57 protein-coding genes, 1 tRNA gene, 1 other RNA gene and 1 pseudogene (1 of these 60 running past the window's edge) are annotated in these 57,671 nt (G+C 40.6%); 8 read left to right on the forward strand and 52 right to left on the reverse strand.

Going from position 1 to position 57,671, the window contains the following annotated elements; all coding sequences use genetic code 11:
- Window positions 1-270: 270 nt before the first annotated feature.
- Window positions 271-1,632 carry a HAMP domain-containing sensor histidine kinase gene (locus PH210_RS26435; RefSeq protein ID WP_289989332.1) on the forward strand — a complete coding sequence of 454 codons (1,362 nt, stop codon included), beginning with the start codon at window positions 271-273 and terminating at the stop codon, window positions 1,630-1,632.
- 38 nt (window positions 1,633-1,670) lie between these two features.
- Here the strand turns inward: PH210_RS26435 and floT are convergent, their stop codons facing one another.
- The 7 genes from floT to nadE form a co-directional block, all read right to left on the reverse strand.
- Window positions 1,671-3,191: a flotillin lipid rafts scaffold protein FloT gene (gene floT / locus PH210_RS26440; RefSeq protein ID WP_289989333.1), complete on the reverse strand. Its 1,521-nt coding sequence runs from the start codon at window positions 3,189-3,191 to the stop codon at window positions 1,671-1,673.
- 12 nt (window positions 3,192-3,203) lie between these two features.
- Entirely contained in the window at window positions 3,204-3,749 is a 546-nt protein-coding gene (locus PH210_RS26445) for an NfeD family protein (RefSeq protein WP_289989334.1), read from the reverse strand.
- A 450-nt stretch (window positions 3,750-4,199) separates the two neighbouring features.
- Complete coding sequence (locus PH210_RS26450; RefSeq protein WP_289989335.1) at window positions 4,200-4,934, reverse strand: amino acid ABC transporter ATP-binding protein; 735 nt, start codon at window positions 4,932-4,934, stop codon at window positions 4,200-4,202.
- Window positions 4,935-4,949: 15 nt separating this feature from the next.
- Entirely contained in the window at window positions 4,950-5,648 is a 699-nt protein-coding gene (locus PH210_RS26455; RefSeq protein ID WP_289989336.1) for an amino acid ABC transporter permease, read from the reverse strand.
- On the reverse strand, window positions 5,635-6,471 hold the full coding sequence (locus PH210_RS26460) for an amino acid ABC transporter substrate-binding protein (RefSeq protein WP_289989337.1): 837 nt from the start codon (window positions 6,469-6,471) through the stop codon (window positions 5,635-5,637). The genes PH210_RS26455 and PH210_RS26460 overlap by 14 nt, the downstream gene beginning before the upstream one ends.
- A gap of 167 nt (window positions 6,472-6,638) precedes the next feature.
- A complete protein-coding gene (locus PH210_RS26465) occupies window positions 6,639-8,063 on the reverse strand; it encodes an amino acid permease (RefSeq protein WP_289989338.1) in 1,425 nt (474 codons plus the stop codon).
- Between the two features lie 186 nt (window positions 8,064-8,249).
- Entirely contained in the window at window positions 8,250-9,071 is an 822-nt protein-coding gene (nadE, locus tag PH210_RS26470; RefSeq protein WP_289989339.1) for an NAD(+) synthase, read from the reverse strand.
- A gap of 141 nt (window positions 9,072-9,212) precedes the next feature.
- On the opposite strand from nadE, the gene PH210_RS26475 reads away from it, so the two are divergent.
- Window positions 9,213-9,725, forward strand: coding sequence for an acyl-CoA thioesterase (locus tag PH210_RS26475; RefSeq protein ID WP_289989340.1), 513 nt, complete (start codon window positions 9,213-9,215; stop codon window positions 9,723-9,725).
- A 29-nt stretch (window positions 9,726-9,754) separates the two neighbouring features.
- On the opposite strand, the gene PH210_RS26480 is transcribed toward PH210_RS26475, so the two are convergent.
- The 5 genes from PH210_RS26480 to PH210_RS26500 all read right to left on the reverse strand — a co-directional run bounded on the left by PH210_RS26480 (window position 9,755) and on the right by PH210_RS26500 (window position 14,360).
- The gene (locus tag PH210_RS26480) at window positions 9,755-10,753 is read right to left on the reverse strand and encodes a DUF3231 family protein (protein ID WP_289989341.1); all 999 of its coding nucleotides are present in this window, start codon (window positions 10,751-10,753) and stop codon (window positions 9,755-9,757) included.
- An 86-nt stretch (window positions 10,754-10,839) separates the two neighbouring features.
- On the reverse strand, window positions 10,840-11,814 hold the full coding sequence (locus tag PH210_RS26485) for a cation diffusion facilitator family transporter (RefSeq protein ID WP_289989342.1): 975 nt from the start codon (window positions 11,812-11,814) through the stop codon (window positions 10,840-10,842).
- Between the two features lie 140 nt (window positions 11,815-11,954).
- Entirely contained in the window at window positions 11,955-12,188 is a 234-nt protein-coding gene (locus PH210_RS26490) for a hypothetical protein (protein ID WP_289989343.1), read from the reverse strand.
- A 54-nt stretch (window positions 12,189-12,242) separates the two neighbouring features.
- Window positions 12,243-13,247 (reverse strand): AI-2E family transporter, encoded by a 1,005-nt coding sequence (locus PH210_RS26495; protein ID WP_289989344.1) that lies wholly within the window; start codon window positions 13,245-13,247, stop codon window positions 12,243-12,245.
- Window positions 13,248-13,352: 105 nt separating this feature from the next.
- Window positions 13,353-14,360, reverse strand: a complete 1,008-nt coding sequence (locus tag PH210_RS26500) for a polysaccharide deacetylase family protein (protein ID WP_289989345.1) — start codon at window positions 14,358-14,360, stop codon at window positions 13,353-13,355.
- Between the two features lie 281 nt (window positions 14,361-14,641).
- Between PH210_RS26500 and PH210_RS26505 the strand changes: the two genes are divergently transcribed.
- Window positions 14,642-14,863, forward strand: coding sequence for a hypothetical protein (locus PH210_RS26505; protein WP_289989346.1), 222 nt, complete (start codon window positions 14,642-14,644; stop codon window positions 14,861-14,863).
- A gap of 62 nt (window positions 14,864-14,925) precedes the next feature.
- On the opposite strand, the gene PH210_RS26510 is transcribed toward PH210_RS26505, so the two are convergent.
- From PH210_RS26510 to PH210_RS26550, 9 genes are all read right to left on the reverse strand, one after another.
- Window positions 14,926-15,858 (reverse strand): type II secretion system F family protein, encoded by a 933-nt coding sequence (locus PH210_RS26510; protein WP_289989347.1) that lies wholly within the window; start codon window positions 15,856-15,858, stop codon window positions 14,926-14,928.
- A gap of 3 nt (window positions 15,859-15,861) precedes the next feature.
- The gene (locus PH210_RS26515) at window positions 15,862-16,824 is read right to left on the reverse strand and encodes a type II secretion system F family protein (protein WP_289989348.1); all 963 of its coding nucleotides are present in this window, start codon (window positions 16,822-16,824) and stop codon (window positions 15,862-15,864) included.
- Between the two features lie 2 nt (window positions 16,825-16,826).
- On the reverse strand, window positions 16,827-18,188 hold the full coding sequence (locus tag PH210_RS26520; RefSeq protein ID WP_289989349.1) for a TadA family conjugal transfer-associated ATPase: 1,362 nt from the start codon (window positions 18,186-18,188) through the stop codon (window positions 16,827-16,829).
- A 12-nt stretch (window positions 18,189-18,200) separates the two neighbouring features.
- Window positions 18,201-19,379 (reverse strand): CpaE/TadZ family protein, encoded by a 1,179-nt coding sequence (locus tag PH210_RS26525; protein WP_289989350.1) that lies wholly within the window; start codon window positions 19,377-19,379, stop codon window positions 18,201-18,203.
- 5 nt (window positions 19,380-19,384) lie between these two features.
- Window positions 19,385-20,008, reverse strand: a complete 624-nt coding sequence (gene cpaB, locus PH210_RS26530) for a Flp pilus assembly protein CpaB (protein ID WP_289989351.1) — start codon at window positions 20,006-20,008, stop codon at window positions 19,385-19,387.
- A gap of 31 nt (window positions 20,009-20,039) precedes the next feature.
- Window positions 20,040-20,957: a TadE/TadG family type IV pilus assembly protein gene (locus tag PH210_RS26535; protein ID WP_289989353.1), complete on the reverse strand. Its 918-nt coding sequence runs from the start codon at window positions 20,955-20,957 to the stop codon at window positions 20,040-20,042.
- Window positions 20,958-21,329 carry a TadE/TadG family type IV pilus assembly protein gene (locus PH210_RS26540; protein ID WP_289989354.1) on the reverse strand — a complete coding sequence of 124 codons (372 nt, stop codon included), beginning with the start codon at window positions 21,327-21,329 and terminating at the stop codon, window positions 20,958-20,960.
- Complete coding sequence (locus PH210_RS26545; protein ID WP_289989355.1) at window positions 21,329-21,838, reverse strand: A24 family peptidase; 510 nt, start codon at window positions 21,836-21,838, stop codon at window positions 21,329-21,331. The genes PH210_RS26540 and PH210_RS26545 overlap by 1 nt, the downstream gene beginning before the upstream one ends.
- A gap of 83 nt (window positions 21,839-21,921) precedes the next feature.
- Complete coding sequence (locus tag PH210_RS26550) at window positions 21,922-22,086, reverse strand: Flp family type IVb pilin (RefSeq protein WP_289989356.1); 165 nt, start codon at window positions 22,084-22,086, stop codon at window positions 21,922-21,924.
- A gap of 288 nt (window positions 22,087-22,374) precedes the next feature.
- On the opposite strand from PH210_RS26550, the gene PH210_RS26555 reads away from it, so the two are divergent.
- On the forward strand, window positions 22,375-22,701 hold the full coding sequence (locus PH210_RS26555) for a DUF192 domain-containing protein (RefSeq protein ID WP_289989357.1): 327 nt from the start codon (window positions 22,375-22,377) through the stop codon (window positions 22,699-22,701).
- A 37-nt stretch (window positions 22,702-22,738) separates the two neighbouring features.
- On the opposite strand, the gene PH210_RS26560 is transcribed toward PH210_RS26555, so the two are convergent.
- On the reverse strand, window positions 22,739-24,004 hold the full coding sequence (locus PH210_RS26560) for a polysaccharide deacetylase family protein (RefSeq protein ID WP_289989358.1): 1,266 nt from the start codon (window positions 24,002-24,004) through the stop codon (window positions 22,739-22,741).
- A 173-nt stretch (window positions 24,005-24,177) separates the two neighbouring features.
- On the opposite strand from PH210_RS26560, the gene PH210_RS26565 reads away from it, so the two are divergent.
- On the forward strand, window positions 24,178-24,645 hold the full coding sequence (locus PH210_RS26565; RefSeq protein WP_289989359.1) for a hypothetical protein: 468 nt from the start codon (window positions 24,178-24,180) through the stop codon (window positions 24,643-24,645).
- A gap of 35 nt (window positions 24,646-24,680) precedes the next feature.
- Here the strand turns inward: PH210_RS26565 and PH210_RS26570 are convergent, their stop codons facing one another.
- The 3 genes from PH210_RS26570 to PH210_RS26580 all read right to left on the reverse strand — a co-directional run bounded on the left by PH210_RS26570 (window position 24,681) and on the right by PH210_RS26580 (window position 26,615).
- On the reverse strand, window positions 24,681-25,025 hold the full coding sequence (locus PH210_RS26570; protein ID WP_289989360.1) for a 2Fe-2S iron-sulfur cluster-binding protein: 345 nt from the start codon (window positions 25,023-25,025) through the stop codon (window positions 24,681-24,683).
- A gap of 3 nt (window positions 25,026-25,028) precedes the next feature.
- Window positions 25,029-25,877, reverse strand: a complete 849-nt coding sequence (locus PH210_RS26575) for a family 1 encapsulin nanocompartment shell protein (RefSeq protein WP_289989361.1) — start codon at window positions 25,875-25,877, stop codon at window positions 25,029-25,031.
- A gap of 162 nt (window positions 25,878-26,039) precedes the next feature.
- Complete coding sequence (locus PH210_RS26580; RefSeq protein ID WP_289989362.1) at window positions 26,040-26,615, reverse strand: IMEF encapsulin system ferritin-like cargo protein; 576 nt, start codon at window positions 26,613-26,615, stop codon at window positions 26,040-26,042.
- Window positions 26,616-26,767: 152 nt separating this feature from the next.
- Here PH210_RS26580 and PH210_RS26585 point away from each other — a divergent pair, with 152 nt between their 5' ends.
- Window positions 26,768-27,445: a spore coat protein gene (locus tag PH210_RS26585; RefSeq protein WP_289989397.1), complete on the forward strand. Its 678-nt coding sequence runs from the start codon at window positions 26,768-26,770 to the stop codon at window positions 27,443-27,445.
- Between the two features lie 66 nt (window positions 27,446-27,511).
- On the opposite strand, the gene PH210_RS26590 is transcribed toward PH210_RS26585, so the two are convergent.
- From PH210_RS26590 to larB, 8 genes and pseudogenes are all read right to left on the reverse strand, one after another.
- Complete coding sequence (locus PH210_RS26590) at window positions 27,512-28,762, reverse strand: nickel pincer cofactor-dependent isomerase, group 22 (protein ID WP_289989363.1); 1,251 nt, start codon at window positions 28,760-28,762, stop codon at window positions 27,512-27,514.
- Between the two features lie 78 nt (window positions 28,763-28,840).
- The gene (gene pdxA, locus PH210_RS26595; RefSeq protein WP_289989364.1) at window positions 28,841-29,842 is read right to left on the reverse strand and encodes a 4-hydroxythreonine-4-phosphate dehydrogenase PdxA; all 1,002 of its coding nucleotides are present in this window, start codon (window positions 29,840-29,842) and stop codon (window positions 28,841-28,843) included.
- 37 nt (window positions 29,843-29,879) lie between these two features.
- Entirely contained in the window at window positions 29,880-31,217 is a 1,338-nt protein-coding gene (locus tag PH210_RS26600) for a four-carbon acid sugar kinase family protein (protein WP_289989365.1), read from the reverse strand.
- A gap of 257 nt (window positions 31,218-31,474) precedes the next feature.
- Entirely contained in the window at window positions 31,475-33,244 is a 1,770-nt protein-coding gene (locus PH210_RS26605; RefSeq protein WP_289989366.1) for a sigma-54-dependent Fis family transcriptional regulator, read from the reverse strand.
- 43 nt (window positions 33,245-33,287) lie between these two features.
- Window positions 33,288-34,109: an ATP-dependent sacrificial sulfur transferase LarE gene (larE, locus tag PH210_RS26610; RefSeq protein ID WP_289989367.1), complete on the reverse strand. Its 822-nt coding sequence runs from the start codon at window positions 34,107-34,109 to the stop codon at window positions 33,288-33,290.
- 195 nt (window positions 34,110-34,304) lie between these two features.
- Window positions 34,305-35,651, reverse strand: coding sequence for a gluconate:H+ symporter (locus PH210_RS26615; protein ID WP_289989368.1), 1,347 nt, complete (start codon window positions 35,649-35,651; stop codon window positions 34,305-34,307).
- Between the two features lie 575 nt (window positions 35,652-36,226).
- A pseudogene (gene larC / locus PH210_RS26620) lies at window positions 36,227-37,708 on the reverse strand (nickel pincer cofactor biosynthesis protein LarC).
- Entirely contained in the window at window positions 37,705-38,463 is a 759-nt protein-coding gene (gene larB / locus PH210_RS26625) for a nickel pincer cofactor biosynthesis protein LarB (RefSeq protein WP_289989369.1), read from the reverse strand. The pseudogene larC and the gene larB overlap by 4 nt, the downstream one beginning before the upstream one ends.
- 324 nt (window positions 38,464-38,787) lie before the next feature.
- On the opposite strand from larB, the gene PH210_RS26630 reads away from it, so the two are divergent.
- Window positions 38,788-39,195 (forward strand): LAGLIDADG family homing endonuclease, encoded by a 408-nt coding sequence (locus tag PH210_RS26630; protein WP_289989370.1) that lies wholly within the window; start codon window positions 38,788-38,790, stop codon window positions 39,193-39,195.
- Between the two features lie 336 nt (window positions 39,196-39,531).
- On the opposite strand, the gene ssrA is transcribed toward PH210_RS26630, so the two are convergent.
- The 15 genes from ssrA to PH210_RS26705 form a co-directional block, all read right to left on the reverse strand.
- Window positions 39,532-39,867, reverse strand: a transfer-messenger RNA (tmRNA) gene (gene ssrA, locus PH210_RS26635).
- Between the two features lie 156 nt (window positions 39,868-40,023).
- Window positions 40,024-40,491, reverse strand: coding sequence for an SsrA-binding protein SmpB (gene smpB, locus PH210_RS26640; RefSeq protein ID WP_289989371.1), 468 nt, complete (start codon window positions 40,489-40,491; stop codon window positions 40,024-40,026).
- Between the two features lie 91 nt (window positions 40,492-40,582).
- Complete coding sequence (gene rnr, locus PH210_RS26645) at window positions 40,583-42,973, reverse strand: ribonuclease R (protein ID WP_289989372.1); 2,391 nt, start codon at window positions 42,971-42,973, stop codon at window positions 40,583-40,585.
- Between the two features lie 14 nt (window positions 42,974-42,987).
- Window positions 42,988-43,734, reverse strand: coding sequence for an alpha/beta hydrolase (locus tag PH210_RS26650; protein ID WP_289989373.1), 747 nt, complete (start codon window positions 43,732-43,734; stop codon window positions 42,988-42,990).
- Between the two features lie 259 nt (window positions 43,735-43,993).
- Window positions 43,994-44,227 carry a preprotein translocase subunit SecG gene (gene secG / locus PH210_RS26655; RefSeq protein WP_223592061.1) on the reverse strand — a complete coding sequence of 78 codons (234 nt, stop codon included), beginning with the start codon at window positions 44,225-44,227 and terminating at the stop codon, window positions 43,994-43,996.
- 105 nt (window positions 44,228-44,332) lie between these two features.
- Window positions 44,333-44,875 carry a DUF6241 domain-containing protein gene (locus tag PH210_RS26660; RefSeq protein WP_289989374.1) on the reverse strand — a complete coding sequence of 181 codons (543 nt, stop codon included), beginning with the start codon at window positions 44,873-44,875 and terminating at the stop codon, window positions 44,333-44,335.
- A gap of 124 nt (window positions 44,876-44,999) precedes the next feature.
- On the reverse strand, window positions 45,000-46,298 hold the full coding sequence (eno, locus tag PH210_RS26665; RefSeq protein WP_289989375.1) for a phosphopyruvate hydratase: 1,299 nt from the start codon (window positions 46,296-46,298) through the stop codon (window positions 45,000-45,002).
- A gap of 25 nt (window positions 46,299-46,323) precedes the next feature.
- Window positions 46,324-47,856 carry a 2,3-bisphosphoglycerate-independent phosphoglycerate mutase gene (gene gpmI, locus PH210_RS26670; RefSeq protein WP_289989376.1) on the reverse strand — a complete coding sequence of 511 codons (1,533 nt, stop codon included), beginning with the start codon at window positions 47,854-47,856 and terminating at the stop codon, window positions 46,324-46,326.
- On the reverse strand, window positions 47,849-48,610 hold the full coding sequence (gene tpiA, locus PH210_RS26675; protein WP_289989377.1) for a triose-phosphate isomerase: 762 nt from the start codon (window positions 48,608-48,610) through the stop codon (window positions 47,849-47,851). The genes gpmI and tpiA overlap by 8 nt, the downstream gene beginning before the upstream one ends.
- A gap of 28 nt (window positions 48,611-48,638) precedes the next feature.
- Window positions 48,639-49,823 (reverse strand): phosphoglycerate kinase, encoded by a 1,185-nt coding sequence (locus PH210_RS26680; protein WP_289989378.1) that lies wholly within the window; start codon window positions 49,821-49,823, stop codon window positions 48,639-48,641.
- Between the two features lie 119 nt (window positions 49,824-49,942).
- Window positions 49,943-50,950, reverse strand: a complete 1,008-nt coding sequence (gap, locus tag PH210_RS26685) for a type I glyceraldehyde-3-phosphate dehydrogenase (RefSeq protein WP_223592071.1) — start codon at window positions 50,948-50,950, stop codon at window positions 49,943-49,945.
- 50 nt (window positions 50,951-51,000) lie between these two features.
- Window positions 51,001-52,023 (reverse strand): sugar-binding transcriptional regulator, encoded by a 1,023-nt coding sequence (locus PH210_RS26690; protein WP_289989380.1) that lies wholly within the window; start codon window positions 52,021-52,023, stop codon window positions 51,001-51,003.
- 134 nt (window positions 52,024-52,157) lie between these two features.
- A complete protein-coding gene (locus PH210_RS26695) occupies window positions 52,158-52,409 on the reverse strand; it encodes a glutaredoxin family protein (protein ID WP_289989381.1) in 252 nt (83 codons plus the stop codon).
- A 15-nt stretch (window positions 52,410-52,424) separates the two neighbouring features.
- Window positions 52,425-53,753 (reverse strand): RNA polymerase factor sigma-54, encoded by a 1,329-nt coding sequence (gene rpoN / locus PH210_RS26700; protein ID WP_289989382.1) that lies wholly within the window; start codon window positions 53,751-53,753, stop codon window positions 52,425-52,427.
- Between the two features lie 315 nt (window positions 53,754-54,068).
- Window positions 54,069-54,140 (reverse strand) — tRNA-Arg (locus PH210_RS26705).
- A 207-nt stretch (window positions 54,141-54,347) separates the two neighbouring features.
- On the opposite strand from PH210_RS26705, the gene clpP reads away from it, so the two are divergent.
- Window positions 54,348-54,953 (forward strand): ATP-dependent Clp endopeptidase proteolytic subunit ClpP, encoded by a 606-nt coding sequence (clpP, locus tag PH210_RS26710; protein WP_223592078.1) that lies wholly within the window; start codon window positions 54,348-54,350, stop codon window positions 54,951-54,953.
- A gap of 392 nt (window positions 54,954-55,345) precedes the next feature.
- Here clpP and PH210_RS26715 read toward each other — a convergent pair whose 3' ends face one another.
- The 4 genes from PH210_RS26715 to rapZ form a co-directional block, all read right to left on the reverse strand.
- The gene (locus PH210_RS26715; protein WP_289989383.1) at window positions 55,346-55,603 is read right to left on the reverse strand and encodes an HPr family phosphocarrier protein; all 258 of its coding nucleotides are present in this window, start codon (window positions 55,601-55,603) and stop codon (window positions 55,346-55,348) included.
- 75 nt (window positions 55,604-55,678) lie between these two features.
- Window positions 55,679-56,623, reverse strand: coding sequence for a DNA-binding protein WhiA (whiA, locus tag PH210_RS26720; RefSeq protein ID WP_289989384.1), 945 nt, complete (start codon window positions 56,621-56,623; stop codon window positions 55,679-55,681).
- A gap of 57 nt (window positions 56,624-56,680) precedes the next feature.
- A complete protein-coding gene (gene mgfK / locus PH210_RS26725; protein ID WP_289989385.1) occupies window positions 56,681-57,664 on the reverse strand; it encodes a gluconeogenesis morphogenetic factor MgfK in 984 nt (327 codons plus the stop codon).
- Window positions 57,661-57,671: the 3' portion of an RNase adapter RapZ gene (rapZ, locus tag PH210_RS26730; RefSeq protein WP_289989386.1), read on the reverse strand. It continues 883 nt past the right edge of the window; 11 of the gene's 894 nt are visible here — the last part of the coding sequence; its start codon lies off the right edge, out of view; its stop codon occupies window positions 57,661-57,663. Before rapZ ends, mgfK begins: the two co-directional genes overlap by 4 nt.

The raw sequence follows: 57,671 nt of genomic DNA on the forward strand, positions 1-57,671 counted from the left end.
TTGTTTTTTCCAATAAACATTCTAACCAAATTAACCTACGTATTTACGAGTAGGAGCTAGTTTCGTTCATGATAACTCGGCGCTTTGGCGCCTGCGGGGTCTCCCCTGCCCCGTACTCCCGCAGGAGTCTTCGCGCCTTCCGCTCCAATCAACAGTGTTAAAGAATCAACAATGACCATTAACACAGCCTTGATTCAAAAAATGGTTACAAATTGAGGGCTCCTCATGGTCAAACATGTAGTATTCTTAGGGTATGAGGAGTTGTTTTCTATGAATAAAATTTCTTTTAAAATAGGATTGCTTTTCTTTGTCGCTATTTTTCTATTAGAAAGTATTTCTATGTTTTTTTTACACGATAATATCATTCATTCCCGGGTCCATGATGAGTTGTCGGCTCTTCAAACGCGGGGCAATAATCATCGCGAAATTCTTGAGGCTTCCTTCCACGAAGAAACGATCAGGCATATTGCAATGATGGAGGCACGGACTGATACCCAGGTCATCCTGACAACACCGGAGGATGGCATTTATATGTCGTCCAATAAAGTGACGGATGAAATGAAGAAAATCTTAAAGAGAACGCCAAAAAATGTGCCTCATAATGGTTTAATCTTAGAAGATGACTGGAAGCACGCAACCTATATTGCCTCTATTAGTCCAGTAATTATAGATAATAAGGTTAAAGGTTATGTCTATATGTTCCAAAATACGCAAAAAATTAAGGATTTAATTTCTGAGTTAAACAGGCACTTTTTGCTCGCAGGCTTGCTTTCCCTTCTTTTTATGATGATTATCATTGTCTTTTTGACAAGGGCTGTTACGCACCCACTTATTAAGATGAGTGATGCGACAAAGCGGATCAGTAAAGGGGATTTCTCAGTCTCTCTACCGAAGCTTGGGAAGGATGAAATGGGTGAGCTCGGTGAATCGATAAAGGTTCTGGCCAGTGATTTAGAAATATTGAAAAATGAACGAAATGAGTTTTTGGCGAGTATCTCGCATGAACTCAGGACACCATTGACGTATATTAAAGGATATGCAGAAATTGCCCGCCGCGGAGATACGACTGCTGCGGACCGGGACAATTATTTAGGGATTATACATGAAGAGGCTGTTAAACTTGCTAAGCTCGTGAAGGATTTATTTAATCTAGCGAAAATGGATGAAAATTCTTTTTCGATTGAAAAAGAAGAGGTACATTTACTTCCTTATTTTCAGGGTATCATTGAAAAGGTATCCCCAGCGTTAAAAGAAAACAATATGCAGCTTCTACTGTCATGCCCGTCTGAACTCTATAAAGAATTGGACCCAATCCGATTTGAACAGGTAATCGTTAATCTGTTGGACAATGCCCGAAAATATTCGGAACCACATACTAAAATTACTGTGACGGTTAATCAGGAGGATGACAAGCTTCACATTGCCGTGAGAGATGAAGGAAAAGGGATTCCCGAAAAGGATTTAGCTCGCATTTTTGAACGATTTTACCGGGTGGATAAATCACGTACCCGCGCACTAGGGGGATCTGGCCTGGGGCTTTCGATTGTGCAACAGCTGGTGGAGGCACATGGAGGGACGATTGAAGTTTTTAGCAATTTGAACGTGGGAACGACATTTAAAATTCTCTTTTAAAAAAATAATGCCCACGTGCTCACGTGGGCATTTCGTTTTTAAGCGTCTTTTTTCTTGATTTCATCGGTCAGTTCATCGATGCTTTTCCGAACATTCCCTTTACCAGAGTAGTTTTCAATCAGTTCTTTTACATCTATACCGCTTGATGCCTTTAATGACTCCTGCAGGCTTGCCATCAAGTTGGTCGCATAACTGGTGATTTTGCCCGCGCCGCCGTCCGTGCCGGAACCGCCGCCAGTGTCCACAACCGTAATTTTATCAATATTGGATAATGGGCTTGCCACTTGTTTCGCGTATTCAGGCAGCATTTTGATGACCATGTCGAGGATGGCCGCTTGACCAAATTGCTCGAAGGCTTCGGCGATTTTTTCCTTCGCTTCTGCTTCTGCCAAACCTTTTAAGCGGATAATCTCAGCTTCGGTTGAACCCTGTGCTTTTTGAGCTTCAGCTTTCGCCAAACCATCGAGTCGGATTCGCTCAGCTTCCGCCTTTGCCATCGCTTCAATGCGGTATTTATTTGCTTCTGCTTCTGCAATCTCCCTGGCTTTGTTTGCGGCCGCAGATTGCTCAACGGAATAGCGGTCAGCATCAGCCTTTTTCTTAACCTCGGAATCGTACTGGCGCTCGCGGCGCAGAATTTCCTTTTCTTCCAATTCAATTTGTTTTTGTCTCTCGATGATCTTGATTTGCATTTCCTGTTCGGTAACATCCTGCTTCGATCTTGCACTTTCAAGGTCATACGCCTGGTCTGCCCGCGCTTTAGCAATATCCTGTTCACGGCGGAATTCCGCAATTTTCAGCTGATTGATTTTTTCAGCTTCAGCAATTTCCGTTGCCCGTTCTAATTCACTGCGCTTCGCTTCCTTCGCTGCTTCCGCTTTTTTAATACGGGTTTCTTTTTCTGCTTCTGCGGTGGCGATATCGGCATCCCGCTTTACTTGAGCAATCCGTGGTTTACCAAGCGAGTCGAGGTAACCATTTTTGTCGCGGACGTCTTTTATGGTGAATGAGACAATCACTAGACCCATTTTTGCCAGGTCCTGCGAGGCAACACGTTGGACCTCTTGTGAAAATTTATCGCGATTTTTATAAATTTCCTCTACTGTCATGGAACCGAGAATCGAGCGAAGATGCCCTTCTAAAACTTCCCTTGCTTCGTTTTCACGGTCTTCCTTCGGTTTTCCGAGAAACTGCTCAGCCGCTGTGGCAATTTCACTGATCGAGCCGCCAATTTTTATAATGGCAACTCCGTCAGCCATGACGGGTACACCCTGCTCGGTATAAACCTCTGGAGTGGTAACTTCTAGTTTACTAGATAACAAACTTAGCGGCTTTGCCTGTTGGAAAACGGGTAAAATAAAGCTTCCTCCGCCTCGGATGATTTTTACTTTATTGCCCGATTCGTCCACGTGAACATTCCCGCTTCCAAGAAAGCTTCCTGTTACGATTAGTGCCTCATCCGGCCCCGCAGTTCGGTACTTTGTAATAAAGACACCGATTAACGCAATGAAAATAAGAATAACAATTCCGATAATAATCCATACAAATCCGAATTCCATATTGAATCCCCCCTAGATAAAGCTTTCTAATTGATGATGAACAGTTACTTCCAGTATGCCATTTTTGACTTGGACAACGAGCACCTGTGTACCATTTGGAATAGAGTCCCCATCAAAGCTTGATGCTGGTTTTGCAATTCTTCCGCTCGTACTGTCAATCATCACCTCTCCGAATCCATCTGAAGGAATCGAGGTGATTACTGTTCCAATTCTGCCGCGAAGATCTGATTCTTTGTACACTAATGACTCCTCCGCAGATGATAACGGAACAAGCACAAACACATTTAATAAAGTAACGGCAATAAAAGCGAAGACTGCAGAAATTCCTAGGATAAGAAGATAATGTAGTGAGGAAAGTCTTTCAAATAGGTAACCGCTTGCTGAAAGAATGGTTACGAAGGCAAAAATCAAGACTGGGTTGAGAAAATGCAGTCCCCCGTCGCCTGCTCCATGAAAATGAAATACATCGGCAAACAAAACATACAAAACCGTTAAGACACCAGAAATGATTAGTCCATATAAATAAATCATCTCTAATGGAATGCCAAAAGGTTCCATGCGCATCAATCCTTATCGTTCATTTTTTAAACATTCATCCCACTCATAAACCACTCCTCATCCATCAGCATCATTCCCTTCTTATGTATATACCTTTAATACGGTTAATTAATGGAAAAGTTTCACATTTCCAGAAATATTTCTCGTTTTTAATCAATTTCTATAGCAATTCATATTCTCCTGCACTAAAAATGAGGAATTTCTATGAACGAACTGCATATTCTTTGAACTTTGGACATTTTTTTATGTGGTTTGGACATTTTTCGAGGATTATTGGACAATTTTTTATGTGATTTGGACATTTTTCGAGGATTATTGGACAATTTTTTAACAGGAATGGACAATTTTATTGGGGCGTTGGACATTTTTCTATTCACTTTGGACATTTAGACACTTTTTGGAAAAATGACAGAAAATAAAAAAGTGCCATGGCACCCACGCCACAACACCTTATTGAATCATATTCAGGAACTTCCTTGTTCGTTCTTCTTTTGGATTTGTAAAGATTTCTTCTGGCTTGTTTCGTTCGACAATGACGCCACCGTCCATAAAAATAACCTCATCGGCTACATCACGGGCAAAGCGCATTTCATGTGTGACAACGATCATCGTCATGCCCTCACCAGCGAGATCCTTCATAACCTTCAAAACCTCACCAACCAGTTCAGGGTCTAAAGCAGATGTTGGCTCATCAAAAAGCATGACCTCTGGTTCCATTGCTAATGCCCGGGCAATGCCGACACGCTGCTGCTGACCGCCGGAAAGCTGCGCAGGGTAATAGTCAATTTTGTCACCAAGACCGACTTTTTCGAGCAGGGACTGTGCTTTTTTTCGAGCGGCCACTTTGCTCTCCCCTTTTACAATCACCGGCCCTTCCATTACATTCTCAAGAGCGGTTTTATGAGGAAACAGATTGTAATTTTGAAAAACCATTCCGGTTAAGCGGCGGAACGAGGCAATATTTTTTTTGGAAACGGCCTTTGAAAAGTCTAGCTGCTGGCTTTCAATTGAAATGACACCCTTTGTGGGTGTTTCCAACACATTGAGGCAGCGGAGCATGGTTGTTTTACCAGAGCCGGAAGGTCCAATGACAACGACTACTTTTCCTTTTTCAACATTGAGATCAATACCTTTTAAGACTTCCAATTGGCCGAATTGCTTGTATAAACCATTAATTGAAATCATGATAAAACTCCCTCATTAAGACACATATCGGTCCAGTCTTTTTTCCAAAAATCCTTGAATAATGGAAAGAAAAAAGCAAATGACCCAATAAATAAGTGCGGCTTCAGAATAGACCAATAGGAATTCATAGTTGGCCGCTGTAATTTCCTGGGCACGCCGAAACATCTCTGTTACAAGTACAACCGACGCGAGCGAGGTATCTTTGACAAGACTTATAAACGAATTTGATAATGGCGGAATAGATACCTTTGCCGCTTGCGGCAGGATGATTCTTTTTAATGCTTGTGAATAGGTCATCCCAATGGAGTAGCCTGCTTCCCATTGTCCCTTCGGAATGGAAAGAATCGCAGCACGGATAATTTCCGATGCATAGGCACCAACACTTAAGGAAAAACCAATCACGGCAGAAAGAAACGGATTAATAATAATCCCGATATTCGGCAGCCCATAAAAAATAATAAATAATTGGACCAATAAAGGCGTTCCGCGGATAGCAGAAACATACACTCTCGCAATGATTTGAAAAATTTTCACAGAAGATATTCGGGCCAATGCCGTTAAGACGGCTAAGATAATCCCGACGATAAACGAGATAATCGTTAAAGGAATGGTATTCATAATAGCACCCTCCAGCAGCGGCTGGAGGGAGTTTTTTGCAATCTCAATTAATTTAGCTGTTCTTTCAGGATCAGTAAAAATACTATTTAAGTACATCTTTACCAAACCATTTCTCAGAGATTTTTTTGTAGGTACCGTCATCAATCATGTCTTGTAACGCTTTGTTCACTGCATCCACTAGAGTTTTGCTATTTTTTCTAAACATAAAACCGCTTTGAGATGCGTCTTCTGCAGTTGCAACAACCTTTATTGGGGCATCCGGTTTATGCTTCATATAGTCTAAATAGGCAATATTATCATTGATCGTTACATCGACACGTTTTTGCCCTAAAAGCTCGACTGCCTGCTGGAAGCCCTCAACTCCGACAAGGGTCGCTCCATTCTTTTTCGCCATATCACCGTAATTGCTTGTTAGCGATTGAGCGGCTTTTAATCCTTTAATATCCTCAAATGCTTTTACTTTATCGTTATCCTTCGATGTAATTAAGACAGCTTTTGAAGTGATATACCCATTGGAGAAATCATACTTTTCCTGACGGTCAGGACGGATACCAACTTGATTGGCAATCATATCAAAACGCTTCGCATCAAGACCTGCAAACATGGCATCCCATTGTGTTTCCTTAAATTCAGCCTTTACGCCAAGTCGTTTAGCGACTTCTTCAGCAAGTTCAACATCAAAGCCTGTTAATTTACCATTTTCATCATGGTACGTGAATGGAGAATATGTACCTTCCGTACCGATTAAGATCTTGCCATCATCTTTTACCTTTTTTAATAAATCTTCGCCAGCAGTTGCTTTTGTTTCTGTTTTCTTATTCTCATCAGCAGCATTGTTTTTATCACTAGTGCCGCAAGCTGACAAAATAAACATGAAGCTTAGTAAGAGTGCAAAAAGAACCGATAATTTTTTCTTCATAAACTAAAACCCCCTAATTCTGATTGTTTTGCTTGGATTTATTAATCATATTACAACCCTAAATTTCTGTCAAAGAAAAAAATTTGAAATTTGTCGAATTTATTTTGCCCTGATGAAGAAAAAACATGTAAAAATGCCTGCCAGAGATTCTGACAGGCGATCATGTATTATGCCACTCTGGCTGCTGCCTTTTTAACAGCTTGTTTCTTACGCAAAAGTGGTCTGTAGAACAGGATTCCACTTACTAACAAGAGCATTCCAAACATAAAGGTTTTAAGGTCAGCAGTACCTGCGATAATGACCCAAATCGAGTAAACGGTTGACAGAAAGGCAATAATTCCATCGGTTATTCTCGCTCTGTTTCCTTCGTAGGTTTCGCCCGTAATAACTAGCTTCAGCTGGTAAACAGATGAGATGAAGTATGGCACTAAATAAGCTAACGTTGCAATAACAATGACAAAGTCAAAAGCACCAGAAATAGATTTAGAAATCGTTGAGAAAATAAATAACTGTCCTAACCCATTTGTAACTAGAAGAGAAAATAATGGCAAGCCCTTTTTATTTTCTTTTAAGAAAGAAGGCAGGAATACTCCTTGCTTTGCCGCCTGGTATGGCACTTCGGAACTTAACATTACCCAGCCGATGGTTGAGCCAAATAAACTAATTAAGCCAATGCCCGCTAACACTTTGCCGCCAATAGGTCCTAAGATTGTTTGAATCGCATCAATCAATGGTTTGTCAGAGTGGATTAGGGTGTTCTGATCTAACATTCCCATTACCAGTGTACTGATTCCCATATAAATGGCTAAGGCTATGAATAAGCCTAAGATTGTAGCACGCTTAACATCCGTTTGCTTTTTCGCACGTGAAGCAAAAACAACTGCCGATTCTACCCCGATGAATGCCCATAATGTGTTTACTGCCGCGTTGTTTACCTGCGATAGCAAGCCTAGGGCATGGCCGGCTTCATCCATTCTTGTTGCCATCATTGGAAGCATATTGCTTTTTTCGAAAGCAAAGAGTCCAACAATGATAAAGACGAAAAAGCCTGCGACTTTTGCAGCAGTTGCCGCGAAGTTTAATTTTCCTGCGCTTTCCATGCCGCGTAAAATAATAAAGTGTGTTCCCCATAATAGGATGGTACATACAATAAAGGTCAAACCATTACCAACTTTCAAGGTAAAACTGCCGATTGAAAACCATTTTGCACTGCTTGTTAGAATTGGGAAAAACGTTGATAAATAACCGGCAAACGTTGTGATGATGGCTACGTTTCCGGCAAGATTCCCGATCCAATAGCCCCAGGAAGACATAAAGCCGGAAAGGGTTGATGCATTAGAGCCTGGTTTAAAAAGCTCCTTCGCATAAATTTGTGGCCCACCGTTTAAGTTCGGCTTACGAATCGCCAGATTTCCAAAAACAAGAGCTGTCATTAGAACCCCAAAACCTGTTAATAACCATGCTGAAATAACTCCTGCAGGACTTGCTGCTTCTGATAACGATCTTGGCAGCATGAAAATTCCCGAACCAACCATATTTCCAACGACAAGCGCCGTCAATACCCAAAAACCAAGTTTATTTGATTTCCCCATGATGTAAACCCCTCTCGATGTTGACTGCTTTTATTTTAGTGAAATAATTTTTGATATTTATTATGTAACTAGAATAAGCCCGTCCACACCCTATGTCAATGGAAAATTTTATTGTGATAAAGCATTAGAGAACTAAAATAATTTTCCGAAAAAAGAGACTGCCTATTTGGCAATCTCTCGTGATGTTTATTTCCACCAATCGTCAAACATACTAACTGGCGGTCTCCGCTTATGTTCTGTCATAAGGTAACGCTTTTCAACTTTTTCTGCCACTTCTTTTGAAACCGGCATTCCTTCAAGGTAATCATCCAGCTCATCGTATGTAATACCAAGTTCTGTTTCATCGGCCTGTCCGGGCTTTTGGTCAAGCAGGTCTGCGGTTGGAACCTTTAAATACAAGCGTTCATCAGCCCCAAGCTCTTTAAGGAGCTCCTTACCCTGTCGTTTGGTTAAGCCTGTCAGCGGAAGAATATCTGTCCCGCCATCGCCATATTTTGTAAAGAATCCCGTAACGGCTTCTGCTGCATGGTCTGTCCCAATGACAAGAAGGCCTTCCATTCCGCCGATTGCGTATTGCGCAATCATTCTCACCCGAGCCTTAACATTGCCTTTTTGGTAATCGCTTAAGGCTGTCCCGTCATAATTGGAATTATATTCGTTTTGGACTTCATCTACAGGCGCTTTGATATTAAATACCGTCTCCCGATCCGCTTTAATAAAGGCTAATGAACGTCTCGCATCTTCTTCATCCTGCTGGACACCATATGGAAGGCGGACAGCAATAAATAAAGCTTCAGTTCCTTCATTCCGCAGTTCTTCCACTGCGAGCTGTGCCAGGCGTCCTGCTAGCGTGGAATCCTGGCCGCCGCTAATTCCCAGCACATATCCCTTCGCTTTTGTTTTTCGCAAATAGTTTTTTAAGAAATCAATTCTCTTTCGAATTTCTTCCTTTGGTTGGATGTTTGGAGTAACATTTAGTTCCTTCATGATTTGTGATTGCATATTCATCCTCGGGTCCCCCTAACTAACCTTTGATATAAGTAATGTACCACAATTGCTCCTATTTCACTAAAATCTGAAGCAACACAAGTAGAGAATTTTACCGGTTTATGGGTAAAGTAATTTTAGGAATGTATGGGAGGAATTTAGATGGAAGCAAAAACATGCAATGAATCGAGAGTGGTAAGAACGAGCAGGATATTCCCGAATGATGTTAATAATCATAATACTTTATTTGGCGGGAAGCTGATGAGTGATGTCGATATGCTCGCATCCATTACAGCTACCAGGCATTCACGAAAGGAATGTGTCACTGCTTCAACGGATTCCGTAGATTTTTTAAGCCCAATCACCCAGCAAGACTCCGTATGTTTTGAATCCTTTGTCACGTGGACCGGCACCTCATCAATGGAGGTTTTTGTAAAAATTATAGCCGAAAACTTATTAACTGGAGATAGAAAAATTGCTGCCACTGCCTTTTTAACATTTGTGGCTTTAGATGACAATGGAAAACCATCTGCGGTTCCAAGAATCATCCCTGAAACCGAAGAGGAAAAAAAGCTTTTTGAAACGGGAAAGCAACGAGCCGAAGAGCGGAAAAAGCATCGCAAAAACAGCAAGGAGCTCGCTAGTTATTTTACCACCAGTAAACCGTGGGAATAATAAAAGGTTCGCCGCTAAGGCGAACCTTTTTACAGTTTCTGCAAGCTTTTTCGATCTACAGCGTGGGGTACCTGCTGTGCCCATCCGCGTTCAATTAAGATATTAAACCCTTTTTCAGCATATAGCATAATCTCGATAATAAATTTTTGATAATGTAGAGCCAAATCTGTTCTCAATGATAAGGATAAGGCATGACCAAGAAGTGAGATATCAATGGCATTCAACGAATGAAACAGCATAACAACAAGCTTATCTGAAAAAGGAGAAACCGTTGCATCAGTTACCTCCATAGCCAAGGGAATATTCCCAAGGAGCTCCTCTTTCATTAAAATGTCATTAAATACCCGGATTTGTTTTTCGGAAATAGATTTTCCTTCCTTAATATAGGAATGGATTTCTTTATCCTTGATCACCTGCAGTAATCCCATACAAAGTAAAATCGAAAAATAATTCCGTTCCGTATTAAAAAAAATCTCCGTTAGTTCAATTGAATTTAGCGGTCTTTTCTCACCAAAACCCTTAATATAAGATTTCTTGTTTATGTATTCTACATGCCTTGGATAAGGAATCATTGGCGGCCTGTCATAGATTCCTTTTGAAAGCAACAAGGTCGTTGATGTTTGATATAAATGAGAAGCCTGGTTATTCATGTTCACAAAAAACTCCATTACATCTTCTCTAGCCACATTCACGGTAATAAAGCTCGTATTGATCATTCCTAAGCGGCTCAGCGAATAGACAAAGCTGAGGGCAAACATATCGTAGAATACAGGAGGAGCTGTTAAATCAATATCATTTTCCGAAAACCCATCAGGAATGGGTATTCCTTCATTTTTAAAAATCGAGGCGATTTGAAATACATGACCTTCAGAAATCTCTAAGGCCTGTTGCAATAGGCTTTTAATTTCTTCATCCTGGTTATGATAAATAAAATATTTTATTAAGCAGACACTCATACTTTCCTGAAGATAGGTGGCCCATAGCCCACCAATTTCAGCACTAGATAATCTGGCAGTATGTGCAGCCATGAACTTTCATCTCCTAAAATACACTTTATGAATAGATTCCCTATCCCAGATTGGATTTATTCAAATTCAATAAATGAACCAATTTTTTATTCTGTTGTTGGTTCACTGCGATTTTTCCAACTCATTATTTCATCCTCTTCATCAATCTCTATCGTGACATCGACGACGCCTTTTTCCGCCATGATTTTTTCCTCTAAACGATCTTTTATATCATCAGCGGCAGCCACCGTTAATTTAGGGTCAACCTCGATTTCCAATTCAACATGCAAATCCTCCCCCTCTTTAATAACGGTAAGCCCTTGAATATCCTTTACATCGGGATCTGCCATGACCAGTTCCCCAATTTTGTTCTCCATTTCTTCATCAGCCTGGCCAATGACACCTGCGGCATTATCTAAAAAGACCTTGCCAACTACGAAGAACATCATCACCCCAATAACCATCGAGGCAAGGCCTTCAGCCCGGTGGAAGGCCGTGAAATGAGCGATTAACACTGCGATAATGGCTAACAAACCGCCCAATGTGGCAACTAAGTCTTCCATAAAAACAAGCTTTGTTGCAGGTTTAGCACGACCCAAATTGGCAAAACTTTTAGCAAACACGCTAGGACCGCTTGCTTCAACCTCTATCTCGTGCAATATTTCTTTCATCGCTTTAAAAAGGACAAAGGTTTCGAGCAATGTAGCTACCCCTAGCACGAGTAGATTAATGATGAATCCACTGGATTCTGTTGGATGGACAACATGGTGATAGCCTTCAACTATCGTTTCAAACGCCATTATACCTACGATTAATACAGCACCTAGGAGAACGAGGTTCACCAAACGGCCAAATCCATTAGGGTATTTTTCAGTAGGGGCCTTCTTACTTAAGGCCGAACCCACAAACACAAAAAATTGGTTGGCAGCATCCCCAAGGCTGTGCATCGTTTCAGCAAACATCGCCACATTGCCGGTGTACATATAGGCTACACCTTTAATAATCGAAATGATCGTATTAATAATCGCAGCGAGCATCGCCGATTTATTTCCACGTTTTAATAATTGAAAAATTTCTCCCATCGTATCCTCTTTTCCTTAATAAATTTAATTGGTTGTTCTTAATATTTTCTAAAACCCAATGAATCATGTTGGTACATTTATTTTTACAATCAAAAAAGAAGGTCCATAAAGAACCTTCCTTATTAAATGGGGGTCTTCTGTTAAATATTCTGCAGTACCATATTTAAGCGGTTGGTTCGTTCGCTTTTTTCTTCCTCAGTTGCTAGATCATACTTTTTCAGCAAATGGAACACTTCGTTCAGGATTGCCTGAGTATGCTCCTTTGCAAAAAACTCTTCAAACAACGGCTTCATTTCTTCCGGCAAAAATACTGCTTGTGATTCAAATTTACTTTTTACATCTTCTTGAGAATGATCCAGCTTACATTCGCCCATTAGAAACACTCCTTGGTTTTGATATTTCTAGTTTATCCCAAACAAAAAAGCCCATCAACTGGGCTTTTTTGTTTCGGTCACTTCTAAAACATCTAAGAGAAAGACAAAGACAGGAATTCCGACAATCAATCCCCAAACACCAAAAAAGTGTTCCGAGAAAATCAACACAATAAACGTATAGAATACAGGCAGATTGGTTTTGGAACTCATCAAATTTGGATTGAGGATATAAGCCTCGATACCATGAATGATGGCAATCGCAATCCCGACATATAGCACCTTCATTAATCCGCCAATACTATATGCGATAATCACCAGCGGGATCAAAGAAATGATAACCCCGGCAACAGGAATCAGCCCCAACAGGAAAATCATAATGGATAAACCGCCCAATTGCGGAAAATCGAGCAGCCATAAGGAAATGGTTGTCAGAATACAGTTCACAACCGCAATAATCAATTGTGCTTCAATGACTTTCCCGAAGGTTGCCACAAATTTACGGGCAAAAAATTCAACTTCCTCGTAAATAGAGGCAATTTTGCTTTTCTTAAATTTCTTCGTAAACTCAATTAAACGTGGTTTTTCCAATAAGAAAAACAGACTAAGTAAAAGAGCCAATAAGATTTGCAATCCGATTTTACTAATATCGGTAAAATATTTAAATATGAAGGTAAAGCCTTGCTCAAGGTAACTTGAAATTTGAATTTCTTCAATTCGTCTTACTACATAATTCAGCACTATGTTATCATGCTTCGATGTGTAGAATGCTGTCAGCTGTTTGATTAGGTCCCTAATCTCACCTGCAATCATTGGCAAGTACATAACCAATCCGTAGGAAAGCAATCCAACAATACAAGCATATGAAATAACAACAATCAGTTTTCGATTAAGAGGAATTTTTTGTTCAATGAATTGAACGAGCCGATCCATTAAAAAAGCAAAAATAAACGTCAGTAAAATTAAATTAATCATGCTTTTCATCGCATAAATAATGATGGCAATGACGACAAATATCGATATTCGTTTGAAGCTGCTGCTCTGCAAAAGTTTATTCATCATAGGCAATTATCGAACCCCATTAATTTTCTATCAATTCTGTGATTAACTATAAATATTATATCAAAACCTAAGGTATTTTGTCCTTTTAGAGAGTTATTTATATGTTTAAAATTGGACAGGGGGTGTCATGGCATCGATGGCTTTACCTTCAAAGCCTTGTTTGCTTAAATAGTCTAACAGTGCCGGCAAATGGGCCAGCGTTTCTTTTCTTTCATGTAAAAGAATCACAAGCGGTCCATTATGATTTGCTTTCCTATTTATCTGCTCGATGACATTTGAAACGTACCGTGCGTCTTTATAATACCAATCCTTGCTGTCAATATTCCAATCCCACATAATATACCCCTGGTCCTTCACCGCTTTTTTATATATGTCTGTCATATATGGGAAACTGCCGTAAGGAGTTCTCATGATATGCGAATCAATTCCCGATACAGTTTTCAATGTATTCCGATTTTGATTTAATTCACTTATAACCGAATTAGCGGATGCATAAAATATTTTCACACTATGGGAGACACTATGCAGGCCTACCGTTTCACCGTTCTGGACCATTAATTTAACCGAATTTGGATATCGGCGAATATTTCCGTCGATCATAAAAAAAGTTGCCTTGAAATGATATTTTTCTAGAAGTGTAATAATCTCACCGGAAAAGGGGGCTGGACCATCATCAAATGTTAAATAAACCGTTTTTTTAGAGCCTGGACTAGCGCTTACAGGTGGTGTTTGTGTTTGATTTGACTGAGGTGTAGTTGTTTCCTGTTTCGGTGGCTCTAAAGTACCGGTTTCCTTAGTTGGAGGCTGTGCCGCTTTAGTCTCTGCAGGAGTTTGAACTGGATTTTGTTCTTGCTTTTGTTCTTGTACGGCTTCTTGCTGCTGTTTTCGAATCCATTCTTTTTCAAGCTTTGCATCCTTCGTATTCTGACTAACTATTTTTGAATCTGGTTGTTGATCAGTCTGTTTCTTTTGTTCATTTTTTTGAAGATTAATAGGTTTACTTGCCGCTTTGGCCTGAAAATAATTGCTGACAAATACCCCTGCAAACAAGAACCCAATCGCAATAATGACTACTACTGACCCCTTCGTCCAACCGCGCTTTCGATTCCCCATTTTTCATTCCCTCTTTGATGTTTATTTTTTCCTTCCCCATTATAGACGAAATTTCGTCTATATCGTTACAATTCTATTAAAAATATGACAATTCTATTAAAATAATAGTGAGAATAGTAGAAATTTAGACAATGTCCTACAATATCTATCATACCTGAAAATGAATAAAATGGGTGGAAAATTAATCATAAATTTCCAAATAGTAGACAGGCAAGTTCCTATATCAGCTGACATAGATATCAATAATTGGCCTATGAAGGGGATAGTGTGGAGGTGATTATGTGTCAGGTGGGCTAAAAGCGCTGCTTTACATCGTATCATTTTTTATTCCTGTCGTTGGAATCATCATAGGGATTGTTTGGATGACTGAACATGATCCAGAAAAGAAATCGGTTGGAAAAACCTGTATAATCCTTGGGCTTATCATGATTGTTTTAAGCTTTATCTTCTGGTTTGCCCTGTTCGCCTTTTCAGTCGCACCGGTCATTACGTCAGGGTATTGACGGCCCTTTTAAATTGAAAAGAACCTAATTCTTTTTATAGAATTAGGTTCTTTGATGTTTTATTATCCGCCAAGGCCTTTTGTAACCAATGTGATTACTAATGGACCTAATATAACAATAAACAGTGATGGAAAAATAAAAAATACCATTGGAAATAACATTTTAACCGGTGCCTTCATAGCCTGTTCCCGTGCAGCCTCACGTCGCTGCTCCCGTACGCGGACAGTCAGATTGCCAAGCACCTTTGCCATCCCGATTCCGAGCTGGTCCGCTTGGATTAATGAAGTGATAATATTTTGAAACGAATCAGAAGGGACACGTTTCCGGAGATCATAAAAGGCTTCCCTTCTGGACTTACCCAGCTTCATATCCTCTAAAGTATGTAGGAATTCCTCTGCCAGAGGGCCTTTATTTTTTTGGGAAACTTCCGCTACTGCTTGATCAAGTCCCATCCCAGCTTCAAGCAAAAGGTTGACCGTGTCAAAAAAATCGGGCATTGATTTGGTAATTTCCTTTATTCTCGCCGTTTTCTTTTTTCCAAGGAAAAAGACAGGAAGTCGGAACCCTAGAAGGGCCATTACGATGGCAAGCATCCAAATGGCTGCCTTATTATCAGCAACAGGTAAAATGAACAAAACGAATGGCAGGCTCAGGACCGCAACCAGGACTAATTGGAATAACCTGAAGTCAATGGCCGTTTTAAAGGGGTAACCGGCATCACGAAGCAGTAATTCTATTTTTTTTCTTTCCGATTTTGACACCTTTTTATTTAACAATTTCGTTCCTTTATCCCAATAATTCTGAAATTCTTTTTTCATTCTTCCCTCTTTGTTTTTCACCATTGAATCCACTTTTTCTTTTTTCAGCGATTCATCAAAATACATGCCTACGCGTTTATTAAAGGCAATTTCCTTTTTGAATATAGTCGAAAGGATTCCTGCGAGCAGAAAAGTCAGGAAAGCACCTGTTAAAAAAATAAAAATAACATCCTGCAATTCCTACACCTCAATCCGAATAATCTTTTGAATACATAACCATCCAATGAAGATGGAGACTGCACATACAGAAAGCATAGCCCATCCTAACGGGTGTTCAAGCATTGGTCCGAAATATTCCCGATTCACCAATGATAAGTATAAACCTAATCCCACAGGAAGAAGGGTAATAATCCAGGATGACATCTTTCCTTGAGCGGTTAAGGTATTCAATTCTTCCATTATTCTTACTCTTCCTCGAATCGTTTCTTCCATGGTTTCGAGCAGCTCGGCCAGATTACCGCCGCTTTTCCGCTGAGCCAATATCGCTCTTACTACAACTTCAAGTTCCTTATTAGGCACTCGTTCCACTAATTCTTCAAAAACCTCTTCCAAAGGCATCCCCAAACCCGCCTGCCGGACAACCCGCTCAAATTCAGGTCCGAGTGGAGCTGGTACTTCCTTTCCGACAAGCTGCATTGCCTGCATAAAGCTAAAGCCTGCTCTCATGGAGTTCGCCATCATTCCCAACACATCAATTAACTGATAGGAGGATTGCTGCAGCCGTTTTTTTCTTTTTTTCTTCATAAAAAACTTGGGAAGGGCAAATCCGATAAAAATGGCAATTGGGCTAAGATAAACAGGAATTCCTACGAAAACTGATAGGAAAGCAAATCCAGCTGCGGTTAAAAATCGAAAAGCAAAAAATTCTTCCGGTTTTAAAGTACTGCCTGCCTCAAGTAAAGTTTTCTCTGTCTTTTCGTTAAATTGAACGTTTTTAAAGATCAAGCTGACAGAAATGATAAAGCGTTTGACTAGCGGTTGTCTTTTTTCCTCTTCTATGACTGAATCCTCCGCAGCCGGGCCGGGTAAAAACTCCTGAATACGATTTGAGATTCTCTTCTTTTTGGTGTATCCCCTTAAGATCAGATACATGAATAAGCTGACTGCCAAAAAAATTAAAAGTAACTTCGCCATAGTTTCCATCTTTACCACTCCCCGACAAACATTGAAGCAGGCAATGTGTAGCCATTTAGTTCAAGCTGCTCAGCAAATTTCGGCCGAATGCCTGTGGAAATAAATCTTCCTTCAATCTTTCCATCTTCGCTAAATCCCGATTCTTTAAATAAATAGATATCCTGGAGCACAATCGTGTCCCCTTCCATTCCTAACACTTCGGTTATATGAGTGATTTTTCGGGAGCCATCCTTTAGTCTCGATTGGTGAACGATTACGTCGATGGCATTGGCAATCTGCTCTCGAATCGCTTTTACAGGGAGATCATAGCCAGCCATTAGCACCATTGTTTCTAATCGGGAAAGGATGTCTCGAGGAGAGTTGGCGTGCCCTGTACTCAAACTGCCATCATGACCCGTATTCATTGCCTGGAGCATATCCAACGCTTCGGCTCCGCGAACTTCGCCGACAACAATTCTGTCTGGACGCATTCGAAGGGAATTACGCACCAAATCTCTAATCGTAATCTGCCCTTTTCCTTCTATATTTGGAGGCCGTGATTCCAACGAAACGATATGGTCCTGATTTAGCTTTAGCTCTGCTGCATCCTCAATGGTAACGATTCGTTCATTATTTGGAATAAATGACGATAGCACATTTAATGTCGAGGTTTTTCCAGATCCTGTTCCCCCGCTAATGAAAAGGTTGAGCCTGGATTTTACGCAAATATCTAGAAATTCCGCCATGTCTTCGGCCAGCGTACCAAATTGAACGAGATCTTTGATGGTGAAAGGTGTATCGGAAAACTTCCTGATGGTTAGGCTTGGTCCTTTTAATGCAAGTGGTGGAATGATGGCATTTACACGTGAACCATTCGGTAAGCGGGCATCCACCATCGGAGAGCTTTCATCAATGCGGCGGCCGATTGGGGAAACAATTCGCTCAATGACCCGCATGACATGCTGGTTATCAACAAAATGGATATTACTTCTTATAATCCGGCCATTTTTCTCATAATAGATTTCGTCAAAGCTATTGACCATGACCTCATTAATCAATGGGTTTTCTAATAAGGGAGTAATGGGACCATATGCCATCAGTTCATCTTTCACGTAATTCAATATTTCCTGCTTCTCTTCAAACGTCAACCTTCCTCCTTCTTGTTCAAAAAAGGCCTGCCCTAAATACTCTATCTTTTGGATTTCCTCTTCTTTATTCTGATCTTGGCCGGGATATTTTTTTAGCTCCTCTAAGAGAAAATCATGAAGCTCTGCTTCAAGCTTCCAAAATTCCTGTGACCGAGGAATAACCGGAAGAGTAAAAACGTCTTGTTCTTGGTTTTTGTCACTCTGACTTTGCCTATTTTCTTCTTTGAATCTTTCAAATAATGACATTGAGCTCACTCCTTACTTTCCAACTGGAAACCAGCGCTTAGCTTTTTTACTTTCAGCTGGACCTTTATTCATTTGATCGAAAAGCATTTCTGCCAGCTTCCAAACGCCCTTACCCAGCTGACTCCGTGAATTCGAAAGCATAAATGGCTGTCCTGCTTTGATTGAAGAGTTAGCCACATTTGCTTGATCCGGCAAGGAGTGAAAGAGAGGCATTTCCAAAATTTCTTCTATTTTCTTTATCTCAATACCTTGTCCCTTTGCCGTACGGTTTAAAACAAGCTTTACTTTATCTCTTTGCTTAATAGATTCTAAGGTTTCAAGATAAAGCTGGCTTAACCTTAATACAGAAATTTCGTTGATGGCCAGCAGAAGAATTTCATCTGCCATATCTAGACAGCGTAAATGAATTTCGGATAAAAAGACAGGCATGTCAATTAAGACAATATCAAATAATTTCTTTGCTGCTTCAACGGAAACTTTTATGTGCTCGTCCGAAATTCCTTCAAAGAACTCTGGACGAGGCGGCGCTGCAAGAATGGATACATCGCCATCAACCTTGGTCATATATTGGTCGATAGAATAATTTTCACGTCCATAGCCTTCCTTCACCCATTCATAAATGGTCCTTTTTGGCTTCATATTATAGTACATCGCTACTTCGCCAAATTGGAGATTTCCGTCGATGACTGCCACCTTTTTTCCCATTCTTGCAAAAGAAATAGCTAGATTAACCGTTAATAGTGTCCTGCCTACGCCGCCTTTAGGATTGGAAATAGCGATGACCCTGCTTTTTTCTTTTAAAAGATAGAGCTGGTCTTTTTTTGCCCGGTGTTCCATATATTTCTTTGCATGATCAATCGCTTCACTAAGCTCATCGTGGTCATAAGAGGATCTAAGTGTATCTGATGCTCCCATAAGCATCGCTTTTTTTAGATTTTCCATATTATCAGGCACAATTAAGATAATATAAACGTGTGGATACAATACAGAAATTTCCTGACAAAGCTCATATACGTTGTACAACGTATGAGCTTTTAGGAATAATACAGACTGATTATTCTGAATGAGAAGGGTATGCAGTTTCTCAATCTGATTGGTAGCAGTTAATTTAAAGCGCTGCTTTTCTAATAGTATTTTTATTTCTCCTGGAGGAGTGTTTGTATCGGAAAAATAATACCAGTTAATGTCCATAGCGTTTATTTGCCCTCCTCTTTATTGTCATCTTTAATGACTTCTCTCGTTTGTTTTATTCCTGTTTTTCCTGCCTGTGTGTCTTCAGGGTTTCGGAGCATTAAATAAAAGCCATCTTTATCCTTAGAGGCTAGGCCTAGCATGACACCTTGCTCTGGTGTGACTTCTAAAGTTACCGTTTCATAGTGGAGTGCTTCATCCTTATTGTCGGATGATTTACCTGAAGTCAGGACCTTAACATTCTCTAGAACAAGGACAGCAGATTTGAATTCCTTACCTGCAACGTCTTTTGTCGTTTCATAGGCAAGGACATCTACTTTTGAGTTCGGTGCAATGTACCCTGAAACTCCTTGCTCGAGGTTTACCCTTATCGAAAACGCTCTATTTCCTTTACTCACTTCAATAATTGGGTTTTTGAATTCCCGTTCAAGCTTTTTCTTTTCTTCCTCGGCTTTTTTCTTTTCTTCCGCTTGCTTATCGGTTTGACTGTCTTTCTTCTGTTGTTCTTGGGTTACTTGCCCATCCGCTGCAGTTGAAACATTTTCTTTTGAGAAAATAGTCAAATAGGCAAAGGCTGCAACCATCATTCCTAGTATTAATGAGATCATCCAAATTTTTTTTGTATTCATAATATCCTCCCACGTTTCATAACAGTCGGGCTTATTCTACAAGCTTGACGCCAAATAGATTATAGTCACCAATTGCAGTACTGCTGCCAATTTCTCCCGGAGAAACCATTTTGATGAATTGTCCGTACAGTTTCTTGTCCTCGTATTTTTCCAGCCAATAGGATGCCAATCCCACCACATTTAAGGTACTCTTCCCGTTGGCGCCATCCCATGAATCGATAACCACTATGGTTACCACCCTGTCACAAGAATTATCGGCGGTACTGGCACTTTGACACTGTGATTTACCCGCATCATTAGCAATTAGAGTATTAATCGCGTCCTGCACTTTTCCTTGTTTGCCCCCTGGTTCGGTCTCAACAATTTTAGTTCCCACCTCATAGGACGCACCGTTTAAGAAAGCATTGGCCAATCCATCTGCACCATTCCCGAAATCAAGATATCCGCAGTTTCCATGATTGGTTCCAGGGTTCGTTTTTCCACAGTTTAATATGGTTGCAGTTGGAACTTGGTCTTGCTCAATGGCCAGTGGTGCGATTCCTTTTGCTTTTTTTAAGGGAGCAATGATTGCTTTAGCTTTGGCACTTACTGAAACGTCATTAATCCCAATTGCTTTCGCAAATGTCATCGGAACATTTACTTGTTTTGTGGCTTTAATAGAATCACTGGTAATGGTTAAGTTACTTTCAGTAATAGCAAAACCATTATTTTGTGAGATATCCTTGGCAATTGAAATGGCATGTGCTTCACTGGATCGAAGCCCTTGTGCCCCGGCAAGAACGGTAGCATCCATCGCTTTTTGCAGTTTACTTTTTTCGGAATATAGTCTCCCGCCATCTATCACTAAAGCAGTAAAGCCTAGAAGAGCAACCATTGAAATGGCCACGATTACTAGTGCCGAACCGCTTTCTTTTCGCAAGTTTAATAGTTTAAATAATATTCGTTTCATTTATTCCACCCTCATTGTTGTGGAGTCTGTTAAGGTTATCGATCCGACGATATTCCCGATAACTGGGGTTAGAAATGTGATTGGATACGTAATCGTAATCGTAACGTTGGATCCCGATGCCCTGGAACCCGAAGAAATGGCCACCTTATCGGCCGTTAATCCAATACTTGCAGCATCGTTTACTGCGGTAGTTCTAATGGATGTATCATCATTCCCAATGCTTGCTGCGCGTGCAGCTTCTCTTCCGGCATGATCCATTGTCAGGTAAACATGAAATATTCGAGCAAAGTCAATAATTCCAAACAATAATAAAATTAATAGCGGCACGACCAGTGCAAACTCAACAAGCGATTGGCCTTTTTCTGACTTCATTACAATCCACCCCAGACAAGTGTACAAAGTGTACCAAGGACAATAGCGACACCATAAGGAAATGAAATGCTGCTTTCTTTGTTTTTCGTTAACATTATTGATCCTATATTGCTTCTTAAAAAAACAACATTAAAGAAAAATAATTTAATTGTGTTTCTTAGGCCGTTAGTTTTAATAATTAGCAGCAGGGCAATTACTCCACCGATTAAGGCTGTGTAAATAAATGAATAGAAAACGAAGCTTGTTCCCATGAGGGCTCCGATCGCGGCCATTAGTTTTACGTCACCGGCTCCCATGCCGCCTAATAGATAGGGAATGATAAGTAAACAAAGTCCAACTAGGAATCCCTTTCCACTAAAAAGAAAACCTTCGATACCTTTAGAAGATAAATTATAAAAAAAAGAGAACAATATTGATGGAAATGTGACACTATTTAAGATTTTTCTGCTTTTTATATCTGTGATAAATGAAATCAGTAAAATTGTCACAAGAACTATTTTTACTAGCATATGGATCTACCTCAGTTTTTTAAGAATTAAGCCCTACTTTATAAGCAGGGCTTTATTTGTGTTATTAATTTAGGTATTAATATTTATTGTAATTTAGCAATTACTTTACTAAAAACTGAAACCAGCTCGTTTTTCAACAAAATTAGGGAACCTGCTACAACTACTCCAACTATTGCAAGAATTAACCCATACTCCGTTAAAGCTTGTCCTTCTTCTTGTACTACTAGATTTTTGATTTTTTTCAACATGTTTTTTCCTCCTAAAAATGGTTTGTTTTTGAGTAATGTTCACTTTATCGAACAACAATCATTTTCGAGGTTCGTTCTATATTCTTAACGAACATTTCTCTCTTTGTTCTGTATAATGAACATTTCTTGAGTAAATAATAGTATGATTGTCCCGAATTGTAAATAGAAATTATGAAAAATGTTCTAAATACTGTACGACAAAGTTCTACATTTTTCACTATTGAGAACAAATCTTCATTAGTATATATTCAATATATAGAACAAATTTTATGATAGGGGCTATTAAATATGGAGCATTCAAGTAGAACTCTTCCTTATTCTATTAACCGTGCAGATTCATTTTTTAAAAGATTGAAAGGATTGATGTTTCGTAAGGATCAGTTGGTGGAGGAGGGATTATGGATTGTACCGTGCAATTCCATCCATATGTGCTTTATGAATTTCGATATTGATGCAGTGTTCCTTAATAAAGAGGGGCAAATTGTAAAAATGGTAGAAAAACTAAAACCGTGGAAATTTGTGAAACCGGTACAAAATGCTTACTCCGTCATTGAACTTCCACCAGGTACTGTTGCAAAATTAGGTTTAAAACAGGGAGACATGCTTAAACTCTAAAAAAACAAACCATCTCACACACGCGAGATGGTTTGTTTTATTGATACGCCTTTACATTTAATAATTTGTCTAATCCCACGATTTCAAAGTTTCTCTTTTGCAGTTCCTTAATAATGATTGGCAGGGCTTTTTTTGTTTCCGTTTGTTCTGGAGTGGAATGCATTAAAATAATTTCGCCGTTTCTAACATTATCCACGACATTTTTTACAATGTTACTGGCTTCCTTTTGCGACCAATCAAGTGTGTCAATCGACCAAATCACAACCGAATAGCCTTCTTGTCGGGCAATGGCAGCTACTTGATTATTTGTTTCTCCATAAGGCGGACGGAGAATCTCAGGACGATGTCCAATAATCGCGGCGATTGCGTCATCTGTTTTTTCCAATTGAGATTGTATTTCTTGATTATTTAATCGAGTTAAATCTACATGGCTGTAACTATGGTTTAGGATTAAATTTCCCTTTTCATAAGCTTTTTTTACAATGTCAGGGTGTTTCTCAACATTACTTCCAACAAAAAAGAAATTTCCCGTAACCTTATATTTATCTAATATATCAATGATCGCGGAAGTAATCGAGGCATCAGGACCATCATCAAATGTGAGGGCAACCCTTTTTACATTAGGACCATTAATGTAGACATTTTCTTGTCCCTTGGAAAAATTGACGATTAGTTTCCGCCATTGCACCATTTTATCCCAGGCAGAAGCAGATAGTTGATTTGAGTTCCCTTTAATATCAAGTAAATATCGTTCCGACCTTTGTTGATTAAAAACTGAGATATGATCTACAGTCTTGGTCTTCTCTGGAAGGATGAATTTTAGTTGGATATCTGCATTAATATTGTATGTGTATATTTTGTCGTTATTGAATTCTGATACTTGAGCTGGACTTCCAAAATAGGCTTTAATCTCATCGAAGGTAATTTCCTGAAGGTCATTAGAATAGGAGCGAACATCGAATATTTTCCCTTCAGCATTAAAACCGAAAGCAATTCCCCTTTTTTCAAATGTTGCATAATAGCCTGAGCCGGCACGGTCAATTCGGTCTGGCTCTCCCCATTTTTCTTTCACTTGATCGATGGTGCTATCGAGAGAACTAAATTCGCAAGCCTTGACCAATCCTAATTTTGCCTTATTATTTATTTCCTCTAATTGGATGGATATAGGATTTACTTCTTTCGGCTTGAGCTCCGTTTGCTTTGGCGGCAAATCTTCAACCGTTCTTTTATCTCGTTGTTGTGAAGTACATCCTGCTAAAAGAAATAAAGCTATTACGATGAAGAGAAATTTCCATTTAACCACGATTCACACATCCCCTCAAATTGCCCTTCAGCTATAATAGACGTTTTATCTGATGAAGTGTTTCATAAAATTGTCAAAATTAAGTGCTGGAATCTTATTGACAATGATTCTCATTATCTTTAAAATGACGGTATAGATAATAGAGATATTTTTTACGAAGGGAGATTATCAACATGTTTAACATGCTATATGGGTTGAAGGATATTCATACGGTTATTACTAATCATCGTAAAATCGGCGGGGCCGCCGAAGCGGATTCGATTCGCTTATCGTCCGGTGAAACCTATCAAAACCCGGTGTTTACTAATGTTGATATCTCTAAAGGGCAATATGTATCCGTCTGCTTTATCGATGAAAATGGTACGAATATGATTATCCATATTGATCAAATTGCAGTCATCAAAGGACTGCAGCACAAATTAATCTGCCAGCTGAATAATACTTATATTAAACAATTATTGCTTCGCGATACGTTGCAATACTTACAAAAACTTTGTGAAGTAAACCAAGGCTTTGTCACAAGCTCCTTTAAAAAAGAAGCCCTTAAACTTGTTCGCGATATTAGTGTGAGGGAATTGAAAAACCATAACATTTCACTTCCATTCTCAGTTGAAGAAAAATTAGTGCAATTATTTGCATAGCAAAACGAGGTCCCTTTCATGGCGGACCTCGTTTTTTATTGAAGTATTTCTGCCTGGCAGGCTAGGCGATATCCATTGTTTAATGCATTTGCCAGCTTTTTGTGTTCCTGCTCATTCGGCTGGGATAGTGTTGGACCTTGTAAAACCTTCACGGTACATTGGCCGCATGTTCCTTTTCGACATTTGTACTGAATTGGCTTCCCTTGGTTCAGAGCCACGTCTAGCAGCTTCCCTTTAGCCGGGGAAATCTCAAATTTTTGGCTTCCTTGTTGAATAACGATTTTTTTAGGAATTGGCTTTACTACTGGTTGTGGCCGCTGTATGGCTGGCACTGTGCTGCCAGGAATGAGGGAGCCAACCGTAAATGCTCGCTGCCTCACCGGTTAATCCCCTATCGATTCCAGCGTGCAGATGGCGGACGGCCGTTTAATTCTTAAAACAACGGTTTCATATACACGGAACGGATGGTTCATCCCTTCCTGCCCCATATAGGCTGTATCAAAATCCTCTGATACGGCAAGATCGAGATTGTTTCGTCCGGTATTGAGGATGACTCCAGCCCTGCCTTTTAACATCGGCGATTGGAACACCCCGTCTGTCACCAATTCACGAATATGTTCAATTTCTAAAACATTGGTATCCTTATGTACACGGTGGATAAGGGAATAAAGTTCCGGAGAAAGGACAAGCGCAAATGGTCCATGGTGATTCATCTCGAGCAGCTTGCTTCTGGCCTCGACGATATCCTGAAAGGCACTGCCTGATTCATACCATTCCCCAATTAAATGGGTTAGACGGCCTGAAACATTCATTAATCCTGGGATATCGAATTCCTTTGCCCCGTGAAAAATCATTTGTTCCTCTAAATTGGCGACATCTCTGGCTGCGTTGGCAGCAGGTGAGAAATCAATCGGAATGTCTAATACCTTGGCTTGTTCAAGGTCGCGCCAAAATAAAACGAAGTCCTTATATAGTAAGGGAATCGTATGGTTGACGCGTTTGCTGGATTCGAAGGTGGTATCAAAGGAGCCCTGAATATCCATTTTTGCTTCGTTGTTTTCCGTAAATATGTCATTGGCTATTGCTTGAACTCCGCGTCCGAGCGGGCCGTATAATTCGATAAATCGACGGCCGACGAGCTGACGGCGGGCAGTATCAATAACGGTTTTATCTAATTGGGAAAATTCTTGATCCGTTAGGGGCGAATCAGGGAATAATTGTGATTTGTTCATTCGTTTTTCCTCTCCTTTTTAAATAGATGGTTCAGGATTTCGCGCGTTTTTGAGTGATTTCCGCGAATTCTAGCCGTTATTCCGCGAAGTTTGATAATAATTCCGCGGAATCTAAGATTAATTCCGCCAGCTTTGCGATTTATTCCGCGAAACCCCCGTTTTTTATCTTAAACTTCCAACTGTAAATCCTTTTTTCATTTTGGCTGGGACGGCTACTGGAGCTGATGCAGCTGGTGCAGAGCCCGAGCGGTCTAAATGATCATGATGCTCGTCATGATGGGCATGCGGGTCAACATAGTTCGTATCAAAACGGCTGTTGATCTCATTTAACATCGCCTTTACCTGCTGATAGTCCTGGTAGGAAACTTCCCGCAATTGATTTAGCAACGTGCTCCGCTCTGCATCTGTAAAGCGAAATAAGGCTAAATCCAGGTGTTCCACAAAGTTATGTAAGCCGAATTTTTCAAGATTGAGCTCTTGCAAAAGTCGATTAAATTCATTATTGGTCGGAGCGAAATCCTTCTCGCTTTTTTCCTTTTCAAATTTGCTGATGAGTGGAATTAGTTCAACCAAGCGCGACAGCCGTTGCTCCTCCTCTTCAAAAATATGGTGATAATATAATCGTTCATGATCATCAGTTGCATTTTGAATAACCGGATCGAGCATGTTCATAAATTTTTCAATTGCATCCTTTGTGGTGGTAAAAATCCGATAAAATACCTTCAATTCTTCTTTCATTATGTACACCCCTGAATAATCAACTAGAATTCATTATTGACGTTCAGGGGTATCTTTAAAACTGCTCTTTCCATTATTTTTGAATAACTCCCGCCTCCCGAAACATACTAATTATGGTTATGTTCATTACCAATAGGAGGAGATCAATTATGATGCAAAACCAACCACAAGGACAAATGCACCAAAATATGCATACAGGAGCAGTACCGCCGCAAATGAATCACGGCGGACATGAACTTTTCGATGTACATGAAGTGATATCAAGCGCTATTGGTACGATGAATTCGTATTTAATGCTGCGTCAGCACGTAAAAGATCCAGAATTAATGGATATTCTCGATCGTCAGTATCAATTTATGCAGGATGAATACAACATCACCTTGGAGTGTTTCAAAACAGGACAAGATCCATCGAAACCGACAGGGAAATATATGATGAAACAAGGCAATGATTGGGTCTATGGCATGAAGCCTTCTCAGCCGAAAAAACCTTGGCAATCCGCATCGGAGATTAATGATGAATACATTTCAAGCTGCATGCTTGCCTCTTGTAAAACAGGCGCTTCGATGAAGACTGTAGCTGCATGTGAGGTAACTAATCCGGTTGTGCGCCGTGTACTTGCTGACTCCGTCCCGAATTGTATTGAAATGGCTTACGAACTTTCTATTTATCAAAATAAAAACCATTACTACCAAGTTCCGCAGCTTGCCCAGCAGGATATGCAGCAAATCTTGAACGCATTTGCTCCTGCACAAGGCATGCCACAGATGCAAAACAATATGAACAACATGAATACGAACAATATGAACATGAATAATATGAACCATTAAAAAAAGCTATCCTTTCCGATGTGGAAAGGATAGCTTTTTTCTGTGTTTGTTTATCTTAAATAACTGCTACAAAGACAAGAAATAACCATCTGCATCAAACTTCATTTCTTGCAGGTCCTCTAAAACTTCGATGTTTTCTTTATCCTTTAACTCACTAAAAATAACTTCAGATACATATAACTCCCCAATGTGAAGGGTATTTGGGATTCTTACGATTCTTGCCTCTTCCGAAGCCACTCCCCAAGTAGCGCGTAAAGCCGCTTTTAGTGCTTCTTGGTCATTATCAAGAACAATTGGGATACTAGCCCGAGCTAAAAATGTACTTGTGACTACATTTTCATTCATAGTTTTCAAATCGATCTTTTCGAATAAACGCTTGGTTGTCAGGTCCGCCAAGCCAATTCCTAATGCATTACCATGGCTTACTTCACTTAAATTGGAAGCAATCACATATTTGATACTTGGCTTTTTCGGCTCTTCTACTCCTAAAACACGGATTCGGCCAATAATATTCGTATCCATACCCGTGCCGCTGAAGTTTTTGCCAATCTCATCAACGACCAAAATATCGATTTCATCGACTGGTAGACTTGGCATCAAGTTAAAGGCTTTTTTCAATAATTCTCTTTCACGTTCTTCAATTTGCTCTGGTTCAATCGCCTCAATGATCGCCGTTTCTTCATGAGCATTTTCCACAATTGCAACACCAAATAGAGTATTGGATTTGGCAATCGCCACTTTTCCTACTTCAGGCATCATCTCACTAATTCCATAAATGCCATAAGTATGTAAAGCCAATGCCTGCTTATGTTTGCCCATACCGATGGAGGCCATTTTCAAAACGCCGCTTTCGATTTTATTTTTAAAATCGGTATGCGGCTTCACACGGCCCATTACGATAATTCCATCAGCATTATAAGCAATCTTATCCACATAAACAGGAATGCCTGCTGACGTGACTCCGACTTCCACCACATCCATGGATGAACGAATTTCACAGCCAGTGAATTCTTCCGTACAACCTAAACTTTCCACCATCTCTTTTTGCCCTTCAGCTGTTGCGCCTCCGTGGCTTCCCATGGCAGGAATGATAAACGGTGTTGCCCCTCTTTTCTTAATTTCATCAGCCACACTTTTCACAATTAAAGGAATGTTGTTAATCCCCCTGCTTCCTACGGTAATGGCAATCTCCATGCCAGGCTTAATTTTTTCATCGGCATTCACATGGTTAAATTGCTCAGAAATCGTTCCGGATATATCCTTTAGACTTTCCACCACAAAATTTTGTCTGATTTTAGCCATTTTAGGAAAAGCCATCATACAAGTCCCCTTTCTTTATTTGACAATACGTGAATAGCAAGAGATCATCGATGACCTCTTGCTTGAACATCTTTATTATAATTTCTCAGGAGCCAATTCAATCGCCATCCGAATTGCTTCTTTCAACGAAAGCTCATCCGCAATATTTTTTCCGGCGATATCAAAAGCTGTTCCATGGTCAACGCTTGTACGAATAATTGGAAGACCAACCGTAATATTGACACCAGCTTCCAGACCCAATACTTTAATTGGCCCATGCCCCTGATCATGATATTGTGCTACAACAATATCAAAATCGCCGCGTCTTGCTCTGAAGAATAGGGTATCGGCTGGAAGAGGCCCTTGCACATTAATTCCTTCTGCCTGTGCTTTTTCTACAGCAGGAATGATTTTTTCTTCTTCTTCTCCATTTCCGAAAAGTCCATTTTCTCCGGCATGAGGGTTAATTCCGCAAACAGCGATGCGTGGAGAATTAATCCCTGCTTTTTGTAATGTATCATGTGCCAGCTTGATAACTGTATATTGACGGTCAACATTAATTTTATTAACCGCATCGATAATTCCGATATGGGTAGTTACATGAATAACACGTAATCCAGGAGCTGAAAGCATCATTGCAAAATCTTTAGTATTTGTTAATTCAGCTAATATTTCAGTATGCCCAGGATAAATATGACCAGCTTTATGAAGCGCCTCTTTATTTAAAGGTGCGGTACAAATTCCATGAATTTGTTTTTCATTTGCAAAAGCAATTGCCTTTTCTAAATAGCGGAATGCCGCATTTCCTGCCTCAGAAGAAACTTGTCCCCACGGTAAATCTTCAGAAACTAAATCCAAATCGATAATATCGATGGTTCCGTATTGGAACTTTGCTTCTTCTGGATTTGTAATGCTATTCAATTGAAGATCGCTATTGGTTACATCTAAAGCTCTTTTTAAAATTTTAAGATCGCCAATTACAAATGGTCGACAATTTTCATAGATGTTTTGATCGTTTAATGATTTAACTATAATTTCCGGCCCTACTCCTGATGGATCCCCCATTGTAATCGCGATGCTTGGTTTGTTGGCTGCCATTTTTGTTTCCTCCCATTATAAAATTTCCAGTTGTTATTTATGAAATATTTGTATATCGCCAATCGCAGTTTTCAACTTGCGCATTAACTTCAGTAATCGTTTGAAGAGCTTTCGAAAGAGCTTGTTCAGTTCCAAAAGCGCCCGCTTTTGTCACAAGCGGCATCCCGTCGAAGAAGCCGCCGAACAATTTCCCGTAAGGAATACCAGCTTCTACTTCACCAATCACCCGAATTCCTTCGCCATTCAATACTTTACATGTGGCGCCTGCAATTTCACCGCCTGTTAAAACGGCTCCGCAAATCTTCCTGCTTTCTATTAATCGGCCGGCAATGATCCCCATCGATTGAGCAATGGTATTCCCTACATCAAAGTTCGATAAACCAAGCTGGAGTTGAAGCTCCTTCACCCTGTTGATGGTTTCGCGCTCCCGGTTGGTTGTGATCACTAAATCGCCTTTTTCCAATAAAGCTTGACCCGTTTTCACAATGCGATCAATTTCACATTTTCTTCTATCTTCATAAAAGAATTCTTCAGGAGAAATCACAATTTCTTCAACATGATTTTTCTCTTTAAGCACGTCTATTTGCCGATCAATGATCGGATTCACACTGCCTGCTACCACTAGTACTGGAAGTCTTTCCCCAGATTGTTTACTGCATAATTCCTCCTCAGGCTGACCTGTGTTGAAAAGATGATAAGCAATCCCAGCTGAACCAACCCAAAGAAAATTCTCATGTAAAATTTCTGCAGCTTCCACAATTGTCTCTAGTTCTTCATCCGTAGTGGCATCAACGATAATGATTTTCGACATTTCACCTGAGGACAGGTCATGCATTTTCTCAGATAGATGGCTTTTTCCTTTCCTTACATCAGAAATGGAAATGATTTCGATCTCTCGCTTACTTTGCTCCTGCAGCAATTTAGGCAGGTAACTTTCTTTAACGGGGGTGACCGGATCTTGAGCGATTTCCGTTTCCCCTAATAAGATACCATTAACAAAATGATTACCATTCATTGTAATCCTGTTGCTTTTTGGGAAAGCTGGGACAACAAACGAAATCTTATAGTTAAATACATCCATGACGGCATCAATTTCAGGACCAATATTTCCCCTCATGGTGGAGTCTATTTTCTTAAATATCTTTGGAACATTTAGGTTTTTCAATTGTTCTGCCAGATGAAAAACGACACCGTATGCCTTTCTCGAATCTACCGCTCGGCTATCTGAATTTAAAACTATGACATCTTCATTTAAATGTGATGGTTGTAATGTTGTATCTGAAAATAGCACATTGGTGTGTAGGCCCTGTTTGGCAAATTGGACACCCGTGTCATTTGCACCTGTTAAATCATCTGCTATCACCGCTAGTTTCACCTACATCCCTACCCCCTTTACGCGCAATTACAATATGTTTGCGTTTTATTATTTTTAGTCCGGCTTCAATTGCCTATTCAAGTTTGGCTCTCATAACGGCTCAAATTACTGTTTCATTTTCAAGCGTTAAAAACGCTTTCAGCACTATTAATATTAAATCAAAATGTTGCATTTAGCAATATTTATTTTTAATAATTCTATAAAAATACGAAATCGTTGCTATTTGCATCAATTTTGCCATAAAAAAAAGCAAGCTACTATTTTAGCTTGCGCCATAAGGTCGAGCGGTTAATCCCTAAACGTTTAGCTGCTTTGGATTGATTCAGCCCTTCCTCTTCGAGCACCTTCGTGATTACTTGTTTTTCGATTTCTTCCAATGTTCCACTTAAATCGATCGGTGCCAATGAATCACTCTTCTTCTCCTGCTGATCGAATCTTTTTAAAACGACGTCAACATCTTCTTTTTCAATATAATAAGCTTTTGTTTGTAAAAACAATTGCTCGATGGCTTGTTTGAGCTGTTCAACATTTCCTGGCCAATCATAGTTGGTCAATTCCATTAATGCGTCCTGTCGAATCCCCACCACCAAACTGCCATATTTGGGATGTAATTCAGAAATAAAGACATGAACCAAGTCCTCAATATCTTCTCTGCGTTCCCGGAGCGGCGGTATACAAATGGTTAATTTTCCTAACGAATGATACAATTCACCATTAAACGTGCCAGTTTTGACCTTTTCTTCCATATTGCATTCCGAAGACGCAAGCCATTGCACCTTATGATGCTTTTCATTCTGGATGATTTTAATTAATTCATTTTGCATGTAGCCGTTCAGCTGACCGATGTTCTTTAAGTATATAACCCCATTCGCAAACTTTTGGAGAAAGTCATCGTTTATCAAATCCTTTAGCTGCTCTGCGTTTACTACGTCACAATGCACGACGACAAATGGTTCATTCATCGATTTCCTTTTTGAATAAAGGGATTGGGCAACTAATTCTTTGCCATTTCCCGTTTCTCCAATAATCCAGACGGGTTCTTCACTTTTACTGTATTGATCGATTTGCTTTAACACCCGCTGTATCGATTCACTTTTTCCTGAAATCGGGGTATACGATGCGGATGTATGAATTTCTATCGCATTCTTTTGGATACTTTCCCGAACCTGAAAATGCGTTTGATGAGGAAGGCTTTTTTCAAAATACAAGACAACCGCTTCCTCTTTAGAGCTTGCTGTTATTTTCCAAAACGAAGGATGGATGTGGATGGTTTTGATTTGAGTTTCATCTCTCGTCTCTTGTATTAATCGTTTAATTTCCGGCAAATTCTCTAGGTTCATACCATGAAATTCTTTATTGAAACGCTCATTTCCATATACCATTTTATCTTGGCGGTTAAAAACCCCGACCGCCTGTTCATTGCAATCGAGAATCGACTGAAATAAAGAAACATCCTGTTGGAGCTGCGAGTATATCCGATAAGTCCTTCTCGCTTCTTCTAGTGCATCAATAATAGCTTCCTTGCCAGAAGTAATGAGGACTCCTGTCAGCCCCAATCGCCTGGCAGACTGGACCGTTACAACGTCTCCAATGACCACCTCATGGCCAAGGCTTTTTAAATGGGCTAATTTTTCTTGAACCTCGATCTCCTGTGTAATCGTGAATGTTTCAATATCTAAATCAAGCAGCTTACAGATCGTAGCAGCCCCATGTGTAATATTCGAGAAACCAACAATGGCAGCTTTACGTGAAAATCCTTTTACGAGTGTGATAATGCGTAATACATCATAGCCAGTCACCTGGATATCAATCACAGGTAAAGATACGGCCTCCTGAATCATCGAAGCTGTTCCGCCGCGGCTGATGATGACATGGTAGCCATTATGCTCAGCTGCCTTGGCAATAGCCACCCCTTCATGCAAGTTCCCTAATTCAATATCTAATTGAATGTCATCCACCTGTTGCTGGATTTCTTTCATCATTTCAAGCAATCCCTCATAAGGGACAATCACCAATGCCTTCATCATTACCCTTCACCTACTAAGATATCCTCTATTCTTCTATTTTCCATTATTGGCTCACCTTAGTAAAGCTTGGTTTCAACACTTTATTCATGCTGCCACTGACATAGCCTTGAAGATCAAGCGTGACATATTTATAACCGAAGTGTTGGAGGTTTTCCAATATATCTTGGTGGTGCGCCAGCACTAATGGCAAGTCCTGAGGCTCTACTTCAATTCTTGCGATCTCTTGATGAGTCCGCACGCGCACTTGTCTAATTCCCAAGCCTTTGATATAAGCCTCAGATTTTTCAATCTTCGTTAATTTTTCCTGCGTAATTTTTTCACCATAAGCAATGCGGGACGATAAACAGGCGAAAGAAGGTTTTTCCCAAGTAGGCAAGTTTAATTGTTTCGAAAGCTCCCGGATTTCTTCTTTAAAAAGATTCGCCTCTTGAAGCGGCCCGCGGACACCATGTTCTCTGGCAGCACGTACGCCAGGACGATGCTCACTCATATCGTCAGCAATCAAACCATATACTACGTTTTCGAACCCCTGTTGATGCATAATCGGAATAATTTGTTCAAACAAGCCATTTTTACAGAAATAGCAGCGGTTTTGGTCATTTTCTACATAGCCCGGTATATTTAATTCAGAGGTTTCAATCACTTGGTGGGCTGCGCCAATCGTTTTTGCTAATCTTTTTGCTTCCTCTAATTCACTGGAAGGGTACGTTTCCGAATCAGCCGTCACAGCCAGGACTTGTCCCACTCCTAAAACATCGACAGCTACTTTTAATAAAAACGTACTATCCACACCACCAGAAAAAGCGACAACTACATTACCCATTTCACGTAAAATTTCTTTCAACCGTTCATACTTCTCATTCATGCCGAATTCCACCTATCTCAATATTTTAAACCATTTCAGATTTCAACTTATGCATTTTGCAACACCATTAAAAGTATAAGCTAATTTCAATTAAAGTAAAAGCAGGCAGTAACTGATTTGCAATATTCGCAAATTATTTGTCTATTAAAAAAAGAAACCATTTTATAGAATCTATAAAATGGCCCCTTCTTTATTTTAAAAGAACATATCTAATATTAAAGTGAAGACTAATCCTGATACACCAACGATTGTTGAGAGCACTGTGTAAGTTCCAAATGCTTCTTTGATGTTCATGCCTAAAGATTCTTTAACCATCCAGAATCCAGCGTCGTTAACGTGGGATGCAATCGCACTTCCGGCTCCTGTTGCCAAAGCAACCAGTTCTAAGTTAACATCCGGCATAGTGGAAAGCAATGGAAGTACTAATCCAGGAGTTGTTAAGGTAGCAACCGTTCCAGATCCTAAGCAAACACGTAATAATGCTGCGACAATCCAGGCAAAAAGAATTGGCGACATATGGGTACCTTCAAATAATTTTGCGACATAATCACCAACATGGCCATCAATAAGCACTTGTTTTAAGGCGCCGCCGCCGCCGATAATTAAAAGCAGCATTCCCAAAGCATTCACCGCTGAGGAACAAGAATCCATTAACGTTTTCACCGGAATTTTTCTTTGTAATCCCATGGTGAAGACTGCAAATAAAACGGAAAGAATCATAGCAGAGTCAGAGTTCGTAATAAAGCGAATAAAACCTACTAATGCATTATCCTTAAATCCTAATTCTGGCTGTGTGATATCGACAATAGCACCAATAGACATTAAGATAACAGGAAATAATGCAGTGAAAACAGAGATGCCAAAACCTGGTGTTTCTTCTAATTTAAATGTTTTTTGTACACCGAAAGACGAACTGCCTTCTTTAGTGAATGCAGACGGCACAATTTTTTGCGCAATTTTTGGATACCAAATACCAGCTATAATGACCGTTGGGATGGCAATGATGATTCCGTAAAGTAACATGAGACCAACATTGGCATGGTATTCTGCTGCAACTGCAATTGGGCCCGGATGCGGCGGCAAGAAAGCATGAGCGGCTAGTGCAGCTGTAACCATCGGAAGACCTAGTTTTACAACGGAAACTTTTAGTTCTTTAGCAATCGAGAAAATAATTGGGATTAATAATACAATGGTAACTTCAAGGAATAAAGCGATTCCGCAAATGAATGAAGCGATTAAAACAGCCCATTGAATTCTTTTTTCACCGAATTTATTAATTAAGGTTGTTGCGATTCGGTGAGCACCACCTGCATCGGCGATTAATCGGCCAAGCATGGCACCAAGTCCAAAGATGATTCCAATATGACCAAGCGTTCCACCTAAACCGGTTTCAATTGAATGAACAACATCCTTCATTGGAATGCCCAATGCTAAAGCAACAAGATATGAAACAATGATTAACGAAACGAATGTGTTCAATTTAAAGCGCATAATTAAAATAAGTAATAATACTACCCCTATTGCAATTATTACTAAAGGCATAATTGTTTTCCCCCATCTTCCTTCTTTTTTATAAAAATATTAGATGATTTCTTTTACATCTGACGTATATCGAAAGTTCTTACATACAACGTTTCTGCCACCTCACCAAATGACTCTATGCAGGTTTGCAAATGCTTTCATCAAAGCGGATAAAAATATCAGGAGTTTAAACTCACTGATCTTTATTCCCTATTATTCGCTTGAATTAGAAATGTTGTTCTATGAAACACTATTTTCTTAACCTAATGATAAAATTGCAACATTTTTATCAGGCGTGTTTATAGAATTAGCAATAACTGTCGTATATCGCATCACATGTTAACGTTATCATTTTATAATCTTCATTAAAAGTTGTCAATAGGACAGGTTGTATTATTTTTTGTTAGTTTTTTCAACAAATATCATTTTGATGAAAGATCACCTCTTATTTTCGCAACATAATTGGGCGTGTTGACCTTTTATCGTTTGTTGAACTATTTTTATTCTCTCCTAAAATCTGCAAGGTATTACCAACTATTAATGATAAAAAAAAGCGGATAAAGGCCCGAAACCTTTACCCGCTTTTTTGAACATTTTTATTCATCTTGATCTAGTTTCTTCCAAACCTGCTCATAGACTTGTTTCAATGGGATCCGATGAAGTTTGGCTATTTCTTTACACTCCTCATACTCTGGGGCTCTTTGGACAAGCAGACCTTGATAATACCCTTCTTTCACCGTCACAGGGCCCCACGCGGTTTCGACTCGCTTAAACTGTCTCTCAAGCCGATGGACCGTTAAGGGATAGTAGCGCACCCCTAAAGTGGTGGTTTCGTTAAATAATATTTCTTTCATTTTTTCTAATTTGTGTCGCGAGGAAAGAAGCTGCAGCATAACTCCCGGCCGATTTTTTTTCATATAGATGGGGGTATAAAATACATCGTTCGCCCCTGCTTCAAAAAGTAAATCCATGACATAACCGAGCCATTCACCCGGTACATCATCTAGATTCACTTCCATCTTGACCATTTCATCATCAATATGTTCGTTGTTATGAGGATGTGAAACCAATTTTACTCCTCCTAGGGCCTATTCTCCAACTATGACACGGAGTACATTTGGACGGTCTTTAAAAGTTTTTGTTCCAGCACCGTACCCAATTGATTCTACTTTCATAGATGGAATCGCGCAAAATTCTTCTGCCAGCACTGCTACGATAGCTGCACCCGTTGGGGTTGTTAGTTCAAATCGCACATTGCTTTGTTCAATCGGTACACCTTTTAATACCTCTAGCGTGGCTGGTGCTGGAACAGGATAAATACCGTGATCAATATGTATTTTTCCTGATCCGACAGGAACTGGTGAAGATTTTATTTTCTTAATGTCTAACTGATGAATTAAGATGGCAGCTCCAACAATATCAATGATCGAATCGACTGCACCTACTTCATGAAAATGAACTTTTTCTAGTGGCATACCATGAATATGCCCTTCTGCTTCACCAATTTTCCGAAAGATTTTTAATGAAGTCTCTTTCACTTCAGGTTCCAATTCGGATGATTCAATCATTTTTACAATATCACTGTATGAACGGTGATGATGATGGTGATGATCATGTTCATGTTCATGTTCATGATTATGTTCATGTTCATGATCATGGTGATGGTCATGGTGATCATGTTCATGATGGTGATCGTGTTCTTGATGGTGGTCATGCTCGTGTTGATGATCATGTGCATGATGGTGGTCATGCTCGTGTTGGTGATCATGTTCATGATGATGTTCATGTGCATGATGATTCTCATGTTCATGATGATGTTCATGTCCGTGATGATGGTCATGTTCATGATGGTGATCGTGTTCATGATGGTGGCCAGTTTGTGCTAACACTACATCAAACTTAGTACTTGTGATTCCATTCTTCACGATTTTCTTCCACGTCAAATGATATTCATCTTCAAAATTAAGCTTTTTTAATTCATTTTCTAAAACAGACGGATCTGCCCCTGCATCTAAAAGCGCTCCAATGAACATATCACCGCTGATCCCCGAAAAACAATCGATATAAAGTGTTTTCATCCCTTGTTGCCTCCTTTTCTTGCGATTTTATCAATCAGTACCGCGTTGTAGGCAGCACCAAAGCCATTGTCGATATTTACAACACTGATGCCAGACGCGCACGAATTCAACATGGTCAATAACGCTGATAGACCATGGAAATTGGCCCCATAACCAACGCTGGTTGGAACCGCGATGACCGGATGCGATACGAGTCCCCCAACGACACTTGGCAACGCGCCTTCCATTCCTGCTACCACTACTGAAACAGTCGCTTGTTGGATTTGTTCAATATTGTCAAATAATCGGTGAATCCCAGCAACACCCACATCATAAAAGCGACGTACTTCACTTCCTAATGCCTCTGCTGTTACGGCTGCTTCTTCGGCCACTCTCAAATCTGATGTGCCTGCACAAACAATTGCAACGTAACCTTGATAAGAATCCTGACTATTTTTGTTCTCTTTCCAAAAGAGAATCTGTGCTGTTTCATTATAGATAAATTCAGGATGCTCCCGAAGGATAAAATCAGCTTTTTCTTCTGAAATCCGTGTAACTAAGACATCATTACCTTTTAATTTGATGGCTTGAATGATGGAAAGGATTTGTTCTTTCGTCTTCCCTTCCCCATAAATCACTTCCGGGAACCCTTGACGATTCTTGCGATGATGATCGACCTTGGCAAAGCCTAAATTCTCATATGTGGCTAACTTATCTTTCGCCTCTGAAACACTTAATTTGCCTTCTTGAACTTGCTGCAATATCTCTTCCAGCATTATTTTCACACCCTAAACAATCTGTTTTCCGAATCCATATTTCCTATTATTTTCCTTGACAGGTTCAAAAATACTTTGAAACATCATTAGCTAACATTTCATATCGCCAGTATTTTTATAGCCCCCCAATTATAGAATATTTTTCGGTAAATACATAGCCAAAAGATTCTTACTATTACTTTGGTTTTGTCAATTCCTATTGATGTCCGCTTTTCACATTTCCATATTATTGCAAATTATTGATTGTTATAGTAAAACAGAAAACAGAACTAACGTTCTATATTATATATCGTTTTTATTTTAATAAAGGAGGTAGAGTCCCTAATGGAATGCTGGGAAGAAGCTTATATTGCAGGGATAATTGATGGTGAAGGCTCCATTTCTTTAACAAAAATGCATGAAAATGAACATCGGCGGCCTTACATTTCAATCGCCTCAACAGATAAAGAACTCTTAGTTTACATTCAATCCTTAGTTGGGGGACAACTCAATACAAAAAAGAACTATAATCCTAATCGCCACAAAGATTCATTTACCTTAAATATAAAGAAAAAAGAGTCAGTCATATTAACGTTAAAACAAATTTCCCCGTTTCTTAGAGTGAACAAAAAAAGAAATCGAGCTTTATGGATACTGGAAAACTATGAAAAGTGTACTCCGAGGAACGGTAAATATAATAAAGAATTACTTAAAAAGAAAATAGCCTTTGAGGAGTCTTTTTTTCAAATATAAAAAAGACCAGCTTCTCAGCTGGTCTTGTATCCACCTTATGTATGGTGGAGACGGCGGGACGTGCGTTTCCATGCTTTCGTCATGGCACTGACTATATCTTGAACCTGCTAATGAACAGGTCCTCCGGCGTCTTATGCGAAACATATATTTGCCTTTGATAGGCTGAATTTCGCATCCTAGTACTACCACTTAAACATGGCAGCCTATAAGTCGATACACGGCTGTTGGATTACTCCACATACCGCTCGGCATTGCCCTATCGCAGTTAAGCGACTTAGGTTTCACCGATAAAGCCGGATTATCACTTGCGTGTTACCACACAAGGCGACTAATAACTAATCGAACCCGCGTCCAAAGATATCGGCACTTAAGCTTCTACGAGTGTAGTCGACATATTCGCGTTTCGCTGAGCCATTTGCCTATCGACAGGCGTCCGGTCAGCTAGTCTGGTTGTTCTCTTCCTTCGCCCTCAGACGGTGGACTCCGGCGTAGCCTACTAAGAGTGAGTCCGCTACCCTACCACATAGGCGATGGAGGGGCGAACAGCTATGCAGTATTAAGCTGCGAAAGCTAAGTTGTTGTTAGTTTTGCCAGTTATAGGCGTTGACGTTTTAACGAGGCCGATCCCCTCGACTCGCAACCCAAGCTCGAACTACCCCTGTCGAATCCGTAGCGTCCCCATTATAAAATGCGCTAAAACAACTTAATGTTTCTAGCAGACGATATCGGATGCTCAACAAGTTGTTTGAGCAAAAGATTGTGTCGCAACTTGGCGACAAACTTATTATAACACAATGTGAGTAGATTTCAATTGTAATTATTTGTAAGTTACATTTTCTGACGATCGCGGAATGCCCGTTCAATCTCACGCTTCGCTTCTTTTTGCTTTAACGCTTCACGCTTATCATAATTTTTCTTACCTTTGGCCAGCCCGATTAACACCTTGCAAAAACCATTTTTCAAATACATTTTCAATGGAACAAGTGCATATCCCGCTTCTTTGGTTTCGCCGATGAGCTTATCGATTTCACGCTTATGAAGCAAAAGCTTTCTTGTTCGCAATGGGTCGTGATTGTAACGATTCCCCTGCTCGTATGGGCTGATGTGCAATCCAATTAATACAGCTTCCCCATTTATTATTCGTGCATAGGAATCCTTGAGATTGGTTTTTCCTGCTCGAATGGACTTTATCTCAGTCCCCTGAAGAACGATGCCGGCTTCGTATGTTTCTTCAATAAAGTAATCATGGTAAGCCTTTTTATTATTCGCAACGACTTTCCCTTCACCTTTTGGCATATTTTTCACCTCGTTTATGAAGTTTATTTTAGCAAAATAAACTAGCCTGTACAATTAAAAGAGAGCCTTTTTAGTCAGGCCCTCCCTCATCTTAAAAATTCCGTTTGTTTTTCCGCTTCGTGCTCTTGTTTTTTGGGACATTTTCGTAAAATTTACGTTTCTTTTTCGACTTTTTGCCTTGACCGCCGCCGGCTTCGGAACTGCCTTGCTGGCTGCCGCCTTGGTTGTTGCGGTCCTTGTTTCGTCCGCCCTGTTGCTGCTGTTTATTCCTGCGCGGCTTATTGGTATCACTGCCGGTTTTAAAAACTTTTGGTGTTTCTGAACGATCCCGGCGCGGCGTCCCCTTCATGCCGACAATTTCAAAATCAATCACACGTTCTTCCTTATTAACCTTTACAACACGAACAGTGATCTCATCGCCGATACGGAACACATTCCCTGTCCGCTCGCCAATCATCGCATAATGGCGCTCATCAAATCGGTAATAATCATCGGTCATGTAGCTGACATGGACAAGACCCTCGATGGTATTGGGAAGCTCGACAAACATTCCGAAGTTGGTCACCGAGCTGATAATGCCGTCATACTCAACACCAATCTTATCCTCCATGTATTCGGCTTTCTTCAATTCATCCGTTTCCCGCTCGGCATCGACGGCACGGCGCTCCATTTTTGAAGAATGCTGGGCTATTTCCGGCAATTGGGCATTCCATTTTTCCCGAGTCGCTTCATCCAGCTTTCCTTCAATTAGATAAGTCCGAATCAACCGATGCACGATAGTATCAGGATAACGGCGAATCGGCGAGGTGAAATGAGTATAAAACTCCGTTGATAAACCGAAATGTCCGAGACTCTCAGGATCATACTTTGCCTGCTGCATCGAACGAAGCATGACGGTTGAAACAACCATCTCTTCCGGCTTTCCTTGAACCTCTTCGATAATTTCCTGCAAAGCCCTAGGATGAACATCGTTAGCAGTTCCTTTTACGATATAGCCAAAGTTGGTAATAAACTCGAAAAACTTCCGCAGCTTATCTTCCTTAGGATCTTCATGAATTCGGTAAATAAACGGAACTTCCATCCAGTGGAAATGTTCAGCGACCGTTTCGTTTGCCGCTAGCATAAACTCCTCAATTAATCTCTCGGCCACTGAGCGCTCACGAAGAATGACATCCGTTGGCTTGCCTTCCTCATCAACTAACACCTTTGATTCTTTAAAATCAAAATCGATTGCCCCGCGCTTCATCCGCTTATTTCGAAGAATAGCCGCGAGCTCTTCCATCAATTCAAACATAGGAACAAGAGGTTCGTACCGGGTGCGAGTTTCTTCGTCTTTATCAATGAGAATTCGGTTCACATCATGGTAGGTCATCCGCTCGGTAGTTTTAATTACACTTTGAAAAATTTCATGCGAAACGACAGTACCCTCTGAGGAAATCTCCATTTCACATGATAAAACGAGCCGGTCCACCTTTGGGTTTAACGAACAAATTCCATTCGATAACCGGTGCGGAATCATCGGAATCACTCGGTCTACCAGGTATACACTTGTCGCCCTGTCCTCTGCCTCAACGTCAATAGGTGTGCCTTCTTTAACATAATAGCTGACATCGGCAATATGAACACCAAGCTTATAGTTGCCGTTTTCAAGCTTCGTAACGGTTACGGCATCATCAAGGTCCTTTGCATCAGCTCCGTCAATCGTCACAATGGTTTCATTGCGGAGATCGCGGCGGTTGGCCAATTCACTTTCATCAATGGTATCTGGGGTTTCATTCGCTTGCTTTAACACATCATCTGGAAAGGCCATCGGCAGTCCGTGCTTATGTATGACAGAAAGAATATCTACACCCGGGTCGTTTTTGTGGCCCAGGATGGTGATGACTTCACCCTCTGCACTTTTTCGCCCTTCCGGATAGGTAACAAGCTTTACCACTACTTTATGACCCTCGACCGCTCCCTTAGAGGCAGATTTGGGGATAAAAATATCACTGGCAAACTTTTTATCATCGGGAATCACAAACCCGAAGCTTTTGCTCTCCACATACGTCCCGACCACTTGCTGGACGCCGCGCTCTATTATGCGGATGATGCTTCCTTCCCGGCGCTGCCCTGACGATTCTGAAGAAACTCGGGCTAAAACGATATCCCCATGCATCGCTGTGTTTGTTTCATTTGGCGGGATAAAAATATCATCCATACCTGGTTCATCCGGAACGACAAATGCAAAGCCTTTCGCATGCCCAGTCAGCTTACCGCGGATTAAATTCATTTTTTCCGGCAAGCCATAACGGTTGCTGCGGGTGCGGACAACCAGACCTTTTTCTTCCATTTGCACGAGTGCTTTGACAAATTCCTTAAAGGCACTGGAATCTTCAATGCCAAATGCTGTTTCCAGCTCCTGAACCGTTAATGGCTTGTAAGCCTCGTCTTTCATATATTGCAAAATCCTGTCTATGTGCTTTTGTATGTTTTCTTCCAAAAAAATCTCTCCTTTTAATCGCGCCAGTCCAGTTTTTCTAAAAAGGCGAAAACATCTTCATGCAGCTGGTCGCGTTCCTTATCAAGCGTAATAACGTGCCCCGACTCTTCGTACCATTTGATTTCCTTTTCAACTGACTCGATATCGTTGTAAATAATATTGGCACTTTCGGTGTTGATCATATGGTCGTGGCGTGCCTGGACCACGAAGGTTGGCGCATAAATCATGTCGACATTATCGCGAACCTCTGCGATTAATCCTTGCAGCGCTTTTAAGGTGTTCATCGGTGTCTGTTTAAACTCGTTCATTTCCAATTCGATTTGCTCGTCTGTTTTTCCTTCTCGTTTCTTAAATTCCCGAGCATAATCGAGAACACCCTCGTACATCACGTCTTCACTTTTTATATACATTGGCGCACACATCGTTACAATTCCTTTTATAGGTACAGTGTATCCTAATTTCAATGAAAATACGCCGCCAAGGGAAAGTCCGGCTACTGCAATTTCTTCATGGCCTTTATTTTTTAAAAATTCATAGCCCTTTAAAACGTCCTGCCACCAATCCTCAGGACCAGTGTGAACGAGTTCTTCCGGCGGGACCCCATGCCCTTTGTAATGAGGTGCATGGCTGGTGTAGCCTTTTTTTTCAAGGAATCGTCCCAGCATCCGGACATCCGCGGAATTGCCGGTGAATCCATGCAGCAAAAGAACAGCTCTCTTTCCTCCTTCAAAGGTAAATGGCTTTGGTAAAGTAACTTTCATGAAAAAAACTCCTTCTATATAATTAGCTTATCTTAGTTTAAGCAAAGCAGTGGTGAACATTCCAGAAAAAAGGCTTATAGGAAGTGGATTTCGCGGGTTTTGGTGTTTATTTCGCGGGTTTCATGAATTATTTCGCGTGTTTTACGATTATTTCGCGCACTTTCAAATTTATTTCGCCTATTTACACAATTATTTCGCGAGCACCCACTTTTACACACAAAAAAACCTGACCCAAGGGCCAGGTTCTGCATTTCTATTATTAGATTTTAAAGTAAGTAACAGCAAGAGCAAGTAGGAAAAATAAAACAGATAATACAATCGTAATACGATGTAAGATTAAATCAATTCCACGTGCTTTTTGCTTACCGAATAGGGATTCAGCACCACCTGAAATGGCACCAGATAATCCAGCGCTTTTACCAGATTGAAGTAATACAACAATAATAAGTCCAATACTTACGATCACTAATAATGTAACAATTAATGCATGCATGAAGGCCACCTCCTGTTAGAACGTACATTTCACAGTATTCTTAATTTACCATATTATTTCCCTTTTAACAATAGGAGTTATTGTGACAGCTTTTGGGAATGCCGTTTATTGTTTGACTTTAAAGTTCTCTTCGATAAAATCTCTTTCTTCTTTGGAGGAGGCAATTCTCTTTGCTTTCCCGACTGTTCCCTCCTGAAGGTCCCAGATTTCATTATGATCCTCGTCGACACGGGAAAAATCACCTTTAGCCCAGCGCTTTAAAATACTGTAATAAATATCCGTGTTTTTATAGTTTGCCTGATTTTCTTTCACTACTTCTAATAACCGATTTACCCGTTTTTTGGTTAACGGAATCGCTCCCCACTTTTTATCTGCCACTACCTTTTGATGCGACATTAGGTGAATGGCATCCCTTATGTCATCTTCAGACATATTTGAAGGAAAATCTTTAGCAATTTCTTCACTGTTCTTGTCCTGAATTTGTATAACGCTTTCTCCTTCGTCCGTTTTTTGTACTTTAACAGTTACCGCATCCTTTTGAATCGGCAATGCCCCTTTTGAAAAATAATAAATAAATCCCAAAGAGAGAACAGCAAAGAGAATAATGATTCGTTGTGTTCTTGATAGGTTAGATAGATATTTTTTCATCTTTGTCTCCCCTGCTTTTTCGTTTATTTTTATATTAAACGTGAACTGGTTATTTCCCTGCTTTTTTATTCCAAAAAAAAGCAAAACCCCTGCCCAATAAGAGCAGGGGTTATTTTTATAAAAATTACTTCTTAAGATTGTAGAATGATTTAAATCCGTTGTATAGGCTTGTTTCACCTAATTGGTCTTCAATGCGAAGCAATTGGTTGTATTTCGCCACACGGTCTGTACGTGATGGAGCACCAGTCTTGATTTGACCAGCGTTCGTTGCAACGGCAATGTCAGCAATGGTGTTGTCTTCTGTTTCACCAGAACGGTGAGAAATCACAGCTGTGTAGCCAGCGCGTTTTGCCATTTCAATCGCATCAAACGTTTCAGTAAGTGTACCGATTTGGTTCACTTTGATAAGGATGGCGTTGCCAATTCCTTTTTCAATACCTTCAGCTAACTTTTTAGTGTTCGTAACAAATAAATCGTCACCCACTAATTGAACTTTTTTGCCAAGACGCTCAGTTAACAGCTTGTGGCCTTCCCAGTCGTTTTCGTCTAAGCCGTCTTCGATTGAGATGATTGGATATTTAGAGCTAAGTTCTTCATACCAATCAACCATTTCTGCAGATGTTTTTACAACACCTTCGCCTGCAAGATGGTATTTTCCATCTTCTTTATTGTAGAACTCGGAAGATGCAGCATCCATTGCCAGCATTACTTCTTCACCAGGCTTGTAGCCAGCTTTTTCGATAGCTTCTACGATGGTTTGAAGTGCTTCTTCGTTTGAACCTAAGTTTGGTGCAAAACCGCCTTCGTCACCAACAGCCGTGTTAAGGCCTTTAGATTTTAAAACGGATTTTAGGCTGTGGAAAATTTCAGCACCCATTCGAAGTGCTTCTTTAAAGTTCGGAGCACCTACTGGCATAACCATGAATTCTTGGATATCCACATTGTTATCCGCATGTTCGCCGCCATTTACGATGTTCATCATTGGCACTGGAAGCTGCTTTGCGTTGAAACCGCCAAGGTATTGGTACAAAGGAATATCTAAGTAGTTTGCAGCCGCATGAGCAACTGCCATAGAAACGCCAAGGATAGCGTTAGCACCTAATTTGCCTTTGTTTTCAGTGCCGTCAAGCTCGATAAGGGCGTTATCAACAGCCACTTGATCAAGGACGCTGAACTCTTCGCCAACAAGCATTGGAGCAATAATTTCGTTTACATTGTCAACCGCTTTAAGAACGCCTTTTCCAAGGTAGCGCTCTTTGTCGCCGTCACGAAGCTCAACCGCTTCGTATTCACCAGTTGAAGCACCGCTAGGAACTAAAGCGCGGCCAAAAGCACCGGATTCAGTGAAAACTTCAACTTCAACAGTAGGGTTACCGCGGGAATCTAATACTTCACGTGCATATACATCAGCAATAAATGGCATTTGTTTTTCTCTCCTTAAAATTGGATTATTTTACTAACGATGTACCAGTCATTTCTGCTGGTTTTTCAACATTTAATAAGTCTAACATGGTTGGCGCTAAATCCCCAAGAATTCCGCCTTCACGTAATTCTACACCTTGTTTTGTTACGATAACCGGTACAGGATTTGTTGTGTGAGCTGTCATTGGCTCGCCTTCCAACGTTATTACTTCGTCTGCATTGCCATGATCCGCTGTAATGATGGCTGTGCCGCCTTTTTCAAGGATTAAATCGACAATTTTACCTAAGCACTCATCCACTGTTTCGATGGCTTTGATAGTCGGCTCCAGCATACCTGAGTGTCCAACCATATCTGGATTGGCAAAATTTAAGATAATGGCATCAAATTTATCATTTTGAATTTCGTTTAAGAGCGCGTCCGTTACTTCAAAAGCACTCATTTCCGGCTGAAGGTCATAGGTTGCAACCTTTGGAGAGTTGATTAAAATCCGCTCTTCGCCAGGGAACTTATCTTCGCGGCCTCCGCTCATAAAGAAGGTGACATGCGGATATTTTTCTGTTTCAGCGATGCGCAGCTGCTTCAAATTATTTTGCGACAGCACTTCACCTAATGTATTGTCTAAGTTAGTCGGTTTAAAGGCTACATAACCATCAACCGATTCGCTGAAGTGTGTTAAGCAGACAAAGAACAGATCCTTCGGATGCTTTGGCCCGCGGTCAAACGCGCGGAAATCTTCGTTCGTGAACGTGTTGGAAATTTGAATTGCACGGTCCGGACGGAAGTTATAGAAAATCACAGCATCATTGTCCTGAATCGTGGCAACCGGTTGACCATCTTCTTTTGTGATCACGGATGGAAGCACGAATTCGTCAAAGATTCCATGAGAATAGGAATCCTCCACAACCTCTAACGGATTGCTATAAGATGGTCCCTCACCGTATACCATTGAACGATAGGACTTTTCGACGCGCTCCCAGCGCTTGTCCCTGTCCATTGAATAGTATCTTCCAGAAATGGTGGCAAATTCACCGACACCATACTCCTTCATTTTATCCAGTGTCTGCTGAATATATTTTGCAGCAGTCTTAGGACCGACATCACGGCCATCAAGGAAGGCATGAACATAAACTTTTTCCACGCCTTCTTCTTTAGCCAGCTTAAGCAGGGCAAACATATGGCTGATGTGGCTGTGAACACCACCATCAGATAGTAAACCGAATAAATGAAGGGCTGTACCGTTTTTCTTCACATGCTCCATGGCGCCGGTGAAGGTTTCATTTTTTTCAAACTCACCTTCGCGGATCGCAATGTTCACACGTGTTAAGCTTTGATAAACGATGCGGCCGGCACCGATGTTCAAATGACCAACCTCAGAGTTTCCCATTTGTCCTTCAGGAAGACCTACCGCTTCACCTGAAGCTGTTAAGTGGGAATGTGGGTATGTGCTCCAAAACCGGTCAAAATTTGGTTTTTTTGACTGTGCCACGGCGTTCCCTTTTGTTTCACCCCTACATCCAAATCCATCAAGGATGATGAGAGCAACTGGAGATTTACTCATACTTGCCTGCCTCCAATAATTGCAGGAATGATTGTGCTTCAAGGCTGGCTCCGCCAACTAATGCACCATCAATATCTGACTGTGCCATATATTCTTTAATATTTTCTGGCTTCACGCTGCCGCCATATTGAATTCTCACTGCATCGGCAACATCTTGTGAAAATTGCTGAGCAATTACTTGACGGATATGGGCACATACGTCATTGGCATCTTTAGAAGTAGAAGATTTACCAGTTCCAATTGCCCAAATTGGTTCGTAAGCAATGACTGTTTGTTTTACTTGATCCTCTGTTAAACCAGCTAGTGCTTTCGCAACCTGTTCACCAACTAATTGGTTTGTTTCACCGTTTTCACGCTGTTCTAACGTTTCGCCGCAGCAAACGATTGGAGTTAAATTGTATTTAAAGGCCGCAAGAGTTTTCTTGTTAACAGAATCATTAGTTTCATTGAACATTTCACGACGTTCAGAGTGTCCAATAATCACATATTGTACGCCAAGGTCAGCAAGTGCCTTAGGGCTGATTTCTCCCGTAAACGCACCGCTTTCTTCAAAGTGCATGTTTTGGGCACCTATTTTCACATCGCTGCCTGCAGTTACTTCTAAAAGGTTTTGTAAAAATAAAGCAGGTGCACAAATAACTGAATCCATCTTATCAGGAGCAGGTACAAGTCCTTTTACTTCTTCTGCAAAGCTTTTTGCTTCCGAAATGGTTTTGTTCATTTTCCAGTTTCCTGCAATGATCGGTTTACGCATGGAGGCACATCCTTTCTGGTGAAAAAAATTATTTATCGTTTAAGGCCACAACGCCTGGCAATGCTTTGCCTTCCATAAACTCAAGTGAGGCACCGCCGCCTGTAGAAATATGGCTCATTTTTTCCGCTAAATTAAACTTTTCAACGGCTGCTGCAGAATCTCCGCCACCGATAACAGAAAAAGCGCCTTCTGCTTCCGCAAGTGCTTCTGCAACTGCTTTTGTTCCGCCAGCAAATTTATCGATTTCAAACACACCCATAGGTCCGTTCCAAATCACCAGCTTTGATTTTTGAATGACATCACGATAGATTTCCGCCGTTTTTGGTCCAATATCAAGAGCTTCCCAATCAGCAGGAATTTCTTCGATTGAGACTTCTTTAGTGTTAGCATCTGCAGAGAAATCATCAGCAACAATGGCGTCAACTGGCATGTAGAAGTTAACACCTTTCTCCTTTGCTTTTTCCATAAATGACTTAGCAAGGTCGATTTTATCTGCTTCTAGCAGAGATTTACCGATTTCATGTCCTTGTGCTTTTACAAATGTATAAGCAAGGCCGCCGCCGATAATTAAGTTATCTACTAATTCAAGGAGATTTTCAATGACACCAATCTTGTCCTTTACTTTCGCACCGCCGATAATCGCTGTAAAAGGACGCTCTGGATTGGAAAGAGCCTTGCCAAGAACTTCAAGTTCTTTTTCCATTAAAAAGCCAGAAACGGCTGGAAGATAATGGGCCACTCCTTCAGTTGAAGCATGGGCACGGTGTGCAGCACCAAAGGCATCATTCACATAAACATCAGCAAGTTCAGCAAATGCTTTTGCAAGTTCCGGATCATTCTTTTCTTCACCAGGATAGAAACGAACATTTTCAAGCAGAAGAACGTCGCCTTCGTTCATGGTATCGATCATTGCCTTAACAGTATCACCATAAGCTTCATCAGCCTTTTTCACTTCTTTGCCAAGAAGCTCAGACAGTCTAACACCCACTGGGGTTAAGCGCATTTCTTCGACAACTTTACCCTTTGGACGGCCAAAATGGCTTGCTAAAATCACTTTTGCACCATTTTCTACTAAATACTGAATTGTTGGCAATGCTGCACGGATTCGTGTTTCATCCGTAATCTTTCCATCTTGCATTGGAACGTTGAAATCAACCCGGCAAAATACGCGTTTGCCTTTTACATCGACATCTTTTAAGGTTTTCTTGTTCAAGTAAAGGACCTCCTACATATGTAAGTAGCAATAAAAAAGGAGAGGGGGAATCCTCCCCACTCCCCTTGGAATACCATTAACCATTATAAAGGATTTATCGTTGGAAATTCAATCCAATATTATAGGCCTTTTGATGCAATGTAATCAACTAAGTCAACAACACGGTTTGAGTAACCAACTTCGTTGTCGTACCAAGATAATACTTTTACCATGTTGCCTTCAAGAACCATTGTAGATAATGCATCGATTGTAGAAGAAGCAGTGCTTCCGTTAAAGTCTGTAGATACTAATGGAAGCTCTGTGTAAGCTAAAATGCCTTTTAATGGGCCTTCAGCTGCCGCTTTTAAAGCTGCGTTAATTTCTTCAGCTGTTACTTCTTGGTTTAATTCAGCAACTAGGTCCACAACAGAAACGTTTGGAGTTGGAACGCGCATTGCCATACCATTTAATTTGCCCTTTAATTCTGGTAAAACTAAAGCAACCGCTTTTGCCGCACCCGTTGTTGTTGGGATCATATTTTCAGCAGCAGCACGTGCACGACGGTAGTCTTTGTGCGGCAGGTCAAGAATTTGTTGGTCATTTGTGTATGAGTGAACAGTTGTCATCATACCGCGCTTGATTCCGAAAGTATCGTTTAACACTTTAGCAAATGGCGCTAAGCAGTTTGTTGTACAAGAAGCGTTTGAAAGTACGTGGTGGTTAGCCGCATCATACTTGTCTTCGTTAACACCCATAACGATTGTGATATCTTCGTTAGACGCTGGAGCAGAAATGATAACTTTCTTAGCACCTGCTTCAAGGTGTTTCGCAGCATCTTCACGCTTTGTGAAACGCCCAGTTGATTCAACTACTACATCCACACCAAGGTCGCCCCAGCCAAGCTGTGCAGGGTCGCGCTCAGCGATAACCTTTACTTTGTGTCCGCCAACTACTAGGTATTCACCGTCAACTGTTACATCTTCAGCAAGAGTTCCGTGAACAGTATCATATTTTAAAAGATGAGCAAGCATATTTGCATCTGTTAAATCGTTAATTGCCACGATTTCTACATCGTTATGTTTTAATGCCGCACGAAATACGTTACGACCAATACGTCCAAATCCATTAATACCAACTTTAACTGCCATGATAAAATTCCTCCTTTTATTTGGGTAAAGATGTATATTTTTAAAAGGATTTACCCTTTCAATAACCTGGTTGCCACACCTTCATCAGTGATTAAAATCGTTGATGCCGGCGCTTGTTTCATATAGGCTTTGATTGCTTTTGCCTTAGAGGCTCCCCCTGCGACCGCAATTACGTTCGGAATGTTTGCCAAGTCTTCAAGCTGGAGACCAATCGTCATAACCTTGTGGACAATCTCGCCTTCTTCATTAAAATAGTAACCAAATGCTTCAGAAGCAGCTTTTTCCTGCTCAAGCTTTTTTAAGATACTAGGACTGCTTTTTCGCCTTTCGGCCATTGTGATAGCATCCCCTATTCCGTGAAGAACCATGCTTGCTGACCTTATTAGGTTTAATACCTCATGAATGTCAGGTTCTTTAATCAGCGATTCGTAAATCTCCATACTGACTTGGTCAGGAACATAAAAGACGCGATGCTTTGATTGAGTGTTTTGAGACATAATCGAGCTGATCGTGTTTGCTTGATTATGGACATCCTCCCCCACTCCGCCGCGGGCTGGAACAAACAATAATTCCTTATTCGAAAGCTCTGGCGAAAGCCTTTCTGCCACAGCAGCCATTGTAGACCCGCCTGTTACTGCGATGATATTTTTTCCTTCAAGAAGCTTTTTCATGCAAGCTGCACATGCCTTGCCAAGCTCACCTTTAACCATGGACGACTCATCACTGTCACCAGGTACAATAATGACTTTTCGAATGCCCAGCCGGTGTTTTAATTCCAGCTCCATGACATCCATACCCTTTAATTCACGCATGAGACCTTCCAAATCTTCTAGTAAATTTTTCCCCTCGTCAGTCAAACTCATTCCCACATTGTTAGTGTAAATAAGATTCTGATCTTTGAGGAAGTCTACTTCACTACGAAGAATTCTTTCGGTAAAGCCAAGGCTGACAGCTAAACTTCTTCTTCCTACCGGCTGCATAAATCCTATGTAACGCAGGATAGAATAACGTTTTTGCAGGACTTGAAGGAAATCGGGTAATAATCTTTTTGTGATATCGATGAATGACTGCATGATTACCATGCTCCTTTATAATATGTTGCTGGTCAAAAAATGTCCACCCTAGACATATTATGTCCCACCTGATCCAAAAAAAAATCACCCTTGCTACATTTTTCATTGTAACAGGAGTGAAAACCTATTTCAACTTATAAATCCGCCTTTTTTTCCTGTAAACGGTTACTTATGTCAAATTTGTTAATCATCCCATAGGCAACCTCTTCCCCATCGAGATGAACAACCGGTATCATCAATCCATAAAGCTCGGTTAATTCATCACTTTGTTCAATATCGATTTCTTTGAGTTCGAAATCCCACTCCTTTTTAAGCTCAAGAAGCTCTGACTTTGCCTTCTCGCAAAGCGGGCAGCGATTTCTAGTATATAACGTAATTTGCGGCATTGATTTGTTCCTTCCTTAATTAAATCTTTTTCTTTTGGATGAGGACGGAATCCCCAGTTGGTCGCGGTATTTGGCAATGGTCCGCCTTGATACTACGATTCCCTCTGCCGTCTTTAATTGATCCACAATTTCCTGATCTGATAACGGTTTTTCTTTATTCTCTTTTTCTATCAACCTGCTAATAGCATTTTTAACTTGGGTGGAGGAGGTATTTTCATCCTCTGAAACCGTTTGGATTGTACTGGTAAAAAAGGATTTTAACGTAACGGTTCCTACTGGCGTTTGCACGTATTTTTCCCTTACAGCACGGCTGACGGTGGATTCATGAATATCTAGTTCTGCGGCCACTTCCTTCATCGTCATAGGCACTAAATATTGCGCACCTTTTTGAAAAAAAGCAGGCTGCTTCTCGACAATCTTTGCTACAACCTTCGTCAGTGTCTCTTTCCGCTGTTCAATGCTTTTTAAGATCCATTGGTAATCCTGGAATTTTTCCTGTAAAAAACGGTTTACCTGAGTATCCTGGTCTTTGAATTTTTTATAGTACGTTTCATTAAAGCTTATCCTTGGAATCGGATCATCAAACATCCGAACCGTTAAACCATCTTCATTTTGTTCGATAATTGCATCGGGCGTAATGTAGGCGGCGCTAGCAGCTCCCCCGGTTAAAATCGATGCAGGCTTTGGGTTAAGAACCTGAATCTCATCGAAGACATCTTGAATTTCCTTTAAAGTAACCTGAAGCTCTTTTGAAATCTGCTTCCATTTCTTTTCAGCAAAAGGAACAAAATAGTTTGCCATAATATTTAGGGCAAGCTCATTATTAGGATTTTGATAATAAATTTGCATCAAGAGGCATTCTTGAAGGTTTCTAGCGCCTATTCCTGCTGGCTCGAGCGTTTGCAGGACGGCTAAACATTCATCTACTAAATCCTCTGATACCTTTAAGCGTTCAGCAATTTCACTGAAATCACCCAAGAAGTAACCGTTTTCATCAAGATTCTGAATAAGATGGCGAATGACTTTTAATTGTTCCGCAGACAATTTTTTTATGTTTAATTGTGAAATTAATTGCTCTTCTAACGAAAATTTCTTTTCGGCAATTTGGTCAATCCAGTCTTTTTCTTCTTTTTGGTGTTTGCGGCGATTTCGATCGATTAGGGGATTCATGGGCTTTACATTCGCATGCTCCACTTGAATAAGGGGATTTTCCAGCGCCTTATTTTCCAAAAAAGCTGTCAGTTCCTGCGCTGAATATTGCAATAAGGCAATCGCCTGGGACAATTCCTGCGTCATCGCGAGTTTTAATGTTTGCTGTTGCCATAATCCTGCCTTTAAATTCATGTTAATCTCTCCCCCTTATATTCTATTTTACATGAAAGAAGGGGTTTTGGGGTATGGAAATTGTTAATAGAAAAGCGAAAGCGCCTTCGGAACAAGCGGAGCTTGTTCCTGCGAGGATTATTCTAAGAAGTGGTCCTTAGTGCTCAGCGGCGAAAAGCATAAGACGATACGGCGGGAAGGTCGCTCTTTGACCTTCTCGACGGATTGGCTGTAGACCTGCGAGCCCCTAGGCGCTATAGCTGGACAATTCTCAAAGTAAAATTTTAATACAAAATAAAAACCCCCTGTTTTTGGAAAAACAGAGGGCTTTCATGACGCGCTCGGAGGGAATCGAACCCCCATTTTAAGAACCGGAATCTTACGTGCTATCCGTTGCACCACGAGCGCAAAATTATTAACGACTTACCTATTATATGCCACATTCCTTCACATTGCAAGTAGAAAATGGGTTTAAAATAAACTAAACTGGATAAGATGAATTAGGGAAAGCTGTCGAACATTTTTAAAGTCAAACCGTTTGACCTTTATTGACCATCCAGTGTATGATAACAATACATAATGTTTTTACCTTTTCTAATCAAAGGAGGAAAAAAAATGAATTTGATCCCTACAGTAATCGAACAAACAAACCGGGGCGAAAGAGCATATGACATCTATTCCCGTCTGTTAAAAGACCGGATCATCATGCTTGGAAGCGCCATTGATGATCATGTAGCAAACAGCATTGTTGCTCAATTATTATTCCTTGAAGCTGATAACCCAGAAAAAGATATTTCCCTTTATATCAACAGCCCTGGCGGAAGCATTACTGCCGGTATGGCCATTTATGATACAATGCAGTTCATTAAGCCAAACGTGCAAACAATCTGTATCGGTATGGCAGCATCTATGGGTGCATTCCTTCTTGCAGCAGGTGAAAAAGGAAAGCGCTATGCCCTTCCAAATGCCGAAGTCATGATTCACCAGCCACTTGGCGGTGCACAAGGACAGGCAACCGAAATCGAGATTGCTGCTAAGCGCATTCTTTTCCTTCGTGAAAAATTAAATGGGATTTTAGCAGAACGTACTGGCCAGTCTCTTGAAGTAATCAGCAAAGACACTGACCGCGATAACTTCATGACTGCTGAACGCGCGAAAGAATATGGTCTAGTCGACCACATTATTACTCGTAATTCTCTTGATGATAAAACTAAAAAGTAATTGTTTTGAGCAACTGGCTTTAGGGCCAGTTGCTTTTTTAATGATAGAACCATCGGCTTCTTTTTTATCCTCTCTCGGGCACTGTCGGCTCTTCACAATGACCGCTGGCTTCTTTTTTGATCTTCCCGGGCACTGTCAGCTCTTCACAGTGACCGCTGGCTTCTTTTTTAACCTCTCTCGGGCACTATCAGCTCTTCACAGTGACCGTCAGCTTCTTTTTCAACCTCTCTCAGGCACTGTCAGCTCTTCACAGTGACCGCTGGCTTCTTTTTTGATCTTTCTCGGGCACTGTCAGCTCTTCACAGTGACCGCTGACTTCTTTTTTAACCTCTCTCGGGTACTGTTAATTATAATAAAAAGGGTTCGGCATCCTAATATGCCAAACCCTTTTTTTAATGTTCCTTCTGAATAAAATCAGATAAAGCATGGATGGCGTTTTCTTCGTCATCGCCGTCTGCAATAATATTAATCACGACACCCGAGCCGACTGCTAAGCTCATTAAGCCCATAATGCTCTTGGCATTTACTTTCTTGCCATCTTTCTCTAGAAAAATATCGGCAGAAAACCGGTTGGCTTCCTGGACAAAAAGGGCTGCTGGGCGCGCTTGAAGTCCTGTTCTTAATTTTACTTCTACTTCTTTTACTAGCATAATTGTATTCCTCCTCATGTTTTTTCTCTTTATATCTTTGAAGCTTATTCAAAATTTCACAAACTATTCTAGTTTCTAACTTCCCATTTCCCCAACACGCAGCTTCTCGGCGATGTCATCAATTTTTCTTAAGCGATGATTGATTCCCGATTTACTGATAGTGCCGCCGGAGACCATTTCACCAAGTTCTTTTAAGGTGACATCAGTATAATTTAAACGAAGCTCGGCAATTTCCCGCAGCTTTTCCGGCAGGATTTGCAATCCTACTGTTTGATCGATAAAGCGGATATTTTCGACCTGCCTGATGGATGCACCAATCGTTTTGTTGAGATTTGCGGTTTCACAGTTTACCAAACGATTAACTGAATTCCGCATATCCCTTACAATTCTTACGTCCTCAAACCGCAGCAAAGCATTGTGGGCACCGATAATATTTAAAAACTCGGTGATTTTCTCCGCTTCCTTTAAATAAGTAATATAGCCTTTTTTCCGCTCAAGTGTCTTACTGTTGAGCCCGAATGTATTCATCAATTCGCACAAAGAATCATTATGTTCTTTATAGAGCGAAGCAATTTCTAAATGATAAGAAGACGTTTCTGGATTATTGACAGAACCACCGGCAAGAAATGCACCACGTAGATAAGAACGCTTACAACACTTCTTTTTGATCAATTCCGGTGCAATATCATGAATAAAGGTAAACCCTTCACCAAGAATTTTCGTGTCCTCAAGAATCTCCTTCGCCTGTTCGGATAAACGTACGATATAGACATTATTCTTTTTCAGGCGCATCTTCTTTCGTACTAGCAATTCTACCTGAACTTGGTAGCTTTTTTTCAATAACGTATAAATTCTTCTGGCAATCGCAGCATTTTCGGTTTGAATATCGACAACTAACTTACGATTTGAAAAGGAAAGGGAACCGTTCATGCGAATTAAAGCGGATAGCTCTGCATGAATACAGCAAGTTTTCACTTCCAAGTTAGTTAATTCCTTTTTCGTTTCCGAAGCGAAAGACATTCCCCTCACCCCAATCACTTACTGTAGTAATAAACTTTTTCAACAGGTATATCTTATTTACGCTTTATACCGCTTTTTGGTTTCAGTAATCAGCAAATTATATAAAATTTTCGCCACTTTTTTGGGATCGTGCCGAAGTGCCCCATTTTCTAAATAAGCGATTTCGGCATGTACGACCTCAATACCAAGTTCGAATAACTCCGGCAAATCGTATGGCACCGGCTGAGCCAGCTCTTCTTTGTAGCGGAGCTGTACATCCGGCGGAACTTCTTCATTATTTACAAGAATGGTATCTATAAAAGCGCAGCTCATATGAGCATAAAGAGCCTTTACATGGTCGCTTGCAGAATACCCATGTGTTTCTCCAGCCTGTGTCATCAAATTACAGATATACACCTTTTTAGCATGTGAACGGCACACTTCATCCCCTAAACGGGGAACAAGCAGATTAGGCAATATACTGGTATACAAGCTTCCCGGGCCAATGATGATTAAATCAGCCTGCCGGATCGCTTGAATCGTTTCTGGCAGCGGACGAATTTCGGTTGGTGTCATAAAAACCTTTTTGATTTTTTTACCAGAGTAAGGAATTTTCGATTCTCCGGACACAATCGTGCCATCTTCCATTTCCGCATGCAAAATCACACTTTGATTCGCGGCCGGCAATACTTTACCACGAACATTCAAGATTTTACTCATCTCTTGAATGGCATGAACAAAATTCCCTGTAATCGAGGTCATCGCCGCCAGGATTAAATTTCCCAGCGAATGTCCTGAAAGTTCATTCGATGTTTTAAAGCGATGCTGAAACATTTCCTCAACAAGGGGTTCAACATCGGAAAGGGATGCTAAAACATTGCGAATGTCACCTGGAGGAGGGATATGCAGGTCCTCGCGCAGCCGTCCGGAGCTTCCCCCGTCATCGGCAACTGTCACAATGGCGGTAATATCAACAGGATACTGCTTTAAACCACGCAATAATACCGGCAATCCTGTCCCCCCGCCAATGACGACAATGCGAGGCTGTCTTAACTCTCTCATGTTGTTT

Origin of the sequence: Paenibacillus sp. BSR1-1, from assembly GCF_030403775.1 — a bacterium.
GTDB lineage: Bacteria > Bacillota > Bacilli > Bacillales > Cytobacillaceae > Neobacillus.

What these genes read in the sequence shown, in the direction of transcription:
- PH210_RS26435 (WP_289989332.1), top strand. Translation starts at nt 271, where the DNA reads ATGAATAAAATTTCTTTTAAAATAGGATTGCTTTTCTTTGTCGCTATT.
- floT (WP_289989333.1), bottom strand. Translation starts at nt 3,191, where the DNA reads ATGGAATTCGGATTTGTATGGATTATTATCGGAATTGTTATTCTTATT.
- PH210_RS26445 (WP_289989334.1), bottom strand. Translation starts at nt 3,749, where the DNA reads ATGGAACCTTTTGGCATTCCATTAGAGATGATTTATTTATATGGACTA.
- PH210_RS26450 (WP_289989335.1), bottom strand. Translation starts at nt 4,934, where the DNA reads ATGATTTCAATTAATGGTTTATACAAGCAATTCGGCCAATTGGAAGTC.
- PH210_RS26455 (WP_289989336.1), bottom strand. Translation starts at nt 5,648, where the DNA reads ATGTACTTAAATAGTATTTTTACTGATCCTGAAAGAACAGCTAAATTA.
- PH210_RS26460 (WP_289989337.1), bottom strand. Translation starts at nt 6,471, where the DNA reads ATGAAGAAAAAATTATCGGTTCTTTTTGCACTCTTACTAAGCTTCATG.
- PH210_RS26465 (WP_289989338.1), bottom strand. Translation starts at nt 8,063, where the DNA reads ATGGGGAAATCAAATAAACTTGGTTTTTGGGTATTGACGGCGCTTGTC.
- nadE (WP_289989339.1), bottom strand. Translation starts at nt 9,071, where the DNA reads ATGAATATGCAATCACAAATCATGAAGGAACTAAATGTTACTCCAAAC.
- PH210_RS26475 (WP_289989340.1), top strand. Translation starts at nt 9,213, where the DNA reads ATGGAAGCAAAAACATGCAATGAATCGAGAGTGGTAAGAACGAGCAGG.
- PH210_RS26480 (WP_289989341.1), bottom strand. Translation starts at nt 10,753, where the DNA reads ATGGCTGCACATACTGCCAGATTATCTAGTGCTGAAATTGGTGGGCTA.
- PH210_RS26485 (WP_289989342.1), bottom strand. Translation starts at nt 11,814, where the DNA reads ATGGGAGAAATTTTTCAATTATTAAAACGTGGAAATAAATCGGCGATG.
- PH210_RS26490 (WP_289989343.1), bottom strand. Translation starts at nt 12,188, where the DNA reads ATGGGCGAATGTAAGCTGGATCATTCTCAAGAAGATGTAAAAAGTAAA.
- PH210_RS26495 (WP_289989344.1), bottom strand. Translation starts at nt 13,247, where the DNA reads ATGATGAATAAACTTTTGCAGAGCAGCAGCTTCAAACGAATATCGATA.
- PH210_RS26500 (WP_289989345.1), bottom strand. Translation starts at nt 14,360, where the DNA reads ATGGGGAATCGAAAGCGCGGTTGGACGAAGGGGTCAGTAGTAGTCATT.
- PH210_RS26515 (WP_289989348.1), bottom strand. Translation starts at nt 16,824, where the DNA reads ATGGAAACTATGGCGAAGTTACTTTTAATTTTTTTGGCAGTCAGCTTA.
- PH210_RS26520 (WP_289989349.1), bottom strand. Translation starts at nt 18,188, where the DNA reads ATGTCATTATTTGAAAGATTCAAAGAAGAAAATAGGCAAAGTCAGAGT.
- PH210_RS26525 (WP_289989350.1), bottom strand. Translation starts at nt 19,379, where the DNA reads ATGGACATTAACTGGTATTATTTTTCCGATACAAACACTCCTCCAGGA.
- cpaB (WP_289989351.1), bottom strand. Translation starts at nt 20,008, where the DNA reads ATGAATACAAAAAAAATTTGGATGATCTCATTAATACTAGGAATGATG.
- PH210_RS26535 (WP_289989353.1), bottom strand. Translation starts at nt 20,957, where the DNA reads ATGAAACGAATATTATTTAAACTATTAAACTTGCGAAAAGAAAGCGGT.
- PH210_RS26540 (WP_289989354.1), bottom strand. Translation starts at nt 21,329, where the DNA reads ATGAAGTCAGAAAAAGGCCAATCGCTTGTTGAGTTTGCACTGGTCGTG.
- PH210_RS26545 (WP_289989355.1), bottom strand. Translation starts at nt 21,838, where the DNA reads ATGCTAGTAAAAATAGTTCTTGTGACAATTTTACTGATTTCATTTATC.
- PH210_RS26550 (WP_289989356.1), bottom strand. Translation starts at nt 22,086, where the DNA reads ATGTTGAAAAAAATCAAAAATCTAGTAGTACAAGAAGAAGGACAAGCT.
- PH210_RS26555 (WP_289989357.1), top strand. Translation starts at nt 22,375, where the DNA reads ATGGAGCATTCAAGTAGAACTCTTCCTTATTCTATTAACCGTGCAGAT.
- PH210_RS26565 (WP_289989359.1), top strand. Translation starts at nt 24,178, where the DNA reads ATGTTTAACATGCTATATGGGTTGAAGGATATTCATACGGTTATTACT.
- PH210_RS26575 (WP_289989361.1), bottom strand. Translation starts at nt 25,877, where the DNA reads ATGAACAAATCACAATTATTCCCTGATTCGCCCCTAACGGATCAAGAA.
- PH210_RS26580 (WP_289989362.1), bottom strand. Translation starts at nt 26,615, where the DNA reads ATGAAAGAAGAATTGAAGGTATTTTATCGGATTTTTACCACCACAAAG.
- PH210_RS26585 (WP_289989397.1), top strand. Translation starts at nt 26,768, where the DNA reads ATGCAAAACCAACCACAAGGACAAATGCACCAAAATATGCATACAGGA.
- PH210_RS26590 (WP_289989363.1), bottom strand. Translation starts at nt 28,762, where the DNA reads ATGGCTTTTCCTAAAATGGCTAAAATCAGACAAAATTTTGTGGTGGAA.
- pdxA (WP_289989364.1), bottom strand. Translation starts at nt 29,842, where the DNA reads ATGGCAGCCAACAAACCAAGCATCGCGATTACAATGGGGGATCCATCA.
- PH210_RS26605 (WP_289989366.1), bottom strand. Translation starts at nt 33,244, where the DNA reads ATGATGAAGGCATTGGTGATTGTCCCTTATGAGGGATTGCTTGAAATG.
- larE (WP_289989367.1), bottom strand. Translation starts at nt 34,109, where the DNA reads ATGAATGAGAAGTATGAACGGTTGAAAGAAATTTTACGTGAAATGGGT.
- PH210_RS26615 (WP_289989368.1), bottom strand. Translation starts at nt 35,651, where the DNA reads ATGCCTTTAGTAATAATTGCAATAGGGGTAGTATTATTACTTATTTTA.
- larB (WP_289989369.1), bottom strand. Translation starts at nt 38,463, where the DNA reads ATGCTGGAAGAGATATTGCAGCAAGTTCAAGAAGGCAAATTAAGTGTT.
- PH210_RS26630 (WP_289989370.1), top strand. Translation starts at nt 38,788, where the DNA reads ATGGAATGCTGGGAAGAAGCTTATATTGCAGGGATAATTGATGGTGAA.
- smpB (WP_289989371.1), bottom strand. Translation starts at nt 40,491, where the DNA reads ATGCCAAAAGGTGAAGGGAAAGTCGTTGCGAATAATAAAAAGGCTTAC.
- PH210_RS26650 (WP_289989373.1), bottom strand. Translation starts at nt 43,734, where the DNA reads ATGAAAGTTACTTTACCAAAGCCATTTACCTTTGAAGGAGGAAAGAGA.
- secG (WP_223592061.1), bottom strand. Translation starts at nt 44,227, where the DNA reads ATGCATGCATTAATTGTTACATTATTAGTGATCGTAAGTATTGGACTT.
- PH210_RS26660 (WP_289989374.1), bottom strand. Translation starts at nt 44,875, where the DNA reads ATGAAAAAATATCTATCTAACCTATCAAGAACACAACGAATCATTATT.
- eno (WP_289989375.1), bottom strand. Translation starts at nt 46,298, where the DNA reads ATGCCATTTATTGCTGATGTATATGCACGTGAAGTATTAGATTCCCGC.
- gpmI (WP_289989376.1), bottom strand. Translation starts at nt 47,856, where the DNA reads ATGAGTAAATCTCCAGTTGCTCTCATCATCCTTGATGGATTTGGATGT.
- tpiA (WP_289989377.1), bottom strand. Translation starts at nt 48,610, where the DNA reads ATGCGTAAACCGATCATTGCAGGAAACTGGAAAATGAACAAAACCATT.
- gap (WP_223592071.1), bottom strand. Translation starts at nt 50,950, where the DNA reads ATGGCAGTTAAAGTTGGTATTAATGGATTTGGACGTATTGGTCGTAAC.
- PH210_RS26690 (WP_289989380.1), bottom strand. Translation starts at nt 52,023, where the DNA reads ATGCAGTCATTCATCGATATCACAAAAAGATTATTACCCGATTTCCTT.
- PH210_RS26695 (WP_289989381.1), bottom strand. Translation starts at nt 52,409, where the DNA reads ATGCCGCAAATTACGTTATATACTAGAAATCGCTGCCCGCTTTGCGAG.
- rpoN (WP_289989382.1), bottom strand. Translation starts at nt 53,753, where the DNA reads ATGAATTTAAAGGCAGGATTATGGCAACAGCAAACATTAAAACTCGCG.
- clpP (WP_223592078.1), top strand. Translation starts at nt 54,348, where the DNA reads ATGAATTTGATCCCTACAGTAATCGAACAAACAAACCGGGGCGAAAGA.
- PH210_RS26715 (WP_289989383.1), bottom strand. Translation starts at nt 55,603, where the DNA reads ATGCTAGTAAAAGAAGTAGAAGTAAAATTAAGAACAGGACTTCAAGCG.
- whiA (WP_289989384.1), bottom strand. Translation starts at nt 56,623, where the DNA reads ATGTCTTTCGCTTCGGAAACGAAAAAGGAATTAACTAACTTGGAAGTG.
- mgfK (WP_289989385.1), bottom strand. Translation starts at nt 57,664, where the DNA reads ATGAGAGAGTTAAGACAGCCTCGCATTGTCGTCATTGGCGGGGGGACA.